Raw genomic sequence first — 54,938 nt, 5'->3', positions numbered from 1 at the left:
ACCAACATGGTCGCCTGCCAGGTCGCCCACACCCTGTTCCACACTCCGACCAAGATCGCTCGGGTGCGGGAGGCGGCCTACCTGACCCGCGCCGATCTGTTCGACAACGAAGCGATCCCGGTGGATGTATTGATCAGCCCCGAGCAGGTGGTGACCAACTACATCAAGCGCCTGATCGAGCACCCGGGCGCCTTGCAGGTAATCGACTTTGCCGAGAGCAAGGCGCAACTGGTGGCGATCAAGGCCTACTACGGCGGGCCGTTGGTGGGGCAGCAACTGCGTCAGCTACGCGAGCACATGCCGAATGTGGAAATGCGCGTCGCGGCCATCTTCCGCCGCGACCGGCCGATCCTGCCCCAGGGCGATACGGTGATCGAGGCCGACGACGAGGTGTTCTTCATCGCCGCCAAGGCGAATATTCGTGCGGTGATGAGCGAAATGCGCCGCCTCGACGAGAACTACAAGCGCATCGTCATCGCCGGCGGCGGGCAGATCGGCGAGCGCCTGGCCGAAGCCATCGAAAGCCGCTACCAGGTCAAGATCATCGAGATGAACCCGGCCCGTTGCCGCTACCTCTCCGACACCCTCGACAGCACCGTGGTGTTGCAAGGCAGTGCCTCGGACCGCGACCTGCTGCTGGAAGAGAACATCGCCGACGCTGACATCTTCCTGGCCCTGACCAACGACGACGAAGCCAACATCATGTCGTCACTACTGGCCAAGCGCCTGGGGGCGAGGAAAGTGATGACCATCATCAACAACCCGGCCTACGTCGACTTGATCCAGGGCGGCGACATCGACATCGCCATCAGCCCGCAACTGGCAACCATCGGCACCTTGCTCGCGCATGTGCGTCGCGGTGACATCGTCAGCGTGCACTCCCTGCGCCGTGGCGCGGCCGAAGCCATCGAGGCCATTGCCCATGGCGACGCCAAGTCCAGCAAAGTGATCGGCCGCGCTATCCGCGACATCGGCCTGCCTCCGGGTACCACCATCGGCGCGATCATCCGCGACGAAGAAGTCCTGATCGCCCATGACGACACCGTGATCCAGACCGGCGACCATGTGATCCTGTTCCTGGTGGACAAGAAGCACATTCGCGATGTCGAGAAGCTGTTCCATGTGGGGTTGAGCTTTTTCTGATCCAAGATATGCGGTGCTTGACCGCTTGCTTTCGCGAGCAAGCCCGCTCCCACAATGGATCTGCGTTGCTCACAATTGTCGGAACAACACCAGACCCCTGTGGGAGCGGGCTTGCTCGCGAAAGCGGTCAAACTCCCAACAGCTCAATCACTGGAACAGCCAAAAAGGACAGGCCCCATGCTCGAATCCCTGGAAAAAATGCTCGCCAAGGGTGTGGATAACCCACTGCTGCGCTTTGGCCTGGGCAAGGGCTATCTCGATCTCAACGAATTCCCCCGCGCCGCCGAACACCTGCAACGCTGCGTCGAGCTCGACCCCAAGTATTCGGCCGCCTGGAAACTGTTGGGCAAGGCTCATCAGGGCCGGGGTGACTTGTCGGCAGCGCGCCAAGCCTGGGAACAAGGCCTGGAAGCCGCCCGCGCCCATGGCGACAAACAGGCCGAAAAGGAGATGACGGTATTCCTCAAGAAACTGGACCGTCACCCCTGACACCCCCACAACACCTTCAAAGGCCAACCGCTCGTGGCGGGGGAGTTTGCCCCAACGGAGTGAGCTGGTAGCAGAGTCCGCTGTTGCCCCGGTTGGGCTCACTGGCGGCATTGGCATGAACAGCCATGCCGCCCAGTGAGAGGGCAAAAGCGCTCAGGTAGGTCTTGAGTTTTTTCATATTGACTCCTGTGTGCACGATGATTGCGGGCGTTAATGCGTGCCGTGAAGCTCAGTTCCCTTCGTTGTTGCAGCTGGCTGCATGCTTGAGGTACGTCAGGGCGCGCTGATCACCCATCGAATCGAGGTAGTTGATCTGCGCATTCACCAAGCCGCAGGTCTGGCCGCTGTCTTCGCTCAGCGAGACCACGTGCTTGATGTCCGGGTGGGTGCCGTAGGCGTAGGCTTCGCTGGCGGCTTTGTCCTGGGCCAAGGCGGGTAATGCGGCGGCGCTCAGGGCAGAGATCAGGCAAGCGGTAGCGATGGTTTTCAGTTTCATGGTCGTTTTCCTTCAATGAGTTCGATGGTTTCATCGAGGCGACTCATGTTGTCTCGATGGAGCTCATTAAAGGCCGGTGAGGTATCTCGGCTGTGTCGAAAAACACCTCGGTTGGATGCGTTACGTATCTGAGGTGGGTTGCGATACACAGCGATACAATCGCTGCTGTTCTGGCTGGGCTCTGGCTTGATCTCGGGCTGGGTCAGCGCTTGCTGGATGACGCACGGGAGCGGGTGTTCCCGAGGCGGTCCTGGAGGAGGTGGCCAAGCCGTTCTATCGGATGGAAAGCTCACGCAATCGCAGCACCGGTGGCGCTGGTCTGGGCCTGGCCATCGCCCGGCGGTTGACCGTCGCAATCGGTAGGCCACGCTGGTTGCACGTCCCGCTGGGCTGCATATGAAGTGCAGCCGCTACCGGCCACCGGCCAGATGCAAGGGCGTGCATTTGTAAGCCACTGTATCCAGCGCATTCACAGATTCAAAAGAACGCATAACCGCCGGTTGTCGAACACAGTCGGTATACATGCCCTTGCAAGAGTTCTCCCCATCGACTCGCCATCGGATCCCCCGAACTGCGAGCGCTGACCGCAGGAGAACTTGCCATGCATATCCCATCCTATCGCCCCCAGTGCTGGCAGCTGTTTCGGCCTGCTCGCAACCCTGGTGGCGGCGATGAGCATCACGGCAGTCGCTGTCCAACCCGACCTGGTCGAGGGCCTGCGCAGCGCCATTCGCGCCACCGCCTGACGACGCTCACAAGGACCGCCCCAACCGTTGGCCTTCCTGGGCCAGTAAATCCATCGCCCCCGCTCATGTGCCGCCCATGAGCACCACATACCCCTAAATGAAAAGGAATGATCATGTTCAATATCAAATCGCTCTTGGCCGCCACCCTCACCGCTGCATTGGCGCTGACCTCCCCTCCTGGTACCGCCGCCACGCCGCCCGACGCCACCAAGCCCACCGTCGTGCTGGTACATGGCGCCTTCGCCGAATCGTCCAGTTGGAATGGCGTTGCTGCCCGGCTGTTGAACCAGGGCTACCCTGTGGTGGCAGCAGCCAACCCACTGCGCGGCGTGAAGCAGGACGCCGATTATGTCGCCGACATCGTCGAGCACACCGCCGGCCCGGTGATCCTGGTGGGTCACTCTTACGGCGGTACCGTGATCACCAACGCCGTGCATGACAACCCACGGGTCAAGGCGCTGGTCTACGTCGCAGCCTTCGCCCCGGACAAAGGTGAAACCGCCATCGAACTGTCCGGTCGCTACCCTGGCAGCACCCTTGGGCCGACCCTGGCCGCTCCGGTGCCGTTGGACGACGGCAATAAGGACCTCTACATCCAGCAGGACAAATTCGGCCAACAGTTCGCCGCCGACGTTCCTGTGGCCGAGTCCGCACTGATGGCCGCTACACAACGGCCCATCAGCGAGGCAGCCTTGAAGGAAGCCTCCGGCGACCCGGCCTGGAAAAAACTGCCGTCCTGGTTCATCTACGGTTCGGCGGACAAGAACATCCCCGAAGCTGCCCTGAAGTTCATGGCCGACCGTGCGGGCTCGAAAAAGACCGTCACCGTCCCAGGCGCCTCCCATGTGGTGATGGCGTCCAATCCGGATAAGGTTGCGGCGCTGATCGTTGAAGCAGCGCAGGCCAGTTCCAAATGATGATCGTGTACTGACTAAAAAACCCGGCGCGGGACGCCGGGGGTTTTATTGCGAAGTGCTCCAAAAACGCCGCTCAATTAAAGATCAAACCCCATTCCCCCTGTGGGAGCGAGCCTGCTCGCGATGGGGCCCTGCCAGCCGACATCCCCGTCAACTGACAAACCGCAATCGCGAGCAGGCTCGCTCCCACAGGTTATGGCCCAATCAATCTACTGCTTAGAACCTCATCCTGAAAACAACCGGACAATGATCAGAGCCCTTCATCGGCACAGGAAACTCCGATAACGACCCGGCCACATAGTGCTTTCTCAATTCGCTGCTCATCAACGCATGATCAATCAACCATTTAGAGCCTCCGCCCCGGCATTCGGGCAGGGCCTCATAACCTTCGGTTGGGCGAAACAACTTGGCAGCGGTCGGCTCGCCATCTGAAAGTCCGGCAAAAAGACTCACGTCAGGTGCTGTTTCGTGTTCAACCGCAGTATCAAATCGACGATTGAAATCGCCAATAAGCATTGCGGAAGCGCCGGACTGGATTGCCTTATCGAGCCAGGCTTCCAAGGCAGGTGCTTGCCTTCTAAGCACATCGCAGGTGACGACCCCGCTAGCCTTATCACTCTCGGTCGCATACCCACTGTTCAACGCATGGTCAGGACAGCCACTTTTGAGGTGTACGGATAAAAGCTTGAGGGTCATGCCTTTGATCGTGACGGGTAACTCCGCACCATGGCGAGCATGACTCTTGAAGGCCTCTCCAAGTGGACGAACATCGCCGAGCCTTCCAACCTCAAGCCTGCTGGATTTGCGGACAACAAACCCAGTGCGCTGTATCCAGGGGCTCTGCATGTTCACGTAGAAATCGTACTGATCCTTCGGCCAGATCTGCTGCAGCGCCTCAGAACTCTCGACTTCCTGCACGGCAATCACGTCGGCATTCAGCTTTGCCGCCACGGTCTTCAGATCCGCTATCTGCGCCGGTGATTTGCATTCCCAGCGGTAGGGGTGTGTTTCCTCAAGTCGCTCGCGATCAGCAGCCTTGATTTGGGTGCACTCCTCGAACTCACGCTGGCTGAGGGGAACCGACCGTTGCCATTCCAGGTTCCATGTTGCGAAGGTGAGGGTTTCAGCCAGGGCAGGGTGTGAGAGACAGCAAAGCGATAGGGCTAGATAGAGTGGTTTCATGGGGAGAGTTCCGAGCGCGGTGGCAGTGGGGGTCCAGAAGACGGCACTGCTTTTAGCCGCTCTTTGAGCGTAGCAGCCCAGTTTGTCGCTACAGAGTTCTATCCAATGAAATCTTACCCACCTACCATGCGGGCGATGTATTGGTCGGCATTGAGGCGCAGGTCAACGGCGGGTAGCGGCCCGCAACGCGACCTCTCGATGTTGACCATCAAGATCTGACTGGAGACGTACATGCCCATAATTATTCAGGTGGCCATTGCAGGTCTGGCGCCAACTGATGAATGACGCAAGCGCCTGACTCGTAGGTTTGAGCGAGTTGGCTGAAAGGAAACGCAAGTGGCAAAACGGCCGTTCGTGATTGCCTGTTTCGGCTGACGCAGAGCATGGCAGGCCCTCGCTTTTTCGCAGGCAAGTGACGAAATCTGTAATGTCCGACTTACTCGGCAAGGAAGGGCAATCAATTGGCGCGATTTTCAATCTACAGCGGACCGGTTTTGGTGGGCTATTCAGCCCTGGAGGATGGAGATCCTCCAATGGGCGTTGCTTTCGGTCAATTCGTCCCAGCCGATGGGTACCAGGCTATCCAGCAAGAATGCCGCGCAAATCACCTTGATCAATCGGCTTTAGCGCTTTGTGCTCAAACCGGAGCGGGCTTGGTTATTCCATGTGCTGGCATTGGCATTCTGGACTACTCGGAAGAGCTTCTGCCCGAATTGATCGAGATAAACATTCTCGGCATTCCTCGTCCTCTTTACGAAGAGTTGTTTCCTGAGAAGGTCGCGAGATATAAGCGCCAGTTTATTTCTTGAAAAAATCTGTCCCCTTTTCTACTGGCTTTTGCCTGGCGTTCTAGAGAGGTTGAGGCTTCGGCGGTTTGATAGGGAAGGGGGAAATCCGTCCCATTTTGTACTCAATCACTTGAAGTCATCACCCAAAAACCGCTTGGGATCGTTTGATGTAGTCGAGGAAGTTGATCCAAGGGGTTTGCACACTTTCCATGTTGCAAACAGCAGGAATTTTCCAATTGCGCTTTTGCTTGTTCGCAGAAGGCTGAAACGCCTCATCCGTGACTAACTCGCAGCCATCGAGCTTCGCGGTAGCAATGATGTATAGATCGTTTTCATCGACCCCAGCACCGTATTTGTCTTCTTCGATCTCGAGCAATCCTTTGATACGAAAGGCTTCCAACAGGATCGCCTCGGTCACAGGCATCTTTTGCAGACCTGAATCCTTCAGCCAAGTCACGCACTCCGGTGCTTTGTGTCCAACCTCTTCGGCGGCAACCTCGGACATCCGAATCACCCCTTGCATCACTCGGTCCGCCATCCATACCCAAAGACCCGGAAACTGCGCGATAGGGTAGTTATCCCACGCGTAAAGCATGGATGAGGCATCAAACACCTGCATAGAAGCGTTCCAGCTTGTGCAGGTCCGAGATCTTAAGGTTGTCGAGATAGCTGCTTGCCTTGGCGAGAGTGATACGACGAGCGTTCATGGCATCCAGCACTGTGCGCACGTAACCATCGCCAAAAATATGCCGGGGTTCGCGATTGCGGTGCTCTCGGCTGCCACCCTCTTTTTCAGGCATCACTCGTTGCGTGTTCCACCGCCGGTATGCGGCATAGGCTTCGCTTGGCAAACGTCCGGCATCCATCAGACGCCGTAGGATCATCTCGCCGCTCACACCCCACGCCCTGCGTTGTGGTTCCAGCCAGCTATCAAATTCGGCCGCCTCAATAGGGCGCTCATTGTCATGAATGCTTAGCAGAAACCGATCGGGGACCAACAGATGGCCTGCAAAGGCATTCGCCTCTTGCTCTTCATCGTTCGCCGAATACAAATCCTCTTCATCGTCAATCGAGCTTGCACGATGGATAAGTAGGTGCCCCAACTCATGTATTAACGTGAAGCTTTGGCGGGTATCTGCATCTTGTTTCTTGATGACGATTACCGGGCATTCAGGATCGTAGAGCGAAAAACCGAGAATCGGGCTTTCTTTCGCAATCTGCCATTTACCGGTGTAGCCATTGCTGCGGAAGACCAACAGGCCGCGCGCTTCGATGGCCTTACGATAACTGTCGAAATTGTTACGGTTCGCCAACCCCAGCCATTCACGCACACGGCTGGCCGCGTCAGGAATGCTAAGGCCTGCCAGGTCGGGCGGCGAGAAGCGTACGACCTCCGTCGGATCAAGCTCCTCACGTAGTGCAAGGAACACTGCGCGTTGACGCTCCACTCTCTCAACCAGCAGCTTCAGGCGGTGCGAAAGTTCCGGTTTCTGATTGCTCAAGGTGCGGAACTGCGGCGAGTGCACCTTTGCCTCGTTGACTGGCCCTGGCTCCATGAAAAATAAGGTACCTCGCCCGAAAAAGGCCGCCAGCTTACGCAACTGGTTGAAGGTCAGTCCCGTCTCGCCGGCCATTACTTTTCCAAAAATGGCAGGTGCTATATCGATCTCACGGGCGAGCTCGTCCCGCGTAATACCGTGATCGGTACAACACCAGTCTATCCGCGCGAGATTGATTGATTGGATACGTTCCATGATTTGAGTATATAGACGGTGTGTACCTGTGAACATCAGCCACCAAAGCTAGCTGCCGAAAGCTTGATGCGGTCGGGCCTATGACTTTCCCGAGGGAGCTAGCATGCCGGAGTGTCATCGATACCGGCTCGACCAGTGTTATGGAAACGATAGAGCCCGAGGGCAAGGCTGAAAAGCCGGCGGATTCTGGTGTGGTTGTAGGCAAAGGCGCAAGGATATGTGGCTTGGAGGTGCGGTGGTCAGATCCTGGATTGGCTCATAGAAGGTGGAGAAGCAGGAGCAAGCACGCGAATACTATTAAAAGGCCGTCTCTGCTTTCTAGCTCAGCTGCCATTTCCCGCCAGGCAGGCAAGCTTACATGCCCTGTGACGGTGAGATTGAGGCAGCGCCCGATTCTCGGCGCAATGAGCCAAGAGTTGGCTCAGTTCCAAATCCAAGGGAAAGCCCTCTTCCAACCATCGGAGCGCCAGTCCTGCCCAGTACTTCGAATGTGAAGCCAGTGCTGTGACCACCAATGGTTGCAACGCTATCTCGGTGGGTAGCGTGTATTTTATCCCCAAGGTTTTTACTGCGTCAGGCAAATCGAGCGCCGCCACCTCGAAAGGCTTTTCAAGCAGTGGCAATAGCCAGACGTAGCTAAACTCGTCGCTCATCTTTTCTCTCGACTGCAATGTCTGTTCTTATCGGCAATGAAACAAATCATACGGCCTAGCTGTTCGGATGTCCGCCATGGGGCTGCGAGTGGTTCCCCTGCCGATGGATCACTGACTCTTTCAATTTCACCTTCAAGGACCGAACCCGTGCCTGCACCCCCCACAAAACTCCTATACCTCCCCGGCGCCTCAGGCAACACCCGATTCTGGCATCCGGTTGCCGAACGCCTGACCCACCCAGCGCAGCAGGTTCATATCGGCTGGCCCGGCTTTGGAAACACGCCTCCCGCACCTGGCATAACCGGTATGGAAGATCTGGCGACTCGCGTCCTGGCCGAGATCGACCGACCCACAGCGCTGGTTGCGCAATCCATGGGCGGTATCGTCGCTGTGCTTGCAGCGCTTGAACGCCCCGAGCTGGTCACTCACCTGATACTGACCGTCACCTCTGGCGGGGTGGATATGTCTGATCTGGACGCGCACGATTGGCGCCCGGCCTTTGCTGCCGCCAACCCGACGCTGCCGAGGTGGTTTCTCGACGATCGCACCGACCTCACGTTGCGATTGGCTGAGTTGCGTATGCCAGTGTTGCTCCTCTGGGGCGATGCGGATCCGATCAGCCCCGTTTGCGTCGGCCAGCGCCTTGCTCAGCTTTTGCCCCATGCGGAGTTACATGTTTTCCCTGATGCTGATCACAGTTTGGGTTTTACGCATGCGGATGAGGTGGCGAGGTTGGTCGAGAGGCATCTGGTCTGTGGGTGAGCGGGATACTTGTTGCTATTGCCATGAAAAAGCAAAGGGGACAGATGCACTCTAAAAATAAATCCGTCCCCTTATCCGCTTTACTCTAAGAGCGATGTGCGTGAAGACCTTGTTCCATGTCTTGATTCCTAAATGAAATTGCTCACTATTTTCGGTCTTGCTGAGTTGGGTAAGCGATTAGCCGTACGGGGCATTTAGTGCATCCGTTATCGATTCCTTGAAGATGGAGGCAACCCATAAATCATTTTTTACTTGTGTTATAGCTGCATCCAATAGCTCGCCCAGAGCAAGTCGCGCCCTCGCAAGTTTTTTTGATACAGCAGTTAGATCTTCTACCCATTCGGGAAATATAATTTCGTGAGATACAAACATACTGGCGGCGGTATCTGATCGCATTATTCGTCCAAGACAGTAAATGTAGTCAATGGCGATGCCTTTACGAAACCTCTCATCCATATCTTCTGCATGAATTACAACCTGTAAAGCGATAGTTGCCAGAGATAGGGCAACTTGAAGCGCTTCTGCGGAGCGATCGTTGCGTTGGGTTTCAATCATAGTAATGAGTTCGTGGATTTTCGAATTAAGCTTAGCGCGTACAAAATTACTTGCGTTCTGCTTGCGAGCAACGGTTCTTCCGAGACTATCTAGGACGGATTGTCGCGCTTCGGATGGAACGAACCATCTACCATTCTGATGAAGGCCGGGGAGCTGTTCAAGAAAGCGATCAAGGAGTTTGTTGTCCAAATAGTCCGCAATCTTGTCTCGACCATTAGCTCTGAGCAGTTGGGAAACGAAGACCACGATAGCTTCACGATGACTAACAACCTTGAAAAGCTCTTTCGCTAGACGCTCCTCATCCTTGCTCTCCGGCCAAATACCCAAGAACGCTTTAAGGCGTGCGTCAATTTCGGGCTCGTACTTTGAGTTTCGAATAATGATGTTAAAGATATCAGACAAGAAGTCCTTGGCCGGCTTCCAATCGGGTTCAGACTCCAAATGATTAAATCGAGAGTGCCTACCTAGGGGGGCATCACTAATTTTTTCCTTTCTCCAAATCAGCTCTGCCTGGAGATTTTTATTGCTAGAGTTACCATTCAGTAGATTTAGAATGTACGCATGAACTTGTCGTGACATAATTTTATTAAGCTCGCAGATGGCGAACGGCCAATAGCCAGCTGCTTTACTCAGGCTGTTTGATAGCATGTAAGTTGTTGGATTGCCTTTTTGATCAATGGTACATAAATATCGGTCATGGAATGCTTGCTCCGAACCGTTTCCTCGCTTTATATGCACCACAGAAATGCTGCCGGTCAACTGAGGCGCCCATTCATTCAGCGTGGATTTAAGGCTTTCTAGATAAGTTTTTTTGTTGGTTGTGCTTGCTTTTGCCGCGTCGGGATTTATATCACCTGGTGAAACCAAAATTAGCAATTCAGCGGTCTCGTTTCCTTGGCGAGCTATGACTCGTTTGACCGCTTCGCTTCCTAAATAAGGATCGATAAGATATGCGGTAGTTACTCCCGGTTGCTCGATTTTTTTCTTGATCCAGCGAATCACTTCTACCTGGCTTTCGACTCCTTTCTCAAACCAAACATTTTCCGCCCCGGTCAGATCTGGTCCTATTAATGCGGCAATGCTAGCTTTCTGTTTTCGAAGCAAGTCCAGACCGCCAGAGCGATTATCGATAGACGGTCCTGCGAACGCCATTGTATGAACTCGAACTCGGCTTTCAAGGTCGCGGCTATTGGAGTTTCCTGGAAATAATGGAGGGAGCTTATCAGTTGCACCCAATATTGAAAGACCGAAATCAGTACCTTGAATAAACTGGACGCTTAACTGGTCTGCTAATTCGCCAATGCTATCGAATACTGAGAGTGAGACATCGGTTATATGGATAGGGGCCGAGAACGTCATTTCTGACATTCCAGCTTTGATCTCGATGAGTGTCGAGCGAATCACTTCATCGTAATTCTTCAGGGTGACCTGCAATTTAAATGTGAGGTCGAGCGGTGCTGCGAACCGACGCACATTTACCTGAAGCATCGGTTCGTTGGTTCGAAAATCTGGTTTTTTCGGAACAATTTCGAATAGCGGGCCGTCAATGCCTCCCGCCCCGGCTGTGCGGAAAAAATATTCGATGACTCCAATTGGTGTTCGTGCTTTCAGAGCGTCTTCCATACCCGACAATTCGTCAAGTTTTAGGCTAATGGCCAATAATGCCTTCTGTGCTGCTCCCGGCTTTAGTCTATTATTAAGTGCGTCGTTCAGATCAGTCAGAAGTGATTCGGCTACGATACCTTTTCGCAATAGAAGACCAGTTCCGGTGATCCTCGCTCTTTGGTTTATTTCTCCAACTATTGTTGGCCAAAATGGATGACCTATTATCATTCGTCCACCTGCAATCGGGCATTCTTCTGGAATTAAAAAATGTCCTTTAACGAACTGATTCTCAACCAAGTGCTCTTCGACGTCAGATAAGACTTTATCCCAAGTGACGAGCGTAAGCTCGCTTTCTGAGATTTTCGTACGAAAAGTCCCATCGGTTATCGTACCCTGTGGCAATTTAGGGTCAGGGTAGGTTCCTGGCCCGCGTACGGTTCTCAACATTACGCGGGCAAGCATTGGATCAAGTCCATCGGCTTCAACGCCGAAGACAGTTAGCGCAATTGGCATAGTGACATTTTCCATTGGAGACAAACTCATTTAGCTCCAACGCTACGCTTTACGCCACGAATTTAAAAGACGTTGTATGCGTAACTAAAGCCAACGTCTAGCGTACCGGCGATATAGCTACTGATCTCCGTAATCGAGTTACAGACCAAAACTGAAAATAAGGTCTCATGAGTCAAGAGCCGTTTTTGGCCGTTGTAGCCTATCGCTAGAGAGAACGGTGAAGGGGAAATATGAAAAAGTGTGGCAATACTCGCGGCTTCTTGAACGGAACAACCAAAACCCGACGCAAAACGTCGGGCTTTTTCATTGGGGAAGATACTATTGCCCCGGCTCCACATTATCCAACACCCGATTCGCCAACAACGAACTCAGCTCAATCATCTGCTGAATCCCCAGCGCCAAATGACGCCGCGAACCATCCAGGTCAAACGCCAGATCAGTCACCATGGCATCAGCCGAAGCCAGCGTTTCACTGAGGTTGGCGAGCATGCATTCGTTATCGAGGCCTTTCACAACGGTGAAAACCTGCCCCGGTTTCGGTTCGTCTTTGGATTGATCCGGCTTCGGCAGCAAGTAGTGATCGAGCACGCGTTTGGTGGTTTCTTCTTGCTTCTTGGCCTTGGCTTTTGCGGACTGTGTGGTGGGGTCTGTTTCTGGTGGGTTTGGAGTTACTTTGAACATTGGTGTGATCCTCTAATGGGGCCGCACCATTTCGCTACTAAACGGATGGAGGCGGCTGTGCGCAAGTTAGTAGACCGGTGATCACACCAAACCCGGCGCGCCCGAAGGCGCCATGCGCACAGCCACCATCGAGAATAGGCTAATGCCTGTCTGATGAGACTTGTACAGCCGTGATGTGAACCGGGCTACTAAACCCGACCACTGATGGGCAGTGGCAGGAACGACAATAGAACCCAGGGACAAGGCGCACAAGCGGGCGGATTCTGGCGCAGTTGTAGGCAAAGGCGCAAGGATTCGTGGGTTGGTGGAGGTGTGTAGGTGGGGGCTGTAGGAACCGGGTTTACCGGCGATGCGGGGGACTTAGTTTGGTCTGGAACCGTGTCGATTTCATCGCGAACAGGCTCGCTCCCACAGGGATTGGGGGTTGTTGCAGAGGCTGTGTTCACCAGCATTCTGTGTGGGAGCAGGCTTGTTGGCGAAGAGGGCGGCACGTTCAATATTGATGCAAGCTGAGCCGCCGCTTTCGCGAGCAAGCCCGCTCCCACAGAGAGATTGGGGGCTGGAGGTCTGTCGCCCCTCGCCCTGAACCCGGCCATCGCGTTGTGCCATGTAGATCGCATTCAGCTTTTTGGGGGCTGCTGCGCAGCCCAGCGGGGATAAATCCTCTCGCCACAATGAGGTTCCCTACAACAATGAATCCTCACCACAAGGGATCGGCATGGCTTGGCTGAGCGGTATGCCTCTGGAGGTGCTATTTGCGCTTGAGCATCTCCGGCAACTGCGCCACCAGCTTCTGGTTGTTCAACGGCGCGCGAATGAAGCCGCGCTGGGTACCGTCCGGCCCGATCACTGCGAGGTTGCCACTGTGATCAACCGTGTAGTTGGGCTTGCTGGTGTCCGCCGGGATGAACGGTATGCTCACTGCATTCGCCAGTTTTTGCAGGTCTTCGATGGATGAAGCAGTGAGGCCTTTGAACTGCGGATCGAAGTACCCCAGGTACTGCTTGAGCTGCTTGGGCGTGTCGCGGTTCGGGTCGACGCTCACCAGTACAATCTGCAACTTATCCACAGCCTCTTTTGGCAACTCGCTCTTGATCTGGCGCAGTTGGGCGAGGGTGGTGGGGCAGATGTCCGGGCAGAAGGTGTAGCCGAAGAACAGCAGGCTCCATTTATCCTTCAAACCATCCACTGCCACGGGCTGGCCGTCCTGGTCGGTCATTTTCACGTCCGGCAGGGTGCGGGCCTGGGGCAGCAGGATGATGCCGGCGTCGATCAGGGCCGTTTGGTCGCCCTGGCCTTTGCCGGTCAGCACCTTGTTGATGGTCAGGCCGAGGATCAGTGCGATCACGGCCACGAGGATGAAGACGGTTTTCTGGGTTCGGGTCATAGGCTCAACAATAAGTAGTGATCGACAAGCAGGGCGATGAACAGCAGGAACAAGTAGTAGATAGAGTACTTGAACGTGTTGATCGCCGCGTGCGGCCGACTGCCACGGTACAACACCACGGCCCATTGCAGGAACCGGGCGCCGAGTACCAGGGCGCAAACCAGGTAGAGCAGGCCGCTCATCTGGATCACGAACGGCATCAGGCTCACCGCCAGCAGCACCAGGGTGTAGAGCAGGATATGGATTTTGGTGTAGTGCTCGCCGTGGGTGACCGGCAGCATCGGGATGTCGGCCTTGGCGTATTCCTCTTTGCGGTGGATCGCCAGGGCCCAGAAGTGCGGCGGGGTCCAGGCGAAGATGATCAGCACCAGCAACAGCGGTTCGGCGCTGACGTGGCCGGTGGCGGCGACCCAACCCAGCAGCGGCGGTGCGGCGCCGGCGAGGCCGCCGATGACGATGTTTTGCGGTGTGGCCCGTTTGAGGAAGCCGGTGTAGACCACCGCGTAACCGAGCAACGAGGCCAGGGTCAGCCAGGCGGTCAGCGGGTTGGTGAAGGCCAGTAGCAACGCTTGCCCGGCCACGGCCAACGCCAGGGCGAAGGTCAGGGCGGCGACGGGGGAGACGCGGCCTTCGGCCAGGGGGCGTTTGTGGGTGCGGGCCATGACGGCGTCGATGCGTCGGTCCACCACGTGGTTGACCGCCGCTGCGCCGCCGGCACACAGGGCGATGCCCAGGTTGCCGAACACCAGCACCGTCCACGGCACCCCGGCGCGGGTGGCGAGGAACATGCCCACCAGTGAGGTGATGAGCATCAGCACCACCACTTTCGGTTTGGTCAGCTCCAGGTAATCGCGCCAGATCGCCCGGCTGTGGCGTGTACCGGTCAGGGTTGCCATGGCATCTCTCCTTTAATGGTGATGGGGCTGACGCTGTGTTTATGCGGGTTGAACCGCCAGCGCAGCGGGACCTGATGCTTGACCCGGACCAGGCTGGTGCGGGCGTGATAGTTGACCAGCACCAGGGTCAGCAGCAGCGCGGCGCCCCCGGCGTTGTGGGCGACGGCCACCGGCAGCGGCAGGTGGAACAGCACGTTGCTGATGCCCAGGGTGATTTGCGCGGCCAGAGCAATCAGCACCAGCCCTGCCAGGCGGGTCATGCCCACTCTTTTCAACTGCCAGGCCAGCCCGAGCAACACCAACGTCACCAGCAACGCGCCGATGCGGTGGGTCAGGTGAATGGCGGTGCGGGCGTCGCTGTCCAGTTGGCCGCCCAGGTAGTTCGGGCCGATGTGTTGGGTCAGGTGGAAGCCGTTGGCGAAATCCGCCGGTGGCAGCCATTGGCCGTGGCAGGTGGGGAAGTCGATGCAGGCCACCGCGGCGTAATTGGAGCTGACCCAGCCGCCCAGGGCGATCTGGCCGATCACCAGCAGCAGCCCGGCCGTGGCCCAGTGTTGCAAGCGCTTGGGCACGGTCAGCGCCGGCAGCACCCCGGACAGTCGCAAGGTGAGCAGGAACAGCAGGCTCAGCGTCGCGAAGCCGCCCAGCAAATGTCCGGTCACCACCTGCGGCCATAACTTCAGGGTTACGGTCCACATGCCGAATGCCGCTTGCGCGAAAACCACCGCCAGCAGGAACAACGGCAACTTCAATGGCTGGCCCGGGCGGTGGCGGTTCATCCAGGACCGTGCCGCCAACGCTACGATCATCAAGCCCAGGGTCCCGGCGAAGTAGCGATGGACCATCTCGTTCCAGCCCTTGTGGGCTTCCACCGGGGCGTCGGGAAAATGCAGCTCGGCATGGGCCAGTTGGGCTTCGCTCTTGGGCACGCTGATGAACCCGTAGCAGCCGGGCCAGTCCGGGCAACCGAGGCCGGCGTGAGTCAGGCGGGTGTAGGCGCCCAGCAATACGACGATCAGTGCCAGCAGCGTGGCGAACAGCGCGAGGCGAAATCCAGGTTTGGCCATGTCGATGCCCTCATCCGATGTTCGACAGTTTCAGCAGGTGGCGCAGGTCGTTGAGCAGGTCCTTGCCCTTGACCCGGGCGTCGTAGCGCAGCACCAGGTTGCTGTGGGGATCGATGATCCACAGCTGGGCGCCGTCGGTGTTCTGGACATCTTTCTGATAGACCGGCAGGTCCAGCGGGTAGCGTTGCAGTTGTGGGTATTCGCGCTGCAGTTGCGCGTCGTACTCGGCATCCAGCGGTTGGGCGATGGCCAGGGCATGGCTGGCGCGGGAGGCGTCGCGGCCGAGGCCGATCTGCACCTGCCGGGCCAGGTAGACCAGTTGCCGGCAGTCCACCGAGCATTCCTTCGGCGCCGTGACGAGGATCTGCCAGCGCTGTTCATCGGCCTGTACGCCGATCTCGGCGCGGGTCTGACCGGTGCCGATCAGTTCGCCGTGGTAGCTGCGGCTGTCCGGCACCCAGAACTGGAATTTGTACATGCCGGTGGCCAGGATCATCGGGCCGATGACCCCGAACACGATCAGCAGCAATTGCAGACGGCCCTTGCGGCGGCTGTGGGCCGAGGGTGCCTCAGACGTGTTGGTTGGATTCATGGCGCTTCCCATGGTGTCTCCCTGCGTTATGCCATCCGAGATAAAGAAAAAGGCCGAACAGCGCCGCCGCCATGGCGAACCACTGCACGGCATAACCGAGGTGTTTTTCCGGGCCCATGCTCACCACCGGCCAATCGGTCCGGTAGGCGCCGGGGCCGCCTTGTTGGCGCAATTCATAGGCGAAACCGTGGCGGCCCAGCTCGGCCCAGAGCTTGTCCGGCTCGATGGCGGTGACCAGGCGTGGCCACGGTGCACCGCTGGGGTCGGCGTGGAGCTGGAACGTGGTGCCGGGTGCGACGTAGACCCAGGCCTCCAGGTTCAGGGGCTGTTCGGGGGTGTCGAAGGCCGGCGGGGTGCGGCGGTCCGGCCACGGCAGCCAACCCCGATTGACCAGCAGCCACAGCCCGGTCCGGTGGTCGAGAAAGGGTTGCAGCAACTCGACGCCGACCTTGCCGTCGTGCTGGCGGTTATCCAGCAGGATGCTGTGCTCGGGGTCGAACTGACCGCTGAGCTGCACCGGTCGAAAGGCCGGGTCCGCCGTCTGCTGCAGCTCGGCGCTGTCCATCGGCAGCGCCACGCGACGCTCGGCGTAGTTCGCCATGAGCACGCGCTTCTGTTCGCCCCGGCTCAATTGCCAGAAGCCCAGGCACACCATCACCGGCACCAGAATGGCCACCACCAGTGACGGCACGAGCCCCGGCCGGAAGCCTTTCATGGTGCCGCCCGAAAGTCATCGAACGGGAAAGCTATACTCACGTGCATCGCGTCCCCCCGGAGTGTCCCTGATGCTAAAAGCAGCCATCGTCCTGATGCTGATCGCCACGGTTACCAGCCTGTTCAGCGGCCTGTTTTTTCTGGTCAAGGACGAAAGCGATTCCAATCGCCTGATGATCGCCCTGGCGATTCGGGTCAGCCTGGCCGCTGTCACCGTCGGCTTGATCGCCTGGGGCTTCTTCAGCGGCCAGTTGGTGTCCCACGCACCCTGGTAAAAACAGCGCTAGAGCACGTAGACGAAGATGAACAAGCCGATCCACACCACATCGACGAAGTGCCAGTACCAGCTCGCCGCCTCGAAGCCGAACTGATGCTCGTTGTCGAAGTGCCCGCGCATGATGCGCATCAGCATCACGAACAAAATGATCGTGCCGATGGTGACGTGGGCGCCGTGAAAACCCGTGAGCATGAAGAACGTCGCGCCGTAGACCCCGGAGCCCAGGGTCAGGCCCAGTTCCTTGTAGGCGTGGATGTATTCTTCAGCCTGGAAGCCCAGGAACGCGCAACCCAGTAGTACGGTGATCGCCAGCCACAGCTTCAGCGCGCCACGGTGGCCTTTTTTCAAGGCGTGGTGGGCGATGGTGACCGTGACGCTGGAGCTGACCAGCAACACGGTGTTGAGCAGCGGCAGGCCCCAGGGGCTGATGACTTCCTTGGGGGCCGGGAAGAGTTTCGGGTCGGGGTTGTTCAGCAAGGGCCAGGTGAACTGGAAGTTCGGCCAGAGCATATGGGCCAGGCCCTTGGTGCCTTCGCCGCCCAGGGCCGGTCCCGAGACGTGGCGCACGTAGAACAGCGCGCCGAAGAAGGCGATGAAGAACATCACCTCGGAAAAGATGAACCAGCTCATGCCCCAGCGAAACGAGCGATCGAGCTGCGGGCTGTACAGCCCGGCGCGGCTTTCCTTGACCACCGCGCCGAACCAGCCGAACAGCATGTAGGCCACCAGCAGGCCGCCGACAAAGAAGATCAGCGGGCCGTGGGATTCCGGTCGAGCCGCCTTCAGGTCGTTGAACCAGGTCGCCAGGCCATACACCGTGACGAACATCCCGACCGTGGCGATGATCGGCCATTTGCTCTGGGCCGGAACGTAATAGTGTTCGTGAGTTGCCATTTATTGTTCTCCTTATCGGGCACGCTATCGTTCAGTGTTTTGAGCCACCGGTGGATGACGAGCGGTGATATCGAACAGCGTGTAGGACAGCGTCAGGTGCTTCACATCCTTGGGCATGTCCCGGTCGACGATGAAGCGCATGGGCATTTCGATCCGTTCACCGGGTTGCAGCACTTGCTGGGTAAAACAAAAGCATTCGGTCTTGTGGAAATACGCCGCCGCGGTGCTCGGCGCGATGCTCGGAACGGCCTGGGCGCTCATCGGCCGGTCGGTGGGGTTGTGGGCCACGAAGACCATCTCGTTCACCGCGCCCGGCTGCACCACCAGTTGATCGCCCTTGGGGTAGAAGTCCCAGGGCATGTCCACCGCATTGGTCGACAGGAACTGCACGCGAACCTGCCGCGATGCATCGGCCACCTGCTCGCCCTCGTACTGCCCGGCGGTCTTGCCATTGATGCCGAACGCTTTGCACATCACGTCGTAGATCGGCACCAGGGCAAAACCGAAGACGAACATCGCCACCACCACGATCATCAGGCGGGTGACCAGTTTTTTCATCGAAATCGAATCAGCCATGGTTTCCATCCCGTGCACCGGACCCTGTGGGAGCGGGCTTGCTCGCGAAGAACGATAACGCGGTATTTCCGTCAGACCGCGTCGGCCGTTTCGCGAGCAAGCCCGCTCCCACAGGAGGCCTATGTGTCATCTCATTTCACTTCCGGCGGCGTAGTAAAGGTGTGATACGGCGCCGGCGACGGCACGCTCCATTCCAGCCCTTCGGCCCCATCCCACGGCTTGGCCGGTGCCGGCTCGCCGCCGCGGATGGTCTTGATCACGATGAACAGGAAGAAGATCTGCGTAGTGCCGAACATGAACGCGCCGATGGACGACACCATGTTGAAGTCGGCGAATTGCAGGTTGTAATCCGGAATCCTCCGGGGCATGCCCGCCAGGCCGACGAAGTGCATGGGGAAGAACGCCATGTTCATCCCGATGAACGACAGCCAGAAGTGCAGCTTGCCGAGGGTTTCGTCGTACATGTGGCCGGTCCATTTCGGCAGCCAGTAGTAGGCCGAGGCGAAGATCCCGAAGATCGCGCCGGGCACCAGCACGTAATGGAAATGCGCGACCACGAAGTAAGTGTCCTGGTACTGGAAGTCCGCCGGGGCGATGGCCAGCATCAGCCCGGAGAAACCACCGATGGAGAACAGGATCACGAACGCCACGGCGAACAGCATCGGCGTCTCGAAGGTCAGCGAGCCCTGCCACATGGTGCTGGCCCAGTTGAACACCTTCACCCCGGTGGGCACGGCGATCAGCAGGGTGGCGTACATGAAGAACAGCTCGCCCACCAGTGGAATGCCCACCACGAACATGTGGTGCGCCCAGACGATGAACGACAGGAACGCAATGGCCGCCGTGGCGTAGACCATCGAGGTGTAGCCGAACAGCGGCTTGCGCGAGAACGCCGGGATGATCGAGCTGACGGCACCGAAGGCCGGCAGGATCATGATGTACACCTCGGGGTGTCCGAAGAACCAGAACACGTGTTGGAACAGCACCGGATCACCGCCGCCGGCGGCACTGAAGAAGCTGGTGCCGAAATGGATGTCCATCAGCATCATCGTCACGCAACCGGCCAGCACCGGCATCACCGCGATCAGCAGGAACGCGGTGATCAGCCAGGTCCAGACGAACAGCGGCATTTTCATCAGGGTCATGCCGGGGGCGCGCAGGTTGAGGATGGTGGCGATCACGTTGATCGCGCCCATGATCGAGCTGATCCCCATCAGGTGGATGGCGAAGATGAAGAACGTCACGCTTTCCGGCGCATAGGTGGTGGACAGCGGGGCGTAGAAGGTCCAGCCGAAGTTCGGCCCGCCGCCGGCGGTGAACAGCGTGGACACCAGTAGCAGGAATGCGGCCGGCAACAACCAGAAGCTGAAGTTGTTCATGCGCGGCAAGGCCATGTCCGGCGCGCCGATCATCAACGGGATCATCCAGTTGGCGAGGCCGACGAAGGCCGGCATCACCGCGCCGAAGACCATCACCAGGCCATGCATGGTGGTCATCTGGTTGAAGAATGCCGGTTCCACGATCTGCAGGCCGGGCTGGAACAGCTCGGCGCGGATCACCATGGCGAACGAGCCGCCCAGCAGGAACATGGAGAAGGCGAACCACAGGTACAGCGTGCCGATATCCTTGTGGTTGGTGGTCAGTACCCAGCGCATCAGACCCTTGGCGGGGCCGTGGGCGTGGTCGGCGCCGGCATGGCCGTGGTCATCGATCACAGCACTCATGTCCTGTCTCCTTCGAACGGATGGGCTGGACGGCGCGGGGCGATGAGCCCCGACCGGTTGCGGGAACACACGTCAGGCCGGCTCATTTGCTTTCCGCCTGTTTGAGTTCCAGCACTTCTTTAGGCGTGACCATGTCGCCCTTGTTGTTGCCCCAGGCGTTTCGTTCATAGGTCACGACGGCGGCGATATCGACCTCCGACAATTGCTTGCCGAATGCGGCCATGGCGGTCCCCGGTTTGCCGTGGAAGACAATGCTCAGGTGATCGGCCTTCGGCCCGGTGGCGATCTTCGAGCCCTTGAGCGCTGGGAACATCGGTGGCAGGCCTTGGCCTTCGGCCTGGTGACAGGCTACGCAGGTGGTGTGGTAGATCTTGTCACCACGTTCCTTGAGTTCTTCCAGGGTCCATTCCTTGCTGGTCAACTCTTTGAGCTGCGCGGCTTCAGCCTTGCGTTCGCCCAGCCATTTTTCATAGTCGGGTTTGCTCTTGACCTCGACCACGATGGGCATGAAACCGTGGTCCTTGCCGCACAGCTCGGCGCATTGGCCGCGATAAATGCCGGGCTTGTCGATCTTGGTCCAGGCCTCGTTGACGAAGCCGGGGATGGCGTCGCGCTTGACCGCGAAGGCCGGTACCCACCAGGAATGGATCACGTCGGCGGAGGTCACCAGAAAGCGCACCTTGGCGTCGACCGGCAGCACCAGTGGCTTGTCGACTTCCAGCAGGTAGTGTTCGCCCTTGGTGCTCTGGTTATGGATCTGGTCGGCGGGGGTGGCCAGGTTGCTGAAGAACTCGACGTCCTGGCCCAGGTATTTGTAATGCCACTTCCACTGGTAGCCGGTGATCTGGATATCGATCTCCGACTCGCTGGAGTCGTACATCTTGATCAGGGTCGCGGTGGCGGGAATCGCCATGGCCACCAGGATCAGGAAGGGCACGATGGTCCAGAGAATCTCGACGCGGGTGTTTTCGTGGAAGTGGGCCGCGTTCTGGCCGGTGGAGCGGCGGTGCATCATCATCGACCAGAACATGGCGCCGAAGACGATGAGGCCGATCACTACACAGATCCAGAAGATGGTCATGTGCAGGTCGAATACTGCATTGCTGATCTGTGTCGCTCCAGGCGCCATATTCACAGTCCAGGCAGCTTGCGCCTGGCTGAAAATCGAACACAACAGGAGGCCCATCCAAACATGTGGATGTCGCGTCATTGCGGGTTCCCCTTATCGTTCTTGTTATCCCGTAGGCATAAAGCCTGCGGCAAGGAGAGCGGCTACATCAGACTACGAACTCGAACCGCCATGCCTTGCTGCCGTACATCGGGTTCATCAGCTAACTCCATTCAGAACCGAGTATAGACAGCGACTGCAACCTCGCAACGCGATGGCGTAAATCGTTTGAAACAGACAGGACTTGCGCTGGAAGCCGCGAATGGAGAAGGATGCGAAACCAGATGATGGCAAACCGATATAACAGCGACGCATCAAGGAAGAGGCAGTTATGACAAATAGGTCTTAGGCGTGTTTATTCGCCAGCTAAGTTATGTCTTCCCTATTTCATTGCCTTTGTTTTCCTGGAGTTGTCATGAACACCGCCGCATTGCGCGAGCAGATCCAAAAAGCCCAACAACACGAAGCCGAGACTGGCCAGTTGGCCCGTCAGCTGGAAAGCCAGTTACCGCACCTGCACCGGGCTATCCAATTGCCAGAGACGAACGCCAACGACGTCCTGGCGCGGTTTGTCGCCGCCTACATCGATGAAGTTCCCGACCTGCTGGATGCAGCCAACGAGGTCGCCAAGGAGGCGGGCATCGAGCCGCAAATCAAACCGGTGCTGAAAATCGCCGAACAGTATTTCCTCCAGCCGCCGACGATCATGGCCGGCCATGTCGGGCTCGACAGCCTCTTGGACGAAGCCTACCTGGCCCATCGATTCGTCGAAGAGGTCAACGACCTGTACATCAAGCATTTCGGCCAGCCATTGATCCCCTTGGACATGACGGTCGCCAATCTGATTGCCCACCAGTTGATCGGCGAAGCCTTTGCCAACCAGCTCGATGAAGTGGTGCATCACGCCTTTGACGAGATGCTCAACGACGAGACATTTGCCTTGGAGTCGGTGGAAACCTATCGCGAGAAACTCAGCAGCCCGCACACCGGCGCCGCCTGGAAGCGCTGGCCGTGCATGTCGCGGCGCTTGGGTGTGGGGTTGGAGCTGGATCAGCCGGCGGCTTGATCCAGAGCTGATTCTCCACAAAAAGCTGTATTTGTTACAAAACCCTGTGGGAGCGGGCTTGCTCGCGAAAGCGGAGTGTCAGACAACCACTTCGTTAGCTGATACACCGCTTTCGCGAGCAAGCCCGCTCCCACATTTGTTCATCAGGATGCGCTCCGCTTTCAAGCCTTGAAATCTCTCATCGAGGCAAAGGAATTCGCGATCTTCCGATAGATCAAGTGATCGTCCAGGTCAGTGTCGCCATCGCTGTCGGCGTCGTTGGCGTTGACGACTTCTCGATAGAGTCCTTTGTTGTAGCCGCTGACCGTCACGACTGAGTCGGGGGCGGTCATGTCGGAATCTTTCTTGTAGAGGCCGATATTGACGTTGGGTAGTGCAGCGTTCTGGCTATTGCTGCCAAACGAAACCATGATGCATTTGTACAGCCGCTTCTCATCCACGCTACTCAACGTGACCATGGCGCTGGCCAGGTCGGCGGCAAGGGTGTAGTAGGACGCGTCATCTGCGTCGATGTCGTCGTCGCCTTCGACATCATCCACACCTTCAGCGGTTTCATATCTGCCATTGGCATCGGCATAGGCCGTGACGACGACATCGGGCTTGAGCCCAGGCCTGTAGCCATTGTTATAGCGAGAGATTATGGCTTCGGACACGCCATCTTCATTAGAGTCGTTGAACTTGTATACCAGTGTGTAGTTCATGGAATGCTCCATGGGAGATAGGGAAGATACCTCCTCTACAAACTAAATCTGGCTCAACGGATGCGTCTACTGTCATAGCTGACAGGTGTACGTGGGTATACCCGTTCCAAGTGCCAATCTGTGGGAGCGGGCTTGCTCGCGAAAGCGGAGTGTCAGACAGCCTCTTGGTTAGCTGTTACACCGCCTTCGCGAGCAAGCCCGCTCCCACATTCGCACATCACGGTGTCAGGCAGAGGCTGCACCAACCCCGGCCGTTGTCCGCAAGCGTCCCTCCAACCGGCGCTTGAGCCCGCGGGATTCGATCAGCAGCTTCGATCCTTTGCTGGCGTTCGCCCGGCCCCATTCTTCCAACAGCTCCAGGCAGGAGTGGTCGATGTAGCTCAGGTTGTTGAGCGGCACGTGCACCGTCACGCCTTGGGGGATGGTGCCCAGCACCTGGGTCAGCGCCGGCACCTTGAGAAAGGTCGCCGCACCGACCAGGCGCAGTTCCATCTCACCTTCCCGAGGAAGATCGACCAGGCTGATTTTCAGTCGCGAAGCTTTCCAGGCCAGTTTCGCCAGGGTCAGGCCGAAGCCGATCAGCACGCCGGTCAGCAGGTCGGTGAAGATGATCGCCAACGCCGTCGCGGCATAGGTGAACATCGGCATCCGGCCATAACGGCCCAGGCCGCGAAACGCCTTGAGGTCCACCAATTTGAAGCCGGTGTAGACCAGCACGCCCGCCAGGCTCGCCACCGGAATGCTTTGCAGCACACTGGACAGCAACAGGACAAAAAGCAGCAACCACAGGCCATGGAAAATCGTCGACATCCGCGTAGTGGCCCCGGCCTGGACGTTGGCCGAACTGCGTACGATCACCCCGGTCATCGGCAAGGCACCAAGCAGGCCGCAGAGCATGTTGCCGATGCCTTGGGCGGACAGTTCGCGGTCGAAGTCTGCCCGCTCGCCGCTGTGCATGCGGTCCACGGCGGCCGCCGACAGCAGGGTTTCGGCGCTGGCGATGAACGCGACCGTCAGGGCAGCGACCAGCAACATTGGATCAGCCAGGTTCATCAGGTCTGCGGGGCGCAGCCAATCGATGGCTTCAGCGAGGTTGTCCGGCACTTCGACCCGCTTGACCTGCAGGGCCAGCACGAGGCTGGCAACGGTGGCCAAGCTTACGCCGAGCAAGGCGCCGGGTATGAAGCGCAGGCTATGAGGGCGAAACTTTTCCCACAGCCACATCACTGCAATCGTCGACAGACCCAGCAGGCCGGCCTGCCAGCCGAACGACGGCAACGCCTGGGCGACTGCGCCGGGGAACGCCGTCAGGTTATCCAGCCCTGACGGCTTGGGCGCCGCATCGAGCATCACATGAACCTGGGACAGCACGATCAGTACGCCGATACCCGCCAGCATCCCATAGACCACAGCAGGTGCGGTGACCCGGAACCAGCAGCCCAGGCGAAAACGCCCGGCCAGCAATTGCAGGAACCCGGCCAGCAACAGGATCGGCCCGAGCATGCCTACGCCATGTTGGCGCACCAGTTCGAAAACCAGCACTGCCAACCCGGCGGCCGGCCCGCTGACTTGCAACTTCGAACCGGCGAGAAAGCCCACGATCAGACCGCCGACGATGCCGGTGATCAGACCCTTGGCGGGCGGCAGGCCGGAGGCAATGGCAATGCCCATGCACAAGGGCAGCGCCACCAGAAACACAACCACCGAAGCCAGCAGCTCCCGTGGCAGAACAGCTTTCAATTGAGCAGCACGCATGGTGACTCTCCCGAAGATTCTTCAGGCATGGCAAGGCCCGCCCGCTCGAAGAGCAGGAAGGCTTGACCACGCAAGGATTTATTTAGGAGCGATTAGAAGCGCGCTTTGGGCGTCGCGACCGGGATCGGATGGCTGCCATCGAGCGGCAGGAAACGACCCTGGTCCGCATCGAAGGCTTTGATCTCGCTGGTCTCGATGTTGTACACCCAGCCATGGATGAACAACTGGCCGCTGGCCATGCGCGAGGCCACCGAAGGGTGCGTTCGCAGATGCTGCAACTGTGCGATCACGTTTTCTTCGGTGAGGACGGGCATGGTCTGTTTTTCGTCGCCGCATGGGCAGTTGTCGTGGACCATGGTCTTGGCCACTTCGGCGTGGCGCAGCCAGGCTTTGACCGTGGGCATTCTTTCCAGGGTTTCAGGGTTGAGCACCGCACGCATGGCGCCGCAATCGGAATGGCCGCACACAATGATGTGCTGTACCCCAAGGGCCAGCACGGCATATTCGATGGCGGTGGAGACGCCGCCGTTCATTTGTCCATAAGGCGGAACGACGTTGCCGACGTTGCGGGTCACGAACAAGTCGCCTGGGGAGCTGTGGGTGATCAGCTCGGGCACGATGCGCGAATCGGCGCAGGTGATGAACATCGCTCGGGGCGATTGGGCGGTGGCGAGTTTCTTGAAGAGTTCTTCCTGCTGCGGGAAGACTTCGTGATGGAAATGCAAAAAGCCGTCAACAATATGCTGCAGCGCTGCATCGGCGGTTTCCGCCTCGGGTTGGGCTGAAGCCGACGCAGCCAACGGCTGTTTATCCTTGTCACTCATGATTCATCCTCATAACGCCAGTGGCTGGTTAAAAAACATCCAGGTCGAAGGGTTCGACCCGTCAGTCACTCGATGAATAAGGTAGCGGTTGAAACTTAACTCAAACTGAATCGGAGGCTCTAGGACAATGATTTCGGGCATGACCTAAAGTGCAGGTGCCTTCCTGTCCGACCTGTGCTGCTGGGCAACTTCAGTCAAATCAGCGACATCTGCCGACCCGGCGGACAAAACGCCTCGCAGTCGAGATTGTAACCTTCGCGCCGGTCGAGGCCCAAGCGCTTGATCGCCTTGGCGAAGCGCTGGGCCAGCAGGTCGGCAAAGGGACCTTCGCCGCGCATGCGTTTGCCGAACTGGCTGTCGTACAGCTCGCCGCCACGGCTCTGGCGGACCAGGCTCAACACATGGGCGGCGCGCTGCGGGTAGTGGGCCTGCAACCACTCCTCGAACAGCGGCGCGACTTCCAGCGGCAGGCGCAGCATGATGTAAGAGGCACTTTGGGCACCGGCGGCATGGGCTTCGTTCAGCAGGCTTTCGATTTCGCAGTCGTTGATCATCGGAATCATGGGCGCGCACAACACCCCCACGGGAATGCCTGCCTCCCGCATCACCCTGATCGCTCGCAGCCGCGCCTTGGGCGCCGCAGCGCGGGGTTCGAGAATACGCTTGAGCTCATCGTCCAGGGTAGTGAGGCTGATCATCACTGCCACCAGTCTCTGCCGGGCCAGCTCGGTGAGCAGGTCCAGGTCCCGCAGAATCAGCGAGCCCTTGGTCACGATGGTCACCGGATGACGATAGCGCAGCAGCACCTCCAGGATCCGACGGGTGATGCGCTGTTCGCGTTCGATGGGTTGGTAAGGATCGGTATTGGAGCCCAGGTTGATCGGCGCGCATTGATAGCCGCGCTTGGAGAGCTGCTCCTCAAGCACGTCGGCGGCGTTGCTCTTGGCAATCAGCCTGGTTTCGAAATCCAGCCCCGGCGACATGTCCCAATACGCATGGCTGGGCCTTGCATAGCAGTAGATACAGCCGTGTTCACAGCCCCGATACGGGTTGATCGAACGATCGAAAGGGATATCCGGCGAAGTGTTGCGGGTGATGATGGTCTTCGCCGTTTCGAAACTCACTTCGGTGCCTTGGGTCAGCGGTACTTCCTGATACCAGCCATCATCCTCGACCACCGAACGACTTGGGGCGAAGCGGTTGTGCGGATTGGCGGCGGTGCCACGGCCGCGAGGCGGAAGGGGAACTGACATGGGGAATACTCCAATGCTGTATGTGCATACAGTATCGCCTGCCTTCGGATTGGACCAGTGCCATTCAGCGCCTGAGCGAATGTTGGCCCATTTGCGGACCGCAATTCACAACACTTTGACGTCCTTGTTACAGGTTTTTTACCGGGACGGGTCGAAACTGCTCCACCTCGAATTCCTTTGTTTGCGGCCTTCTCTGCATGTTCAAGCTCCGCTCCCGTTCTCTGTGTTGCCTGGCTTTGCTGATGGGGCTGGCCGGGCCTTACGCCCAAGCCGCTGATGTCGTACAAACGAGGCCCGCCGAGTGGGCGCAGCCGGTGGAAAAGGATTACAACCTCTACCAGATGTCACCCACTCTTTACCGCAGCTCCCTGCCGGATGGCGGAGCCCTGCCCCTGCTGACGAAGCTTAGGATCGGTACGGTCATTACGTTCCTGCCGGAATCCGATGCGCGCTGGCTCTCCACCCCCGGCATCGAGCAGGTACGGTTGCCTTATCGCACCAATCATGTCGACGACAGCGACATCCTCCGGGCCTTGCGTGCCGTCCAGGCCGCCGAAGCCAAGGGGCCCGTGCTGATGCACTGCAAGCACGGTTCTGATCGCACCGGGCTGGTGGCGGCGATGTACAGGGTGGTGGTGCAGGGCTGGAGCAAAGAGGACGCGCTGAACGAAATGACCGAAGGTGGTTTCGGTGACAGCCATCACTTCAAGGATGGGGTTCGTTACATGATGCAGGCCGATGTGGACAAACTCCGTCTTGCTTTGGCGAACGGTGAATGCAGCACCAGCGTGTTCGCCCTTTGTTCCTTGAAGAGCTGGGTCAATTCGACCACCACAGCCCATCACCTTGAGCCGCAAATCATCCTTCCCGAGCGCTGATCGGTGATGTGCCTGAGAAGGCGGCGATGGAGACGGATAACGGTCGTGAGTCACCTGGCGCAAAAATGGTTTCGCGTAACGCGCGGCCGGTTGTGGGGTTGAATATGCCGTCGTGCTTGAACCGCTGGAACACGTTCATGGCCAGTTCCTTCGCCCAGACATAGGCGTAGATCGTCGCCCCGTAGCCGGTCACCAAGTAGTCCAGGCCATTGGGCCAGCGCTCGTTCGGGGACACCGGCAGATGCCCTACCTGCGCGTTGGCTTGGTCAAATACTTGCTGGACGGTCCGTCCGTCGCCGTGGGTGCGGTGCAGTTCGATGTCGAATAATGCGCTGCGCAACAGCACCGCGGTTTCCCAACTGGTCTGGGTACGGGCGAAGGTCAGCAGTTGAGTGGCGACCTCGTCAGGCATCCTTTCTCCGGTTTGGTAGTGCTTCGAGATCCGCACTAGACATTGCCTGGAGAAGCACCATTGCTCGAACAGGATCCCGGCAAATTCGGCGGTATCGCGAGACAGACTGTTGATGCCTGATAGATCGCGATAGTCGGCGCGGGTCAGGACATGCTGCAGGCAATGGCCGAATTCATGGAAAAGGATTCGCAGTTGCAGATGATGGAGCAGGACTGGGTCTGGTCCTTCGCTGCGCGGCAGCCAGGCATGCAGCGTGGCGATGGGATGCCTAGGACGCCCCTCGGCGGTGATATGGCGGTTTCGCAGGGTGGTGGTATTGGGAAAGCCGTCTCGGTTGGTGTCCGAAAATGGATCGAGATAGATGTAGCCAATGACCGTGCCCCACTCGCTGACTTCGAACAGACGCACGTCCGGGTGCCAGGTCGTCACATCCTGTCGCTCGACGAAGTCGACGCCGAACAACTCCGTCGCCATCCGCAACAGCTGGGCAAACGTGGGCTCCAATGCAAACCAGACACTCAGTGTTTCCTTGGACGCGCCTGCTGCTTGCTGGCGAAGTCGATTCGCCAGGTAGGCGTAGTCCCAGGGCTGGAGGTCGCTGAGACCTTGCTGCGCGGCAAAAGCCTTGAGCTGTTCGGCGTCCTGTTTGAAGTGGCGCTGCTGTCGTTCGAGCTGTGCCCGTAGGAACGTCATGACTTCTTCGGTGGAGGCGGCTTGCTCTGGCTCGATCGCCAGCTGGGCAAAGTCCGAATAGCCCAGGGAGGTGGCGTACTGATGACGGTCATCGAGCAATTGCCTGAGTACGTCGGTGTTGTCGAACTGGCCCGCGTGTGGGCCTTGATCCGATGCGCGGGTGCTGTAGGCCTCGTACATCTGTTGACGTAGGAAGCGGTTGTCGGCGTAGTGAGTGACGATGCCGAACGATTCATCATTAAGCGTCAGTAGCCATCCCGTTTGGCCGGCTTCGCGCGCCTGACGGGCCATCTGTTGCTTGAACCGCGAAGGCAGGCCGCTTAGCTGGGCTTCATCGTCAAAGGTTTTGCGCCAGGCCCGGTTGGCCATTTGCAGGTTTTCCAGGAATAACCCCTGGACCTCTTTAATGCGCAGCTTCAGCAGGCTCTGGCCTGCCGGCATGTCCTGCTGAAATTGGCGCAGGATTTTCTTCAGGACCCGCGTGCGAGTCGGTGCGAAATGCCTGGCGATCTGACTGTCCGCCAAGCGCCGATAGAGCTCGAACAGGGTGGGGTGTTGTTTCAGCGCAGCCACGAAATCATGTAACCGTTCACTGCAATCCAGGGAAGCCCGGGCCCAGGCGTCCCCTGTCCGGGTCGTAGTCAAAATGTGCAGCAGGTAACCGAAGCCTTCCAATCGTGTGTGGATTTCATCCATGGCCAACACGAGGTCGTCCCAGGTGGGAAAGGGCGTCTGGGTCTTGATGATGTGGGCCACCTGATCGCGGCTTTCGGCAAGCAGCCGGTCGAGAGCGGGTAAGAAGTGTTCGGCTTGAATCTGCGAAAATGGCGGCAGGTCATACGCCTGCAGCAGGGGATTATCATCGTGGGGCATGGAGAGCCTTCCTGTCTGTCTGGGCTGGCCAGTCTGGGCAGGAAGGCGTGAGGCCTGGCGGTATATATGTATCGCTCCCGGGCCGGGCGGCCCGGAAGGTGATGCCGGAGATGTCAGTCGGTTTTTTTCTTCAGCTTGGGGTTGGGAAAGAACTGCACTGCCTGGACCTTGGCGTCCGACACTTTAAGCGCCGACGTGTTGACCCGGGTGCCGAGTTCCTTGGGCACCGACAGACCTTGTTCATTGAGCGTGTCGGAGTAACCGCAGGCGACGCACTCGCGATGAGGCACGCCGTCTTCGTTCCACATCATCAACTTGTCCGGCTCGCTGCACGCCGGGCAGACTGCCCCGGCGATAAAGCGTTTTTTCGTGATCACAGGCCCCTCGCTCATGCTGCCGCGTCCTCGCTCAGGCCGCTATGGCGCAAGAGTGCGTCAATCGACGGCTCACGGCCACGGAAGTCGACGAACAGCACCATCGGCTCCTGGGAACCCCCACGGGCCAGGATCGCCTCGCGGAAAGCGCGACCGGTGTCGGCGTTGAGCACGCCGTCTTCCTCGAACTTCGAGAACGCATCGGCCGACAGCACTTCCGCCCACTTATAGCTGTAGTAGCCCGCCGCGTAGCCGCCGGCGAAGATGTGGGCAAAGCTGTTGGGGAAACGGTTGTAGGCCGGTGGACGCATGACCGACACCTCGTCGCGCACGCCCTCGAGCACTTGCAGGACGTTGCGACCGTCGCCATGGGTGGCGTGCAGCTCGAAGTCGAACAGCGAGAATTCCAGCTGGCGGACCATCATCAGGCCGGACTGGAAGTTTTTCGCCGCGAGCATCTTTTCCAGCAGGTCCTGGGGCAGCGGTTCTCCGGTTTCGTAGTGGCCGGAAATCAGCGCCAGGCCTTCAGGCTCCCAGCACCAGTTCTCCATGAACTGGCTCGGCAGTTCCACGGCATCCCAGGCCACGCCATTGATGCCGGATACGCCGGCGTGCTCGACGCGGGTCAGCAAGTGGTGCAGGCCATGGCCGAATTCGTGGAACAGCGTGGTGACTTCGTCGTGGGTCAGCAGTGCCGGTTTGCCACTGTCGGCGGGGGTGAAGTTGCACACCAGGTTGGCGACCGGGCTTTGCAGCACGCCATCAATGGTGCGACGACGGTCTCGGGCGCCGTCCATCCAGGCGCCACCACGCTTGTTGGCGCGGGCATAGAGATCGAAGAAGAAGCGGCCGACGTGCTGGCCGTTCTCCTTGATTTCGAACAGGCGCACGTCCGGGTGCCAGCTATCGAAGCCTTTCAGTTCGGCGATCTCGATGCCGTACAGACGCTGGACGATGGCGAACAGGCCGCTCAGGACCTTGTCGATCGGGAAGTAGGCGCGCAGGGCTTCCTGGGCCACGCTGTAACGCTGCTGGCGCAGTTTTTCACCGTAGAAACCGCTGTCCCAGCTTTGCAGGTCGGGGCAGCCTTGCTCGGCGGCGAAGGCTTTCAGTTGTTCCAGGTCCTGGGCGGCGAACGGCTTGCTGCGCTTGGCCAGGTCACGGAGGAAGCTGAGGACCTGATCGCTGGACTCAGCCATCTTGGTCGCCAGGCTCAGTTCTGCGAAGTTGGCGAAGCCCAGCAATTGGGCCAGTTCCTGGCGCAGGTCGAGGATCTGCTCCATCACCGGGCCGTTGTCGTTCTGACCGGCATTCGGGCCTTGGTCCGAGGCGCGGGTGCAGTAGGCCGCGTAGACTTCTTCACGCAGGGCACGGTCTTCGGCGTAGGTCATCACCGCGTAGTAGCTGGGGAATTCCAGGTTGATCAGCCAGCCATCCAGTCCCTTGGCCTGGGCGGCCGCAGCCATTTGTGCTTTGGCCGACTCGGTCAGGCCGGCGAGGGCGGCATCAACGGTGACGTGCTTGGTCCAGGCCTGGGTGGCGTCCAGCAGTTGGTTGGAGAACCGGCTGCCCAGCTCGGACAACTTACTTTGCACCTCGGCGTAGCGTTTCTGCTGCTCCGGCGGCAGGTCGATACCCGACAGACGGAAATCCCGCAGGGAATGTTCGAGGATGGTTTTTTGCGCCACGTCGAAACCGGCGGCCTCAGGGCTGTTCGCCAGGGCTTCAAAGGCCTGGAACAGCTCGCGGTTCTGGCCCAGCTCGGTGGAGTAGGCGCTTAACGCTGGCAGGCAGGCCTCGTAGGCCTCGCGCAGTTCCGGGCTGTTGCGCACGGCATTCAGGTGGCTGACCGGGCTCCAGGCGGCACCCAGGCGATCGTTGAGCTCGTCCATCGCCAGCACCAGGCCGGCCCAGGTAGGCTGTTGGCCTTGGGTCTTGAGGATCTGCGCGATGGCGGCACGGTTGTCAGCCAGGATCTGCTCGATGGCCGGTTGCACGTGCTCGGCACGGATCGCCGAGAATGGCGGCAGGTCATAGGGCTGTAAAAGAGGGTTGTTCACGCTCACGGTTGGCACCTTGGCTGGAAGAAACATCGGCCCATCTTAATTACAATCGACCTTCACCGCAGCTAGCAGCGACTATCAGTAGAAAAGAGAGAGCCTATCGTGACCCTTCGCACGTACCAGAATCACACCCCACGGCTTGCCCGGGGCGCTTTCGTCGACAGCACTGCGGTGGTGATCGGTGACGTTGAAATCGGCGAAGACAGCTCCGTCTGGCCACTGACGGTCATTCGCGGCGACATGCACCGCATCCGCGTCGGTGCCCGTACCAGCGTCCAGGATGGCTGCGTGCTGCACATCACCCACGCCGGTCCTTTCAATCCCGATGGCTTCCCCTTGCTGATCGGCGACGACGTGACCATTGCCCACAAGGTCATGCTTCATGGCTGCACTGTAGGCAGCCGGGTGCTGATCGGCATGGGCAGCATCGTCATGGACGGCGCGGTGGTCGAAGATGATGTGATCATTGGCGCCGGCAGCCTCGTGCCGCCGGGCAAACGCCTCGAGAGTGGCTTCCTGTATGTGGGCAGCCCGGTGAAGCAAGCCCGGCCGCTGACCGACAAGGAGCACGCCTTCTTCACCTACAGCGCGGCGAACTACGTGAAGCTCAAGGATTTGCACCTGGCTGAAGGTTATGACCAGCCCTGAAACATCTGTTGAATCACTGTGGCGAGGGGATTTATCCCCTCACCACAGATGAACCTTCTTGCTACTGATTCATTCACCCAGGAGCTTGCATGCACTACCAGACCGTACTGTTCGACCTCGACGGTACCCTCACCGACCCACGTGAAGGCATCACCCGCTCGATCCAGTTCGCCTTAAGCAAACTGGGTATCGACGAGCCCGACGTGACCCGTCTCGAACATTTCATCGGCCCGCCGCTGCTACAGGCCTTCATGCAGTTCTATGGCTTCGACGAAGCGAAGGCCTGGGAGGCGGTGAATTTCTATCGCGAGCGCTTCAAGGTCACCGGCCTGTACGAGAACCGTGTTTTCGAAGGGGTGATGCCGCTGTTGGAAACCTTGGGCGGCCAGGGCCGGCAGTTGTACATCGCCACCTCCAAGCCCTGGGTCTTCGCCCGGGAAATCGCTCGTCACTTTGATTTTGCGCGGCACTTCAAGGTGATCTATGGCAGCGAGCTGGATGGCACGCGCACCGACAAAGTCGAATTGATCGCTCACTTGCTTGCCGAAGAAAGCCTCGACCCAGCCAACACCCTGATGATCGGTGACCGTAAACATGACCTGATCGGCGCCCGCACCAATGGTCTGGATGCGGCGGCGGTGGGATATGGGTTTGGCAGTCGCGAGGAGCTCATGGCCGAGAGTCCGGCGTATCACTTCCAGACGGTGGATGAGCTGCATCAGGCGTTTTTGCGGGCGTAGCTCGATAGCCGTCACGGGCAAGCCTTGCTCCCATAGAACTCATCGGGCATGAAGGACTCCCCTGTGGGAGCAAGGCTTGCCCGCGATGAGGCCGGCTCAATCAATGGATGCTATGACCCTGCCAACGCCTTCAACGCCGCCTTACGTTCATCCACCGGCAGCCTGCCGAGCTTTTCCACCGCGGCATAAAACGCCACCCAATCGCCCGAGGTCTGCCGGAACAACGCCGCGAACGCCGGCACCCATTGGTCGTAGAGCCCGAACGGCAGCAACCGTGCATTGTTCAGCGGCGCATAGACCCAGGCGTCGTAACGTTTGTCGCCGGCCCACTGGCTGTCACGCATCTGCGCATACTCGGCGCGCAGCCGTTCGAACGCCTGGGCCTTTTTCTGGCGCATCTGTTCGGCTGGCAGGGGCTGGGCGTAAAGCTTTTCCAGTCGTTGACGGGTGTCGAGGATCAACTGAATGAACTGGTCGCGCTGAAGTATCTGCTTGCCATCATCCGGTGCCAGCCCGCGGCTGGCACGCCATTGCCGGGTGCCTTCCTGTTCGACAAAGGTGGCGAAGGACTCGTTGAACTCGGTGTCGTCCTGTACGTAGAAGCGCTGGTGTGCCAGTTCATGAAAAATCAGCGTGGCCAGGCGTTCGTCGCCCCAGTGCGTCATCGAGCTCAGGATCGGATCGTTGAACCAGCCCAGGGTTGAATAAGCCTCTACTCCGCCAATCGATACGTCCATGCCACGCAAACGTTGCAAGGCCGCTTCGCCACGGGCGGCACTCTGGCTGTAGAAACCGCGATACGCCACGCAACCGGCGATGGGGAAGCAGTGGTTTTGTGGGGCCAGGGAAAACTCCTGCGTGGCAAAGACATTCCAGACTACATAAGGCCGACCAATGTCCGCATAGAGGCGGTAACTTTTGTTGTCCGGCAGATGCAGATGTGAGCTGGCGAAGGTTCGTGCTTCACGGGCCTGGGCCAAGTGCTGCCGCAAGCGGGCGTCGCGGGTGGGGTCGGCAATCACTTGGTCGACAGGCTCCCTGGCCTGCAACAGCCGCAACTGTCCGCCGATGAGCTGGCTGTAGTAACCGACATTGGAACAACCGTTGAGTAACAAAAGCAGGAGGCCCGGAAACAAAATCCTGAAAACACGGTCGAGTAACCGATGGCTGGAACGCGGCCTGATCAATTGGAGTCACCCTGGGAAAAGTCTGCCCACAAGACTATCCCGCCTGCCCGGAGCTTCGCTATGCGCGTGTTGATGCTGACGAGTGGCTTGTTGCTGCTGACCGGTTGTGCCAGCTTGCCCGACCCTGATCCTTCGCAAGCGTGGATCGATCTTGGCAACCATCAGGATACAGCGCTGCAAGCGCTGGAAGTCGATGACAAGATGTCCGTGGACAGGCGTTATTTCGAAGTGCAGCCCGGCGCCCATGAGCTGACCGTGCGTTATCAGTTTGCCGTCGAGCCCGGCAATATAGGCCCGGATGCCGAGCCGTTGTGGCGGGATTGTCGGTTGAATGTGAAATTCAAGGACTTCAACGCAGGCCAGCGTTACCAGTTGCAGGCCGGCAGCATCGGTTTCCGTCCGTGGGCCAAGCTCTATGATCAGCAGCGCAAGGTCGTGGGCCAAGGTACGCCAGCGGGCTGCCAGCAGAGTTGATCGGCGCTATGCTCAATACTCGACTTCAGGAAATTCATCATGCGCCTTCATATCCTGTTACTGGCCCTGGTCTCGGTGAGCGGTTGTGCATCAAGTCCGCTGCCCCCGGTCGATCCGAACATGGCCTGGGTCGATTTTGCGACCCCCATGCCGGGCGGCAAAGTGCTCATGGCCGAGGGCCTGGATGGGCAACGTCTGCGGGATGGGCGGTTCTTCCAGGTTTCGCCGGGCAGCCATGAGTTGAAAGTGCGCTTCGACTTCGAGGTCATGAGTGGTGGCGGATTGGGCATGCAGGCCGAACCGCAGGAACGGTTGTGCTACATGATCGTGCGTTACGATCATTTCGAGGCCGGCCAGCGTTATCGTCTGGAAGCCCGCAACCTGGCGTTTACCCCAAGCGCCCGGCTCTATAATGCCAAGCGTGAAATTGTTGCCGAGGAGCGGCAGGTCAACTGCGTTCCTTAATTGTCGTTCTTCTGGTAGATGATTTTCTTTCTGCCGCCTTCGCAGGTGCCGACCACCATGTTCTGATCGTGGACTTCTTTCTTCATGACAATTTCCAAGGTGTAGGACGACACTTTGTTCGCCTGGATCTTCGCCTCGATTTCCGCTTTCAGTTCTTCACAGGATTTTGGCGCCGCCAGGGCTGAGGTGGTCAAGGCGCAACCAATAATGACCAAGGCAAACCGTTTCATGCTCGAACTCCTCACTGCAGCACGTACCGCTTGTACGTTGAAACTGCCTACTGCATTCGACCACACATCGCTCAACGGGTAACAGGGAAAGATCGCAGCCTTCGGCGGCTGCGATCCTGATGCGGGGGGTCAGTTCACCAGCGTGGCATCCAGAGTGATCTTGGCGTTCAACACCTTGGAAACCGGGCAACCTTCCTTGGCCTTGTTGCTCAGCTCTTCAAACTGCTGCTGGCTGGCGCCGGGAATCTTCGCCTTGAGAATCAGCTTCACTGCGGTGATGGCAAAGCCACCTTCGACCTGGTCGAGGGTCACTTCGGCATTGGTATCGATGCTGTCGGCCTTGAACCCGGCATCCCCCAGGATCATCGAAAATGCCATGGAGAAACAGCCAGCATGGGCTGCGCCGATCAGCTCTTCGGGATTAGTGCCGCGGCCGCCCTCGAAACGGGCCTTGAAACCATAGGGTGCTTCGCGTAGCACGCCGGTTTCCGTGGAGATGGAGCCGATGCCGTTTTTCAGGTCACCTTCCCAGTGAGCCGATGCTTTCTTAATGATAGCCATGTCTGCCTCCTCAAGATCCGGCGCGCGGGTTGCGCCGGGTGTTTTTTGACTGCCAGGCTTGTGAGGATAGACCGCCTGACAAAGTTCACTTCATCGATTAGTCGACTAATTTAGTAGGAAAATTCGTTGCAGCTATTGAAACTCGGGTATATGCCCACATTGCAAGGCACACACCTACAGAAAACGGCAGGCTTTTGCCCGTAGGAAAAGCCCCGTTGGAGACGCCGGCCCATGAAACAGCTGTCCGAAGTGAAATTCTCAACCCTCGACCTCGTGCCTGTCCGCGAGGATGGCAATGCCGCCCGTTCCTTGCGTAACTCGCTGGATCTGGCGCAGCACGTGGAAAAATTCGGCTACACCCGTTTCTGGGTGGCTGAACACCACAATATGGATGGCATCGCCAGTTCCGCGACAGCGGTGCTGTTGAGTTATCTGGCCGGTGGTACTTCGACTATTCGTGTCGGCTCTGGCGGGGTGATGTTGCCCAACCATGCGCCGCTGATCATCGCCGAGCAGTTCGGCACCCTGGAAAGCCTCTTCCCGGGTCGGATCGATCTGGGGTTGGGTCGTGCACCCGGCTCCGATCAGATGACCGCCAGGGCTCTGCGTCGTGAGCGCTCCGGTAGCGCGGACGATTTCCCCGACGACGTGGCCGAGCTGATGCGCTATCTCGGCCCGCGCACCCCCGATCAACGCATCATCGCCATGCCCGGCACCGGGACCAACGTGCCGGTGTGGTTGTTGGGCTCGAGCCTGTTCAGCGCGCAGCTGGCCGGTGAGCGCGGTTTGCCCTACGCTTTCGCCTCCCATTTCGCACCGCGCTTTATGCATGAGGCCATTCGCATCTACCGCAACCATTTCAAGCCGTCGGCGGTGCTCGACAAACCCTACGTGATGCTCGGTGTGCCCTTGGTGGCGGCGGATACCGATGAGCAGGCTGATTATCTGGCGACTTCGGTGTATCAGCGGATCCTCGCGCTGATGCGCGGCCAGAGCCTGGTGCAGCGTCCACCGGTCGAAACCATGAACGGTCTCTGGTTACCCCATGAGAAAGAAGCGGTGGGCGATTTCCTTGGCCTGGCGATGATCGGGGGGCCGCAGAAGATCCGCGCCCGCCTCGAGGTACTGATTGAGCAGACCCAGGCCGATGAGCTGATATTCACCAGCGACCTGTATGAGCATGCCGACCGTTTGCATTCATATGAATTGCTGGCGCAGGTCATGAAGGGCTGAATCGTGCCCATGAAAAAGCCGACGCATGCGTCGGCTTTGACATTCGAGCAGCATCAGCGCTTGTAGACGATTTCCTTCGTACCGCCCTCACAAGTACCGACGACTTTCCCGTCACCCGCCGCACCTTTATCGACGATTTCCAGCGAATAACCTGAAACTTTCTTGGCATCGAGCTTCGCTGCGATTTCGCTTTTCAGCTCCTCGCAGGACTTACCGGCGGCAAACGCCGAACCCGCAAGGCTCAGCAAACCCACAGCAACCATCAACTTTTTCATCGCTCGCACTCCTTGGTCGGATCATTAGGCTGGTATTAAACAGGAGGGATGCGCCCGTCGGATAGCGCATCGCCATTCCTATGGCACTCCGCCAGCGTGCAAGTTCCACGCGCCTCAGCTATTTGCGATCCGGAAGCCGACCTTGAGGGTTACCTGGAAGTGCGCGGCCCGGCCGTTTTCGATATGCCCGCGAGTTTCGGTGACTTCGAACCATTCCAGGTGCTTGAGGCTCTTGCTGGCTTCGGCCAGGGCATTGTTGATGGCATCTTCGATGCTGGTGGCGGATGAGCCGACCAGCTCGACCTTTTTGTACGTGTGATGATCAGTCATGACGTTTCTCCTGATTATTTCCAGCCGCTTGGCTACCAAGAGCCTAGCAGCGATTTTTCGCCTTACGTGTGGTGCCGTTCACGCGCTGAAGTTCAGATTTACTGCACTTTCAGAAACGGCGGGAGTCCCAACTTTCACACGCACTCAACCACTGCAGGAGAGAGCCACCATGGCCAGCAATTCATTACGCAAAGCCTCGTTGCAAAGCATGGAAGCGGAAATCGAGAATCTGCTCAAGTCGTTGGAAAGCCTGAAGGACGACGCTTCGGACGAGTCGCGTAAGACCCTCAAATCGCTCAAGGCAAACGCCGAAAATGCATTGAAGCATTCCCGTCATCTGCTCAGCGACGCGTATGAAGAGGTCAAGGTGAAAACCCGCGAAACCGGGCTCGCCACACGCGATTACGCTCAAGAGCACCCGTGGACCACCGCCGGTGTCGCGGTCGGGGCCCTTGGTCTGTTGGCCGCTTATCTGCTGTGCAAGCGCGGTGATTAAGCCGGTTGGCTCAACTCATGCCTGAGCCATTGGGCCAACTGCCGGGCGCGGCTGTCTGAGGCGCGCTTGGGTAGCCATAATGCCAGTCGCGCCGGGGTTTCAACGAAGCCCCATGGCGCGACGAGGCGTCCGGCGCGCACATCCTCGGCCACCAACGGCTCGGGAGCGATGGCTACGCCCAACCCTGCCACCGCAGCCTCCAGCAAATAATATAAATGCTCGAAACCCTGGCCGAATTTCAGTGCCTGTGGATCGAGGTCGTTTTGCCCTGCCCAGGTCGGCCAGGCCTGTGGGCGGGACGTGGTATGCAGCAACGACTCGCCCAACAGCGCGCTGGCCGGGGCGGATTTCAGGTCGATGAAGCCGGTATAACGCGGGCTGATGACTGGGCCGATCCGCTCGCTGACCAACTCGTACACCTGCATGTCCGCCGGCCAAGGTGGCTCGGCAAAGACCAGCAAAGCGTCCAGCCCTGGGCGCCTGGGGTCCAGATCACCTTCGCCGGCGGACAAATGCAAGCGCAAGTCCGGCAGATCGGCATTGAGTCGGCCCAGGCGAGGAATGAACCAGCGCGCCAACAAACTGCCCGAGCAGCCCAGCACAAACGGAGCATCCGCCGTGCTTTGGGTGAGTTCGGCGCAGGCGCTACGTAGCCGCTCGAAAGCTTCGGCGCTGGCATCACGCAGGCGCAGGCCCGCATCTGTGAGTTTCAGGCCTCTTCCATCCTTGACGAACAGGCTGACGCCCAGATGCTCTTCCAGCACCTTCAACTGTCGGCTGACGGCGCCGTGAGTGACGTGAAGCTGTTCGGCTGCCTGGCTTACGCTGTTCAGGCGAGCGGTGGCTTCGAAGGCACGCAAGGCGTTGAGGGGAGGCAGGTCGTGGCGCATGGTATATGTGAATTTTTCTGACAGGTTGTGGCGATCTTATCGGTTTTCAGGGCGAGATGTCAGGGGTAGAGTGAACCTCATTGTCTTCTCACGCATTTGCCTGGAGCGTTCCCATGACCCAGCCTACGACCCCCTTCAACCTGCGCAGCGGTCCCGATGCCAATGGCCTGTTCGGTGCATTCGGCGGCCGCTATGTGGCTGAAACCCTCATGCCATTGATCCTCGACCTGGCCCGTGAATACGAAGTGGCGAAGGAAGATCCTGCATTCATCGAGGAACTGGCCTACTTCCAGCGGGACTACGTCGGTCGTCCGAGTCCGCTCTACTTCGCTGAGCGCCTGACCGAGTACTGCGGTGGAGCGAAGATCTATCTCAAGCGCGAGGAGCTGAACCACACCGGCGCGCACAAGATCAACAACTGCATCGGCCAGATCCTGCTGGCGCGGCGCATGGGCAAAAAACGCATCATCGCCGAGACCGGCGCCGGCATGCATGGCGTGGCCACTGCCACCGTGGCCGCACGTTTCGGCCTGGATTGCGTGATCTACATGGGCACCACCGACATCGAGCGCCAACAGGCCAACGTGTTCCGCATGAAATTGCTCGGCGCCGAAGTGATTCCGGTGGTCGCCGGTACCGGTACCCTGAAAGATGCCATGAACGAAGCCCTGCGCGACTGGGTCACCAACGTCGACAGCACGTTCTACCTGATCGGCACCGTGGCCGGTCCACACCCGTATCCGGCCATGGTTCGCGACTTCCAGGCGGTGATCGGCAAGGAAACCCGCGATCAACTGCAAGCTCAGGAAGGTCGCCTTCCGGACAGTCTGGTGGCGTGCATCGGCGGTGGTTCCAATGCGATGGGCCTGTTCCACCCGTTCCTGGACGACAAGAGCGTCGAGATCATCGGCGTCGAAGCGGCTGGCTACGGCATCGAAACCGGCAAGCATGCGGCGAGCCTGAACGGTGGCGTCCCCGGCGTATTGCACGGCAACCGTACTTTCCTGCTGCAAGACGAAGACGGCCAGATCATCGATGCCCACTCGATTTCCGCCGGCCTCGACTACCCGGGGATTGGTCCGGAACACGCCTGGTTGCACGACATCGGTCGCGTCCAGTACACCTCGATCACCGATGCCGAAGCCCTGGACGCCTTCCACAAATGCTGCCGCCTGGAAGGCATCATTCCTGCGCTGGAAAGCTCCCATGCCCTGGCTGAGGTGTTCAAGCGCGCGCCGAACCTGCCCAAGGATCACCTGATGGTGGTCAACCTCTCCGGCCGTGGCGACAAAGACATGCAAACCGTGATGCACCACATGGAACAGTCCCAGCAGGAGAAACACTGATGAGCCGCCTGCAAACCCGTTTTGCCGAACTCAAGCAACAAAACCGCGCCGCCCTGGTGACCTTCGTGACCGCCGGCGACCCGAACTACGACACCTCGCTGGCAATCCTCAAGGGCCTGCCGGCGGCCGGTGCCGATGTGATCGAGCTGGGCATGCCGTTTACCGATCCGATGGCCGACGGCCCGGCGATCCAGTTGGCGAACATCCGCGCGCTGGGGGCTCAACAGAACCTGGCAAAAACCCTGCAGATGGTTCGCGAGTTCCGTAAGGACAACAGCGAGACACCCTTGGTGCTGATGGGCTACTTCAACCCGATCCATCGATATGGTGTGCAACGCTTCATTGGCGAAGCGCTGGATTCCGGCGTCGATGGCCTGATCGTGGTGGACATGCCGCCCGAGCACAACGGCGAACTGTGCGATCCGGCCCAGGCTGCGGGTCTGGATTTCATCCGCCTGACCACACCGACCACCGATGATGTGCGGTTGCCGACGGTGCTCAATGGCAGTTCGGGCTTTGTGTACTACGTATCGGTGGCGGGCGTGACCGGCGCCGGTGCCGCGACGCTGGAGCATGTGGAAGAAGCCGTGGCGCGTCTGCGTCGCCATACCGATCTACCGATCAGCATCGGTTTCGGCATCCGCACGCCGGAGCAAGCCGCTGCCATTGCACGATTGGCCGATGGCGTGGTGGTCGGCTCGGCGTTGATCGACCATATCGCCAGCGCCGAGACATCGGAGCAGGCCGTCGATGGCGTGCTGAGCTTGTGCGCCGCCCTGGCCGACGGTGTGCGTAATGCACGCATGAGTTGATTTATTGCTGCAACAAAAAAGGTTCAGAACCAGGTTCTGAACCTTTTTTGTTGTGCATGAAAATGATCTGTAGTTTTGCCCGGGCTGCTCATTGTGGCGAGGTTCATCAAGGCAGCTCCAACCCACCCCCCGCCTTATGCAGTTTGCGCAGATGTTCACCAAGCTCCTTGACGTTGGCCTCGCTCGCGGCGATTTCAGCGGCGCGGCTTGGCTCGAGCAGAGCCCGGACTTCCTTGTCCAGATCGCCCGTCAGTGTTTGTAGCTGTTTCTGGCGCAGGCTGCTTTCCGATTCCAGTCGCTGCCACTCGCTGGGCTGGGGCAACCCGTAGCCGCTACTGCCCAGCAACTCCGCAGGGCGGCTCAGGAAGCCACTGTTGGCGAGGATCTGCTGCAGTGTCGCGTTGGCCCGTTCCATGCCACCGTTCTGCAGTTCGCGGGCACCGAGGTAGCGTTGTTTGACTTCATCCTGGGCCAGCAGCAGTTGCCGGCGATAACTGGCCTGTTCCAGCAACAGCAATGCCGCGCTGGTGCGCAGGTCGGCCTGTTCGAACCAGACACGGCGCTCGGCGGCGTCCAGGGCCAGCCAGTCCTCTACCGATTGCTGTTTGATCGGCAGGTACTTTTTCAGCACGTTGAACATCGCCTGATACCGATCACGAAATGAATCGAAGCGGTAGCCCAGGCGCAGGGCTTCCTTGGGATCGTCCAACACGCTGGTGTCCGCCAGGCCCCGCCCCTTGAGCACTTCCAGCAAACCGTTGGGCATGATGCTGTCCAGGCCCTTGAGTTGCCCGTTATTGCTGCCGCTGCGCAGCAGCTTCAGGCTCTCTACCGCGCAGTTATTGGACAGGAAGTAATAGCTGCCGTCATAGCTCCAGTGCATTTCGGCGGCGTGCTCGACCGTCTCCTCGATCTCGGTCCGTGACAGGTTCAGCGGTACGGACGCCAGGCTGCGCAGTTCGGTCTTGGTGTATTCATCGATCACCTGGGCCAGCGGCAACACGAACAGTCGCGACGGATACTTGCCCACCAGGCCGTCCCAGCTGGACAACTGCACATCACCGACGAAGGCACGGTACGAGAGCACCAGGTGTTGATCCAGATCCAGCCGGCAATCCGGCCCACGTGGGCGGCCGGGTGCACAGATCACCAGGCGGAGCATGCTGTGGCCCCAGCGGCTGACCCAGTTCTGGTTGGCTTCTGCCAACAGGTAATCGATGGCGTAGACCCGTTCTGGGTCGACCTTGCCCAGTGGTGTCCTGGCGAAGTCGTTGCCGGCATTGAGGAAGGCGAACGACTTGGCGCAGGTGTCTTTGGCGGGCGGGGCCCAACCAAAGTGTTCCTGATAATAGCGGTACAGCGCGGGCCGTCGGCAGGCGTAGCTCGGGTCGAGGAGAAAGTACTCCATGTTGACCGCGACGAACTCCTTGGGGCTGCTGGTCTCATAGAGGTCTGGGCTGCGGGCGACCTGGCGGTTGTGCTGCTCCCGTTCACCGCGACGACCGACGTATTGCGGCCAGCCAGCGAGGTCCAGCAGACGAGGATCATCACTGAGGGTGAAGCGGCGGTCGTTCTGGCCCCGGCATTCATCCGGGAGGCCGATCAGCCCGGCGCTACTGTGGCGTCGCGTGCAGCGCTGGATCAACGCACGCTCGGCATCCGGCCATAAACGTGCGCGGTCATAGATGTGGGTCAGTTCATGCAGGACGGTGGCCAGCAATTCTCGCCGCACGGTACCGTGGGGACGGCGAGTCTTTTGCGTAGCGGCGCTGCCGTCCGTGAGGCTGTCGAGCAGGTTGCTGTTGAGGTCGAGCTGCGACACCAACGAGGCTTGGCCATACGCGTTGGCTGGCATCCGGTCGGTCCAACCGACATCGATACGGCGGTCCAATTGCTCGATGAAACGTGGCGGCAGGGCCGCCATGGCTTCATCGAGCAGCGCCTGGCTGGCCTGCTGCTGCGCGAGGCTCAGGCCTTCGCCGTTGAGGTGCAGTCGCAGGCCGGCCTGGGCAGTACTGCCCATGAGCAGCAGGACCCCGGCCGCCAGCCAGGCGGCGAGCCGCCTCACAGTGCGAGGATGGCTTCGGCGAGGACCTGATCGCTGGCATCGCGGGCTTCCGGCACGCGGGTACGCAAGGTGTCGAAGGCGGCTTCGAGGTGAGCGCCACGGATTTCACCGTTGCTGGCGACGAAGCTGGCTGCATCGTCATGGGCTTCGCGGACGATCTTCGAATCCCGGATGGAAGTGGTGGTATCGGAAGTGAAATCGATCGTGCGCTGCGAGGCGCGAACGATGATGTTACTGGTGGCTACCAGGGTATGGGCCTGGGCCACATCGGCCAATACCAGCAGGCCTAGGGCGGCAGCAATCAGCGGGCTACGCATGGAACGACTCCGGAAAGTTGGGATAACTATTGGACGAGAATTGCCTGTGCCAGTTCAAGGTCGCTGACATGAAGTTTTGGCTGGGTCTGACGTAGATAAGCCAAGGCCGACTCCAGTCGTGCGCCCCGCAACTGCCCATCACTGGCAACGAATACTGCCGCGTCATCGCGAGCGGCGACGATCAGTTTATGGTCGAAGGGCGCAGAGGTCACCATGCTCGTGGCATAGCCGCTGACCACCACCTGTTGGGTGGATACATCGAAGGCATGAGCCGAAACGGACCAGCAGGCAGCGACCAGGAACAAAACGATAGGCAGATCTGAGGTAAAACGCATGGCACTCGACGGTTTATGGTGAACCTGAAGGCTAGCGCAAACCGCCGGGCCAGAGCCAGCGTTGAAACATCGGGATACCTTCGGCCGCCCGATGTTTCATGTTGGATCAGATCACCAGGATCGCCTGGGCCAACTGGGCATCGGTGGCGTTCAACTGCGGCGCCTGCTGACGGATGAAATCCAAGGCACTTTCCAGTTTCACGCCACGGATGGCGCCTTCGCTGGCCACGAAGCTGGCGGCATCGTCACGGGCCGCCTGGACGATTTTATTGTCCCGCAGCGACGAAGTCGCATCGGAAGTTGCATCGGACGTGGCCTTGAGAGCCCCAACGAGGGAGTCGGTGGTGACGATGAAGCTGCTGGCATTGGCATGGGCAGTTACGGCCAGCAAGGCTGCAACGCTGAGCAGACGAAGACGGATCATGATGAGACTCCTTGGGTGATGAATGCCGATTCTTTAGCGGGAAGAGGAGACGCCTGTCCGACTCGCTTCGCCACGTTCGCCTGGATAGTAAGTCAGATCGCGGCGTAGGACAGCTCTGATATAGAGCGCCTACTCTCTCGAATTGCCAAAAATCAAACTGTACCTGTTGAAATTAAGAAATATGAGAATTGTACCTGTTCTGGGCTGAGACGCTTGTTTCAGAGCCCTGAAACGACAAGACCCGTCGCGGTTTCCCGCGACGGGTCTTGTCTTGTTCAATTCGGTGCTGGCGGTGGACCCGGTGGGTCAGGGCCAGCGACGCTGAGTTAGCGCCAGAACGGCTTGCTCAGCTCTTCGTAGCGCTGGGCTTCGCTGATACCGGCGTCAGCCAGCAGGCGAGCATCCAGACGGGCCAGTTGATGGCGGCTGGCGATACGGCGCTGCCACAGCATCAGGTTGGCAATAATGCGAAGAGGCAGGGAAGCCTGGTTTTTTGCAGCGTTGTCTTCGAAAAACAGCTCGGAACTGAGTGTACGTTCCATGGTTGACATCCTTCCGCTTATGGCGGGATTAGGTAGTGGTTTAACTTTAACTGGTGCCCATGATCCTCTCGTTTGGCCAGACTCTGTAGATACAGTTCATTAGTATTGTGCGCGACCAGTTAACTGTTAAAGAGCGGTGTACTGGTCCATATTGAGGCAACTGTACCTGTCTGCACAATTATGGTGCGCTTTATGGTGCTTTTGCGCGTTAAGCAATAAAATTCGCTCTGAAAATACCGGTACAGCAGTACAGTTTTTGTCGGTAAACACCAGAAGTCCATGACCGACGAAAACTGTATCCGCTGCAGCGCTGATTCAGCTGTATCAAACAGCCAACATGCATCCGGTTTCTTCCAGGTTCAGGTGCCAACTCAATGCGTCGCGCAGGACGTGAGGCGTATGCCCACCCAAGGCGCATGCCGCTTCAAAATACTCGTTCAAGGCCTGGCGATAGGTCGGATGCACACAGCGGTCGATGATGACTCGCGCCCGTTCCCGAGGGGCCAGGCCTCGCAAGTCGGCCAAGCCGATCTCGGTGACCAGGATGTCGACATCATGTTCGGTGTGGTCCACGTGGCTGACCATCGGCACGACGCTGGAGATAGCGCCTCCCTTCGCAATCGACTTGGTCACGAAAATTGCCAGGTGCGCGTTGCGGGCGAAGTCGCCCGAGCCGCCGATGCCATTCATCATTCGTGTGCCGCAGACATGGGTGGAGTTGACGTTGCCATACAGGTCGAATTCCAGAGCGGTATTGATGCCGATGATGCCCAGGCGGCGGACGATTTCAGGATGGTTGGATATTTCCTGTGGCCGCAGGACCAGCTTGTCTTTGTACTTCTCCAGGTTGGCGAACACATCGGCATTGCGCCGGCTCGAGAGCGTAATGGAGCTGCCTGAGGCATAGCTCAGTTTGCCGGCGTCGATCAGGTCGAACGTGGAGTCCTGCAGTACCTCGGAGTACATGGTCAGTTCTTCGAACGGCGAATCGATCAACCCGCACATTACGGCGTTGGCGATGTTGCCGATACCGGCCTGCAGCGGGCCAAGCTTGTTGGTCATGCGCCCGGCCGCGACTTCGTGCTTGAAGAAATCGATCAAGTGATCGGCAATGGCCTGGGTGTCGTTGTCCGGGGGTGTCACGGTTGACGGCGAGTCGCCCTGGTCGGTGATGACAATGGCGGCGATTTTCTCCGGCGGGATCGGGATGGCGGTACTGCCGATACGGTCGTCGACCTTCACCAAGGGAATCGGCGTGCGGGTTGGGCGATAGGTTGGGATATAGATGTCGTGCAATCCTTCCAGGTCCGGGTTGTGGGCCAGGTTGATTTCAACGATCACTTGTCGGGCGAAGATAGCAAAACTGGCGGAGTTGCCCACTGATGTGGTCGGGACGATGTGGCCTTGTTCGGTGATGGCGACGGCTTCGATCACGGCTATATCGGGTAGCTTGAGCTGGGCGTTGCGCAACTGCTCCACGGTTTCCGAAAGGTGCTGATCGATGAACATCACCTCCCCTGAGTTGATCGCCTTGCGCAACGTGCTATCGACCTGGAATGGCATGCGCCGTGCCAGCACGCCGGCCTGAGTGAGCTCCTTATCGAGGTCGTTACCCAGGCTTGCGCCGGTCATCAGGCTGATTTTCAGCGGGCTGACCTTGGCGCGCTCGGCCAGGGCGTGGGGGACTGCTTTCGCTTCACCGGCACGGGTGAAGCCGCTCATGCCAACGGTCATGCCGTCCTCGATCAACAAGGCTGCGTCGGCAGCGCTCATCACTTTATTCAATAACGAAGGCAGGCGAATGCGGTCACGGTACATGGAATGTGTTCTCGGGCTGGGAGCAAGGATGCGCAGTCTAGTGAATTCGCGCCGTACCCGACCCGCGACAAAAGTCGCATTTGAGGCGTCTATTACGGGGGTTTCAGGCAAAACATCATTACCGGATCGGTAACATCAGGCCTTGATACAAATCAAAACGCCCCGACAAGTCGGGGCGTTTTAGTGAGGCACAGAGCGTTATTCCACGGCTTTGACCATGTCCTCGATGACTTTCTTGGCGTCACCGAACACCATCATGGTCTTGTCCAGATAGAACAGCTCGTTGTCCAGGCCGGCATAGCCGCTGGCCATGGAGCGCTTGTTGACGATGATGGTCTTGGCTTTGAAGGCTTCGAGGATCGGCATGCCGGCAATCGGCGATTTCGGATCGTTCTTCGCTGCCGGGTTGACCACGTCGTTGGCACCAAGCACCAGGACCACGTCGGCCTGGCCGAACTCGGAGTTGATGTCCTCCATCTCGAACACCTGGTCGTAAGGCACTTCGGCCTCGGCCAGCAATACGTTCATGTGTCCGGGCATGCGCCCGGCCACCGGGTGGATCGCGTACTTCACGGTCACGCCGTGGTGGGTCAGCTTCTCGGTCAGCTCTTTCAAGGCATGCTGCGCCCGTGCGACCGCCAAGCCATAGCCTGGCACGATGATCACGGTGTCGGCATTGGTCAGCAGGAACGTGGCGTCATCCGCGGAGCCCGATTTCACCGGACGCGCTTCCTTCGAGCCGGCTGGGCCTGCCGCATCGGCGCTGTTGCCGAAGCCGCCCAGCAGCACGTTGAAGAACGAACGGTTCATGGCCTTGCACATGATGTACGAGAGGATCGCACCACTGGAGCCCACCAGCGAGCCGGCGATGATCAGCATCGAGTTGTTCAACGAGAAGCCGATACCCGCTGCTGCCCAGCCCGAATAGCTGTTGAGCATCGACACCACCACCGGCATGTCCGCACCGCCGATAGGGATGATGATCAGCACGCCCAGCACGAATGCCAGGGCCAGCATCAGGGCGAAGGCGCCGAGGTTACCCGTGACCATGAACATCACGCCCAGTCCCAGCGTGGCCAGACCCAGAATCAAGTTGAGCTTGTGCTGGCCACCGAACTGCACCGGCGCCCCTTGGAACAGGCGGAACTTGTACTTGCCGGACAGCTTGCCGAAGGCGATCACGGAGCCTGAGAAGGTGATTGCACCGATGGCCGCGCCGAGGAACAGCTCCAGGCGGTTACCGGCCGGAATCGAATCGCCCAGTTGCTTGACGATGCCCAGGGATTGCGGCTCGACGACGGCAGCGATGGCGATGAACACGGCCGCCAGGCCGATCATGCTGTGCATGAACGCAACCAACTCCGGCATCTTGGTCATCTCGACGCGCTTGGCCATGATCGAACCGGCGGTGCCGCCGATCAACAGGCCGACGATGACGTAACCGATGCCTGCGGTCGCAAGTTCGGCCCCCAGCTTATAGATGAGGCCCACGGTCGTGGCGATCGCCAGCGCCATGCCGAGCATGCCGAACAGGTTGCCGCGACGGGATGTGGTTGGGTGCGACAGGCCCTTGAGGGCCTGGATGAAACAGATCGACGCGATCAGGTACAGCGTCGTTACCAGGTTCATGCTCATTACTTGGGCGCCTCTTCTTTTGCTTTCGGGGCTTTTTTCTTGAACATCTCAAGCATGCGGCGCGTTACCAGGAAGCCACCGAATACGTTGACGGCGGCCAGGGCGACAGCCAGGGTGCCCATGGTCTTGCCCAGTGGTGTCACGGTCAGCGCGGCGGCGAGCATCGCGCCGACGATCACGATCGCCGAAATGGCGTTGGTCACTGCCATCAACGGAGTGTGCAGTGCAGGCGTTACGTTCCAGACCACGTGGTAACCGACATAAATCGCCAGCACGAAGATGATCAGGTTGTAGATACCGGGGGAGATAAGCTCTTCCATTGTCTGAATCCCTGCTTAGGCGTTTTTGCGGATGACCTGGCCGTCGCGGCACATCAGGCACGCGGCGACGATGTCGTCTTCCAGGTTCACGTCGAACTGACCTTCCTTGGTGAAGACCAGCTTCAGGAAGTCCAGCAGGTTACGGGCGTATAGCGCCGAAGCGTCGGCTGCGACTTCTCCGGCCAGGTTGGTCGGGCCGACGATGGTCACGCCGTTCTCGACGACAACCTGATCGGCCACGGTCAGCGGGCAGTTGCCACCCTGGGCAGCCGCGAGGTCAATGACCACCGAGCCGGGTTTCATCTGTGCCACAGTTTCGGCGCTCAGCAAGGTCGGTGCCTTGCGGCCGGGGATCAACGCCGTGGTGATGACGATGTCGGCCTGCTTGGCGCGCTCATGCACCGCCTGGGCCTGGCGCTGCATCCAACTGGCGGGCATGGGGCGAGCGTAACCGCCGACACCGACCGCGCATTCGCGCTCTTCATCGGTCTCATAAGGCACGTCGACGAACTTCGCGCCGAGGGATTCGATCTGTTCCTTCACTGCGGGACGTACATCCGAAGCCTCGATCACCGCACCCAAGCGTTTAGCCGTGGCAATCGCCTGCAACCCGGCTACACCTGCGCCGAGAATCAGCACGCGCGCCGCTTTCACGGTGCCCGCGGCGGTCATCAGCATCGGCATGAAGCGTGGGTAGTAGTGCGCGGCCAGCAGCACGGCCTTGTAGCCGGCAATGTTGGCTTGGGACGACAGTACATCCAGGCTCTGGGCGCGGGAGGTACGTGGCGCTGCCTCGAGGGCGAACGCGGTAATGCCGCATTCGGCCAGTTTGGCGATGGTTTCGTTGCTGAACGGATTGAGCATGCCCACCAGCACGGTGCCGCTTTTGATCAGCGCCAGTTCGCTGTCGCTGGGAGCAACCACCTTGAGGATCAGTTCGGCCCCGAACGCGTCGCTGGCACTGCCAATGGTCGCGCCGGCGGCTTCATAGGCACTGTCGATAACGCTGGCCTTGAGACCCGCGCCGCTCTGAACAGTGACTTTATGACCCTGGCCGATCAGCTTCTTGATGGTTTCCGGGGTAGCAGCAACCCGTGTTTCACCCGTCTGGGTTTCGAGAGGAACACCAATGTGCACGTCAAATCTCCTGCGTGATCTTATTGAGTAAACCCATGCACTTCGGATGGTGCGGCTGGGGCGGCGGATCAGCACGATCCCGCCGAATCAGGCGGGGCGCGGCATTTTGCAGGCGAAAATACAGCCCTTCAAGGGATTATGACGGGTGACGAAAAATTAACTACAAGTCACCCTGTGACCGAATGTCGCAATCATCGGTTATAAACCCATGCAGGCCGTGCCTTTCCCGGATTCAGGCTCAATTTTATAAATTTTCCCATCGGCCAGATGAATGAGCCGTGATGAGTGGGGCGATATGGCTCAAAGCCACGTATTTGAACGCTTCTGAGACTACTGTACTGATTTCTGAACAGATTGACTGATTGCGACAAAAACTTATATCTGTAGCGCTTTTTATTAGCTTACTACCAGAGTGGGTTATGGGTGATTTCTTTATTAATCAAGAAGATAGCCTCTGGCCTGGCCTACCAGCCAATCACGAAAAGCCCTCAGAGACGCGGATTCGACCTTTCGCTCCGGGATCATCAGGTAATAGGCCTTGATGCTCGATAACGCATTGCTGTTGGCAATGACCAAGCGTTTTTCTGCCAATTCCCGCTGTATCAGGAAGGGCGGAATCAAGGCTATTCCCATGTCGTGCATGGCGGCTTGGGCAAGCATGGAGAATAGTTCATAACGCGGGCCTGTCAGGTCGCGGGCAACGTTGAGTTCCTGGGCGTTGAACCATTGGCGCCAGGCATATGGGCGTGTGGTTTGCTGGAGCAGAGGCAACTCGGCAATGGCTTGCGGTGTCAGATTGTTGCGGTCGCCCAACAGCGGGGGGCTGCAGACTGGCATGGGGTTTTCGCCCATGAGCTTGTGGGATTCGGTACCGGACCAGTCGCCATCGCCAAAATAGATGGCGGCGTCAAAGTCCGTGTCCGCAAACAGAAAAGGGCGGGTGCGGTTGGTCAGGTTGACGGTGACTTCCGGATGTTGCTCTTGGAACTCCTTCAAGCGTGGTAACAGCCATTGGGTTCCAAACGTGGGCACCACGGCCAGCTCGATCACGTTCGCGCCGGTGTGTCCCATTACTGAAAGCGTGTCGCGCTCGACGGCGTCCAACTGGGTGGCAACCCGGCGGCTATAGGACAGGCCGGCTTCAGTCAGCTTGACGCCGCGCCGCGAACGTCGGAACAACTCTACGCTGAGAAAGTCTTCCAGGCTGGCGATCTGTCGGCAGATTGCTCCCTGGGTGAGGGAAAGCTCCTGTGCGGCCTTGGTAAAGCTCTCATGGCGTGCGGCGGCCTCGAAGCTGACCAGTGCGGCGGTACTGGGAATTTTGCGGCGCATATACGGCGACCTCACTGATCATTGGGATAAACAGGCGTTGTAACGATTACGGAGTGAGAAATTAGCACAAGCACATGCGTAATCGTCGTTTGCCCTTGTAGGAAACCGCGCCTAGGATCAATCCACGATTTTTCATTTGATTGGCGAGGGTTTTTTCATGGCCGGTAAAGCGAGCTTCAACTGGATCGATCCATTGTTGCTGGACCAACAGCTCACCGAAGAAGAGCGCATGATCCGCGACACTGCCGAGCAGTTCGCCCAGCAGAAGCTTGCGCCCCGGGTGCTGGAAGCGTTCCGTCATGAAAAAACCGACCCGGCGATTTTTCGTGAGATGGGAGAAGTGGGGCTTTTGGGCGCCACCATTCCCGAGCAGTACGGCGGCAGTGGCTTGAATTACGTCAGCTATGGCCTGATCGCTCGTGAAGTGGAGCGTGTGGACTCCGGCTATCGCTCGATGATGAGTGTGCAGTCCTCGCTGGTCATGGTGCCTATCAACGAGTTTGGTACCGAGGCCCAGAAGCAGAAATACCTGCCGAAGCTGGCCTCCGGTGAGTGGATCGGTTGCTTCGGTCTGACCGAGCCAAACCATGGTTCCGACCCGGGTGCGATGATTACTCGCGCGCGCAAAGTCGAAGGCGGCTACAGTCTGACGGGCAGCAAGATGTGGATCACCAACAGCCCGATTGCCGATGTGTTTGTCGTCTGGGGCAAGGACGACGCCGGCGACATCCGGGGCTTTGTCTTGGAGAAAGGCTGGAAGGGCCTGAGCGCGCCGGCCATTCATGGCAAGGTCGGGCTGCGTGCTTCCATCACCGGCGAGATCGTCATGGACAACGTGTTTGTTCCTGAAGAGAACATCTTCCCGGATGTGCGTGGCCTGAAAGGTCCGTTTACCTGTCTGAACTCGGCACGCTACGGCATTTCCTGGGGCGCCTTGGGTGCCGCCGAATTCTGCTGGCACACCGCTCGCCAATACACGCTGGATCGTCAGCAGTTTGGTCGGCCATTGGCGGCCAATCAGTTGATCCAGAAGAAACTGGCTGACATGCAGACTGAAATCACCCTCGCCCTGCAAGGATGCCTGCGTCTGGGCCGTATGAAAGATGAAGGCACGGCGGCGGTGGAGATCACTTCGATCATGAAGCGCAACTCTTGCGGCAAATCCTTGGAGATCGCGCGTATGGCGCGGGACATGCTGGGCGGCAATGGCATCTCGGATGAGTTCGGTATTGCCCGTCATCTGGTAAATCTGGAAGTGGTGAACACATATGAGGGTACCCACGATGTTCATGCGCTGATCCTCGGTCGTGCGCAAACCGGTATCCAGGCGTTCTATTAATAGGAGAACGGCCATGGGCGCGCTTTCGCACTTGCGGGTATTGGATTTATCGAGAGTCCTGGCCGGGCCGTGGGCCGGCCAGATCCTGGCCGACCTGGGGGCGGAGGTCATCAAGGTCGAGCGTCCGGGCAATGGCGACGACACCCGTGCCTGGGGGCCACCCTTCCTGAAGGATGGCCGTGGCGAAAATACGACCGAGGCGGCTTATTACCTATCGGCCAATCGCAACAAGCAATCGGTCACCATCGACTTCACCCGGCCCGAGGGGCAGAACCTGGTGCGGGAGCTGGCGGCCAAATCCGACATCCTGATCGAGAACTTCAAGGTCGGTGGGCTTGCAGCGTATGGTCTGGACTACGACTCGCTGAAGGCGCTCAATCCGCGCTTGATCTATTGCTCGATCACCGGGTTTGGCCAAACCGGTCCTTATGCAAAGCGCGCCGGTTATGACTTCATGATTCAGGGACTGGGGGGCTTGATGAGTCTCACCGGTCGGCCCGAGGGTGATGAGGGCGCCGGGCCGGTGAAGGTCGGGGTGGCGCTGACGGATATCCTCACGGGGCTTTATTCCACCGCGGCCATCCTGGCGGCGCTGGCTCATCGCGACCAGGCGGGCGATGGTCAGCATATCGACATGGCATTGCTGGACGTTCAAGTGGCTTGCCTGGCCAACCAGGCGATGAACTACCTGACGACAGGCAATGCACCGAAGCGATTGGGCAATGCTCATCCCAATATCGTGCCTTATCAGGATTTTCCTACTGCTGACGGCGACTTTATTCTTACCGTGGGTAACGACGGCCAGTTCCGCAAATTTGCTGAGGTCGCCGGTCAGCCGCAGTGGGCGGATGATCCTCGTTTTGCGACGAACAAGCAGCGGGTGGCGAACCGAGCAGTGCTGATCCCATTGATTCGCCAGGCGACAGTGTTCAAGACCACGGCCGAATGGGTAGCCCAGCTGGAGCAGGCCGGCGTGCCATGCGGACCGATCAATGATCTGGAGCAGGTGTTTGCCGATCCCCAGGTGCGGGCTCGCGGGCTGGCGATGGAGCTGCCCCATGCATTGGCCGGTAAGGTGCCGCAGGTCGCCAGCCCGATTCGCTTGTCTAGGACGCCTGTGGAGTACCGTCGCGCGCCTCCGTTGCTGGGGGAGCACACCTTGGAGGTGCTGCAGCGGGTGCTCGGGTTGGATGAGTCGACTGTGACGGCTTTTAAAGAGGCACAAGTCATTTGAGGCTTTCTTCTATATAGAAGAGGCATTGCTGTTTATCGGGTGTGCTGCAACGTATTGATAGAAAAAGCAAAATTAAGGGTTGACGGCAGATTCTGAGTCTCTATAATTCGCCCCACTTCCGGCGCAGTCGAAACGGAAAACTCTTTGAGTTTCAATGAATTAGATGTTTTCTGGTAGCGCAGGGCTTCAGTTCATCGAAGTCCGGAAGAAGTCGGCAGGGCAGGTGGTTTGGCTCGGTTTGACGGTTCGATCTTCTCGGTCGAAAGCGGTAAAAAAGAG

Annotated in this window: 59 protein-coding genes and 1 pseudogene (1 of these 60 running past the window's edge); 20 read left to right on the top strand and 40 right to left on the bottom strand. The window is 58.9% G+C overall.

What is annotated here, in order from left to right:
- Both trkA and FBX99_RS11680 read left to right on the top strand, forming a co-directional pair.
- Window positions 1-1,143 carry the 3' portion of a Trk system potassium transporter TrkA gene (gene trkA, locus FBX99_RS11685; RefSeq protein WP_144931062.1) on the top strand. It extends 231 nt beyond the left edge of the window, so 1,143 of the gene's 1,374 nt are visible here — the last part of the coding sequence; its start codon lies beyond the left edge, outside the window; its stop codon occupies window positions 1,141-1,143.
- A 177-nt stretch (window positions 1,144-1,320) separates the two neighbouring features.
- Window positions 1,321-1,632: a tetratricopeptide repeat protein gene (locus tag FBX99_RS11680; RefSeq protein ID WP_144931064.1), complete on the top strand. Its 312-nt coding sequence runs from the start codon at window positions 1,321-1,323 to the stop codon at window positions 1,630-1,632.
- A gap of 16 nt (window positions 1,633-1,648) precedes the next feature.
- Here FBX99_RS11680 and FBX99_RS28870 read toward each other — a convergent pair whose 3' ends face one another.
- Window positions 1,649-1,810 carry a hypothetical protein gene (locus tag FBX99_RS28870; RefSeq protein WP_178111916.1) on the bottom strand — a complete coding sequence of 54 codons (162 nt, stop codon included), beginning with the start codon at window positions 1,808-1,810 and terminating at the stop codon, window positions 1,649-1,651.
- A 51-nt stretch (window positions 1,811-1,861) separates the two neighbouring features.
- Window positions 1,862-2,128, bottom strand: coding sequence for a DUF2790 domain-containing protein (locus FBX99_RS11675; RefSeq protein ID WP_144931066.1), 267 nt, complete (start codon window positions 2,126-2,128; stop codon window positions 1,862-1,864).
- Window positions 2,129-2,354: 226 nt separating this feature from the next.
- Between FBX99_RS11675 and FBX99_RS11670 the strand changes: the two are divergent.
- From FBX99_RS11670 to FBX99_RS11665, 3 genes and pseudogenes are all read left to right on the top strand, one after another.
- Window positions 2,355-2,528: pseudogene (locus FBX99_RS11670) on the top strand (ATP-binding protein); the annotation flags it as partial.
- Between the two features lie 196 nt (window positions 2,529-2,724).
- A complete protein-coding gene (locus FBX99_RS28865) occupies window positions 2,725-2,874 on the top strand; it encodes a hypothetical protein (protein WP_178111918.1) in 150 nt (49 codons plus the stop codon).
- Between the two features lie 107 nt (window positions 2,875-2,981).
- Window positions 2,982-3,791: an alpha/beta fold hydrolase gene (locus FBX99_RS11665; RefSeq protein ID WP_145131663.1), complete on the top strand. Its 810-nt coding sequence runs from the start codon at window positions 2,982-2,984 to the stop codon at window positions 3,789-3,791.
- A 216-nt stretch (window positions 3,792-4,007) separates the two neighbouring features.
- Here the strand turns inward: FBX99_RS11665 and FBX99_RS11655 are convergent, their stop codons facing one another.
- A complete protein-coding gene (locus FBX99_RS11655) occupies window positions 4,008-4,973 on the bottom strand; it encodes an endonuclease/exonuclease/phosphatase family protein (protein ID WP_145131661.1) in 966 nt (321 codons plus the stop codon).
- A gap of 533 nt (window positions 4,974-5,506) precedes the next feature.
- On the opposite strand from FBX99_RS11655, the gene FBX99_RS11650 reads away from it, so the two are divergent.
- Complete coding sequence (locus tag FBX99_RS11650; RefSeq protein ID WP_144931073.1) at window positions 5,507-5,782, top strand: hypothetical protein; 276 nt, start codon at window positions 5,507-5,509, stop codon at window positions 5,780-5,782.
- Between the two features lie 118 nt (window positions 5,783-5,900).
- Here the strand turns inward: FBX99_RS11650 and FBX99_RS11645 are convergent, their stop codons facing one another.
- The 3 genes from FBX99_RS11645 to FBX99_RS11635 form a co-directional block, all read right to left on the bottom strand.
- The gene (locus FBX99_RS11645) at window positions 5,901-6,380 is read right to left on the bottom strand and encodes a DUF4411 family protein (protein WP_145131659.1); all 480 of its coding nucleotides are present in this window, start codon (window positions 6,378-6,380) and stop codon (window positions 5,901-5,903) included.
- On the bottom strand, window positions 6,367-7,515 hold the full coding sequence (locus FBX99_RS11640; protein ID WP_145131657.1) for an ImmA/IrrE family metallo-endopeptidase: 1,149 nt from the start codon (window positions 7,513-7,515) through the stop codon (window positions 6,367-6,369). Before FBX99_RS11640 ends, FBX99_RS11645 begins: the two co-directional genes overlap by 14 nt.
- Before the next feature lie 323 nt (window positions 7,516-7,838).
- Complete coding sequence (locus tag FBX99_RS11635) at window positions 7,839-8,168, bottom strand: hypothetical protein (RefSeq protein ID WP_144931079.1); 330 nt, start codon at window positions 8,166-8,168, stop codon at window positions 7,839-7,841.
- A 147-nt stretch (window positions 8,169-8,315) separates the two neighbouring features.
- Here FBX99_RS11635 and FBX99_RS11630 point away from each other — a divergent pair, with 147 nt between their 5' ends.
- A complete protein-coding gene (locus FBX99_RS11630) occupies window positions 8,316-8,930 on the top strand; it encodes an alpha/beta fold hydrolase (protein ID WP_145131655.1) in 615 nt (204 codons plus the stop codon).
- Between the two features lie 177 nt (window positions 8,931-9,107).
- Here the strand turns inward: FBX99_RS11630 and FBX99_RS11625 are convergent, their stop codons facing one another.
- From FBX99_RS11625 to FBX99_RS11595, 7 genes are all read right to left on the bottom strand, one after another.
- On the bottom strand, window positions 9,108-11,618 hold the full coding sequence (locus FBX99_RS11625) for a VPA1262 family N-terminal domain-containing protein (protein ID WP_145131652.1): 2,511 nt from the start codon (window positions 11,616-11,618) through the stop codon (window positions 9,108-9,110).
- Window positions 11,619-11,921: 303 nt separating this feature from the next.
- On the bottom strand, window positions 11,922-12,284 hold the full coding sequence (locus FBX99_RS11620) for a DUF6124 family protein (RefSeq protein ID WP_145131650.1): 363 nt from the start codon (window positions 12,282-12,284) through the stop codon (window positions 11,922-11,924).
- A 751-nt stretch (window positions 12,285-13,035) separates the two neighbouring features.
- Complete coding sequence (locus FBX99_RS11615) at window positions 13,036-13,671, bottom strand: SCO family protein (protein WP_144930894.1); 636 nt, start codon at window positions 13,669-13,671, stop codon at window positions 13,036-13,038.
- Window positions 13,668-14,567: a heme o synthase gene (cyoE, locus tag FBX99_RS11610; protein WP_145131648.1), complete on the bottom strand. Its 900-nt coding sequence runs from the start codon at window positions 14,565-14,567 to the stop codon at window positions 13,668-13,670. Before cyoE ends, FBX99_RS11615 begins: the two co-directional genes overlap by 4 nt.
- Window positions 14,555-15,634: a heme A synthase gene (locus tag FBX99_RS11605; RefSeq protein WP_145131646.1), complete on the bottom strand. Its 1,080-nt coding sequence runs from the start codon at window positions 15,632-15,634 to the stop codon at window positions 14,555-14,557. Before FBX99_RS11605 ends, cyoE begins: the two co-directional genes overlap by 13 nt.
- 10 nt (window positions 15,635-15,644) lie before the next feature.
- On the bottom strand, window positions 15,645-16,238 hold the full coding sequence (locus FBX99_RS11600) for a hypothetical protein (protein ID WP_145131644.1): 594 nt from the start codon (window positions 16,236-16,238) through the stop codon (window positions 15,645-15,647).
- A complete protein-coding gene (locus FBX99_RS11595) occupies window positions 16,204-16,941 on the bottom strand; it encodes an SURF1 family protein (protein ID WP_145131642.1) in 738 nt (245 codons plus the stop codon). The genes FBX99_RS11600 and FBX99_RS11595 overlap by 35 nt, the downstream gene beginning before the upstream one ends.
- A gap of 70 nt (window positions 16,942-17,011) precedes the next feature.
- Here FBX99_RS11595 and FBX99_RS11590 point away from each other — a divergent pair, with 70 nt between their 5' ends.
- Window positions 17,012-17,215: a twin transmembrane helix small protein gene (locus tag FBX99_RS11590; protein WP_144930885.1), complete on the top strand. Its 204-nt coding sequence runs from the start codon at window positions 17,012-17,014 to the stop codon at window positions 17,213-17,215.
- Between the two features lie 8 nt (window positions 17,216-17,223).
- On the opposite strand, the gene FBX99_RS11585 is transcribed toward FBX99_RS11590, so the two are convergent.
- The 4 genes from FBX99_RS11585 to coxB all read right to left on the bottom strand — a co-directional run bounded on the left by FBX99_RS11585 (window position 17,224) and on the right by coxB (window position 21,621).
- A complete protein-coding gene (locus FBX99_RS11585) occupies window positions 17,224-18,111 on the bottom strand; it encodes a cytochrome c oxidase subunit 3 (RefSeq protein ID WP_047704028.1) in 888 nt (295 codons plus the stop codon).
- Window positions 18,112-18,135: 24 nt separating this feature from the next.
- Entirely contained in the window at window positions 18,136-18,687 is a 552-nt protein-coding gene (locus tag FBX99_RS11580; RefSeq protein ID WP_047704029.1) for a cytochrome c oxidase assembly protein, read from the bottom strand.
- Window positions 18,688-18,818: 131 nt separating this feature from the next.
- Entirely contained in the window at window positions 18,819-20,411 is a 1,593-nt protein-coding gene (ctaD, locus tag FBX99_RS11575; protein WP_144930880.1) for a cytochrome c oxidase subunit I, read from the bottom strand.
- 82 nt (window positions 20,412-20,493) lie between these two features.
- Window positions 20,494-21,621, bottom strand: coding sequence for a cytochrome c oxidase subunit II (coxB, locus tag FBX99_RS11570; protein ID WP_144930879.1), 1,128 nt, complete (start codon window positions 21,619-21,621; stop codon window positions 20,494-20,496).
- 373 nt (window positions 21,622-21,994) lie between these two features.
- On the opposite strand from coxB, the gene FBX99_RS11565 reads away from it, so the two are divergent.
- The gene (locus FBX99_RS11565) at window positions 21,995-22,645 is read left to right on the top strand and encodes a hypothetical protein (protein ID WP_144930877.1); all 651 of its coding nucleotides are present in this window, start codon (window positions 21,995-21,997) and stop codon (window positions 22,643-22,645) included.
- A 161-nt stretch (window positions 22,646-22,806) separates the two neighbouring features.
- Here FBX99_RS11565 and FBX99_RS11555 read toward each other — a convergent pair whose 3' ends face one another.
- From FBX99_RS11555 to FBX99_RS11535, 4 genes are all read right to left on the bottom strand, one after another.
- Window positions 22,807-23,346 carry a hypothetical protein gene (locus tag FBX99_RS11555; RefSeq protein WP_145131639.1) on the bottom strand — a complete coding sequence of 180 codons (540 nt, stop codon included), beginning with the start codon at window positions 23,344-23,346 and terminating at the stop codon, window positions 22,807-22,809.
- 225 nt (window positions 23,347-23,571) lie between these two features.
- A complete protein-coding gene (locus FBX99_RS11545; protein WP_145131637.1) occupies window positions 23,572-25,101 on the bottom strand; it encodes a SulP family inorganic anion transporter in 1,530 nt (509 codons plus the stop codon).
- 92 nt (window positions 25,102-25,193) lie between these two features.
- Window positions 25,194-25,925 carry a carbonic anhydrase gene (locus tag FBX99_RS11540; RefSeq protein WP_144930871.1) on the bottom strand — a complete coding sequence of 244 codons (732 nt, stop codon included), beginning with the start codon at window positions 25,923-25,925 and terminating at the stop codon, window positions 25,194-25,196.
- Between the two features lie 194 nt (window positions 25,926-26,119).
- Entirely contained in the window at window positions 26,120-27,178 is a 1,059-nt protein-coding gene (locus tag FBX99_RS11535) for a PA0069 family radical SAM protein (protein ID WP_145131635.1), read from the bottom strand.
- A 197-nt stretch (window positions 27,179-27,375) separates the two neighbouring features.
- Between FBX99_RS11535 and FBX99_RS11530 the strand changes: the two genes are divergently transcribed.
- A complete protein-coding gene (locus FBX99_RS11530; RefSeq protein ID WP_144930867.1) occupies window positions 27,376-28,056 on the top strand; it encodes a tyrosine-protein phosphatase in 681 nt (226 codons plus the stop codon).
- Here the strand turns inward: FBX99_RS11530 and FBX99_RS11525 are convergent.
- The 3 genes from FBX99_RS11525 to prlC form a co-directional block, all read right to left on the bottom strand.
- A complete protein-coding gene (locus FBX99_RS11525; protein WP_145131633.1) occupies window positions 28,037-30,034 on the bottom strand; it encodes a M3 family metallopeptidase in 1,998 nt (665 codons plus the stop codon). The genes FBX99_RS11530 and FBX99_RS11525 overlap by 20 nt on opposite strands.
- Before the next feature lie 113 nt (window positions 30,035-30,147).
- Window positions 30,148-30,426: a YheV family putative zinc ribbon protein gene (locus tag FBX99_RS11520; RefSeq protein WP_144930863.1), complete on the bottom strand. Its 279-nt coding sequence runs from the start codon at window positions 30,424-30,426 to the stop codon at window positions 30,148-30,150.
- Window positions 30,423-32,501 (bottom strand): oligopeptidase A, encoded by a 2,079-nt coding sequence (gene prlC, locus FBX99_RS11515; RefSeq protein ID WP_178111920.1) that lies wholly within the window; start codon window positions 32,499-32,501, stop codon window positions 30,423-30,425. The genes FBX99_RS11520 and prlC overlap by 4 nt, the downstream gene beginning before the upstream one ends.
- Before the next feature lie 72 nt (window positions 32,502-32,573).
- On the opposite strand from prlC, the gene FBX99_RS11510 reads away from it, so the two are divergent.
- Together FBX99_RS11510 and FBX99_RS11505 are read left to right on the top strand one after the other, a co-directional pair.
- Entirely contained in the window at window positions 32,574-33,119 is a 546-nt protein-coding gene (locus FBX99_RS11510) for a gamma carbonic anhydrase family protein (protein ID WP_144930860.1), read from the top strand.
- An 89-nt stretch (window positions 33,120-33,208) separates the two neighbouring features.
- Window positions 33,209-33,859 carry an HAD family hydrolase gene (locus tag FBX99_RS11505; protein WP_144930859.1) on the top strand — a complete coding sequence of 217 codons (651 nt, stop codon included), beginning with the start codon at window positions 33,209-33,211 and terminating at the stop codon, window positions 33,857-33,859.
- 110 nt (window positions 33,860-33,969) lie between these two features.
- Here FBX99_RS11505 and FBX99_RS11500 read toward each other — a convergent pair whose 3' ends face one another.
- Window positions 33,970-35,046 carry an aminopeptidase gene (locus FBX99_RS11500; protein ID WP_145131631.1) on the bottom strand — a complete coding sequence of 359 codons (1,077 nt, stop codon included), beginning with the start codon at window positions 35,044-35,046 and terminating at the stop codon, window positions 33,970-33,972.
- A gap of 60 nt (window positions 35,047-35,106) precedes the next feature.
- Here FBX99_RS11500 and FBX99_RS11495 point away from each other — a divergent pair, with 60 nt between their 5' ends.
- Entirely contained in the window at window positions 35,107-35,520 is a 414-nt protein-coding gene (locus FBX99_RS11495) for a hypothetical protein (RefSeq protein ID WP_144930856.1), read from the top strand.
- 39 nt (window positions 35,521-35,559) lie between these two features.
- Window positions 35,560-35,985 carry a hypothetical protein gene (locus tag FBX99_RS11490; RefSeq protein WP_144930854.1) on the top strand — a complete coding sequence of 142 codons (426 nt, stop codon included), beginning with the start codon at window positions 35,560-35,562 and terminating at the stop codon, window positions 35,983-35,985.
- Here FBX99_RS11490 and FBX99_RS11485 read toward each other — a convergent pair.
- Entirely contained in the window at window positions 35,982-36,215 is a 234-nt protein-coding gene (locus tag FBX99_RS11485; RefSeq protein WP_144930852.1) for a DUF1161 domain-containing protein, read from the bottom strand. The genes FBX99_RS11490 and FBX99_RS11485 overlap by 4 nt on opposite strands.
- 129 nt (window positions 36,216-36,344) lie before the next feature.
- Window positions 36,345-36,776 carry an OsmC family protein gene (locus tag FBX99_RS11480; protein ID WP_144930850.1) on the bottom strand — a complete coding sequence of 144 codons (432 nt, stop codon included), beginning with the start codon at window positions 36,774-36,776 and terminating at the stop codon, window positions 36,345-36,347.
- 231 nt (window positions 36,777-37,007) lie between these two features.
- On the opposite strand from FBX99_RS11480, the gene FBX99_RS11475 reads away from it, so the two are divergent.
- Entirely contained in the window at window positions 37,008-38,009 is a 1,002-nt protein-coding gene (locus tag FBX99_RS11475; protein ID WP_144930849.1) for an LLM class flavin-dependent oxidoreductase, read from the top strand.
- Window positions 38,010-38,062: 53 nt separating this feature from the next.
- Here the strand turns inward: FBX99_RS11475 and FBX99_RS11470 are convergent, their stop codons facing one another.
- Together FBX99_RS11470 and FBX99_RS11465 are read right to left on the bottom strand one after the other, a co-directional pair.
- Window positions 38,063-38,284 (bottom strand): DUF1161 domain-containing protein, encoded by a 222-nt coding sequence (locus tag FBX99_RS11470; RefSeq protein ID WP_145131629.1) that lies wholly within the window; start codon window positions 38,282-38,284, stop codon window positions 38,063-38,065.
- 114 nt (window positions 38,285-38,398) lie between these two features.
- Window positions 38,399-38,614 carry a dodecin gene (locus FBX99_RS11465; protein WP_047704048.1) on the bottom strand — a complete coding sequence of 72 codons (216 nt, stop codon included), beginning with the start codon at window positions 38,612-38,614 and terminating at the stop codon, window positions 38,399-38,401.
- Window positions 38,615-38,783: 169 nt separating this feature from the next.
- Between FBX99_RS11465 and FBX99_RS11460 the strand changes: the two genes are divergently transcribed.
- Window positions 38,784-39,110 carry a YqjD family protein gene (locus FBX99_RS11460; protein WP_024778479.1) on the top strand — a complete coding sequence of 109 codons (327 nt, stop codon included), beginning with the start codon at window positions 38,784-38,786 and terminating at the stop codon, window positions 39,108-39,110.
- On the opposite strand, the gene FBX99_RS11455 is transcribed toward FBX99_RS11460, so the two are convergent.
- Window positions 39,107-40,000: a LysR family transcriptional regulator gene (locus FBX99_RS11455; protein ID WP_144930845.1), complete on the bottom strand. Its 894-nt coding sequence runs from the start codon at window positions 39,998-40,000 to the stop codon at window positions 39,107-39,109. The genes FBX99_RS11460 and FBX99_RS11455 overlap by 4 nt on opposite strands.
- A gap of 113 nt (window positions 40,001-40,113) precedes the next feature.
- Here FBX99_RS11455 and trpB point away from each other — a divergent pair, with 113 nt between their 5' ends.
- Together trpB and trpA are read left to right on the top strand one after the other, a co-directional pair.
- Window positions 40,114-41,346, top strand: coding sequence for a tryptophan synthase subunit beta (trpB, locus tag FBX99_RS11450; protein WP_047704050.1), 1,233 nt, complete (start codon window positions 40,114-40,116; stop codon window positions 41,344-41,346).
- The gene (gene trpA, locus FBX99_RS11445) at window positions 41,346-42,158 is read left to right on the top strand and encodes a tryptophan synthase subunit alpha (protein ID WP_144930843.1); all 813 of its coding nucleotides are present in this window, start codon (window positions 41,346-41,348) and stop codon (window positions 42,156-42,158) included. Before trpB ends, trpA begins: the two co-directional genes overlap by 1 nt.
- Window positions 42,159-42,264: 106 nt before the next feature.
- Here trpA and FBX99_RS11440 read toward each other — a convergent pair whose 3' ends face one another.
- The 10 genes from FBX99_RS11440 to FBX99_RS11395 all read right to left on the bottom strand — a co-directional run bounded on the left by FBX99_RS11440 (window position 42,265) and on the right by FBX99_RS11395 (window position 52,086).
- A complete protein-coding gene (locus FBX99_RS11440) occupies window positions 42,265-44,226 on the bottom strand; it encodes a DUF4105 domain-containing protein (RefSeq protein WP_144930842.1) in 1,962 nt (653 codons plus the stop codon).
- The gene (locus FBX99_RS11435; RefSeq protein WP_003187020.1) at window positions 44,223-44,543 is read right to left on the bottom strand and encodes a DUF2388 domain-containing protein; all 321 of its coding nucleotides are present in this window, start codon (window positions 44,541-44,543) and stop codon (window positions 44,223-44,225) included. Before FBX99_RS11435 ends, FBX99_RS11440 begins: the two co-directional genes overlap by 4 nt.
- A 26-nt stretch (window positions 44,544-44,569) precedes the next feature.
- A complete protein-coding gene (locus FBX99_RS11430) occupies window positions 44,570-44,878 on the bottom strand; it encodes a DUF2388 domain-containing protein (protein WP_144930840.1) in 309 nt (102 codons plus the stop codon).
- A gap of 106 nt (window positions 44,879-44,984) precedes the next feature.
- Window positions 44,985-45,302, bottom strand: a complete 318-nt coding sequence (locus FBX99_RS11425; RefSeq protein WP_055128286.1) for a DUF2388 domain-containing protein — start codon at window positions 45,300-45,302, stop codon at window positions 44,985-44,987.
- A 326-nt stretch (window positions 45,303-45,628) separates the two neighbouring features.
- Window positions 45,629-45,844, bottom strand: coding sequence for a DUF1127 domain-containing protein (locus tag FBX99_RS11420; protein WP_144930839.1), 216 nt, complete (start codon window positions 45,842-45,844; stop codon window positions 45,629-45,631).
- 324 nt (window positions 45,845-46,168) lie between these two features.
- Window positions 46,169-47,662: an acetyl-CoA hydrolase/transferase family protein gene (locus FBX99_RS11415; protein ID WP_145131627.1), complete on the bottom strand. Its 1,494-nt coding sequence runs from the start codon at window positions 47,660-47,662 to the stop codon at window positions 46,169-46,171.
- A gap of 198 nt (window positions 47,663-47,860) precedes the next feature.
- Window positions 47,861-49,297 carry an NAD(P)(+) transhydrogenase (Re/Si-specific) subunit beta gene (locus FBX99_RS11410; RefSeq protein WP_047704057.1) on the bottom strand — a complete coding sequence of 479 codons (1,437 nt, stop codon included), beginning with the start codon at window positions 49,295-49,297 and terminating at the stop codon, window positions 47,861-47,863.
- Window positions 49,297-49,617: an NAD(P) transhydrogenase subunit alpha gene (locus FBX99_RS11405; protein WP_003220416.1), complete on the bottom strand. Its 321-nt coding sequence runs from the start codon at window positions 49,615-49,617 to the stop codon at window positions 49,297-49,299. The genes FBX99_RS11410 and FBX99_RS11405 overlap by 1 nt, the downstream gene beginning before the upstream one ends.
- A gap of 15 nt (window positions 49,618-49,632) precedes the next feature.
- Window positions 49,633-50,754 (bottom strand): Re/Si-specific NAD(P)(+) transhydrogenase subunit alpha, encoded by a 1,122-nt coding sequence (locus tag FBX99_RS11400; RefSeq protein WP_144930836.1) that lies wholly within the window; start codon window positions 50,752-50,754, stop codon window positions 49,633-49,635.
- A 435-nt stretch (window positions 50,755-51,189) separates the two neighbouring features.
- On the bottom strand, window positions 51,190-52,086 hold the full coding sequence (locus FBX99_RS11395) for a LysR family transcriptional regulator (RefSeq protein WP_145131626.1): 897 nt from the start codon (window positions 52,084-52,086) through the stop codon (window positions 51,190-51,192).
- Window positions 52,087-52,243: 157 nt separating this feature from the next.
- Here FBX99_RS11395 and FBX99_RS11390 point away from each other — a divergent pair, with 157 nt between their 5' ends.
- Complete coding sequence (locus tag FBX99_RS11390) at window positions 52,244-53,425, top strand: acyl-CoA dehydrogenase (RefSeq protein WP_145131624.1); 1,182 nt, start codon at window positions 52,244-52,246, stop codon at window positions 53,423-53,425.
- 13 nt (window positions 53,426-53,438) lie between these two features.
- The gene (locus tag FBX99_RS11385) at window positions 53,439-54,659 is read left to right on the top strand and encodes a CaiB/BaiF CoA-transferase family protein (protein WP_144930831.1); all 1,221 of its coding nucleotides are present in this window, start codon (window positions 53,439-53,441) and stop codon (window positions 54,657-54,659) included.
- The last annotated feature ends 279 nt before the right edge of the window (window positions 54,660-54,938 follow it).

Origin of the sequence: Pseudomonas sp. SJZ074, assembly GCF_007828215.1 — a bacterium.
Lineage (GTDB): Bacteria > Pseudomonadota > Gammaproteobacteria > Pseudomonadales > Pseudomonadaceae > Aquipseudomonas.
This window is presented reverse-complemented; position numbering and strand designations above follow the sequence as displayed.

Coding starts and splice junctions, on each gene's coding strand:
- trpA (WP_144930843.1), top strand. CDS start 41,346: ATGAGCCGCCTGCAAACCCGTTTTGCCGAACTCAAGCAACAAAACCGC.
- FBX99_RS11545 (WP_145131637.1), bottom strand. CDS start 25,101: ATGCGTGCTGCTCAATTGAAAGCTGTTCTGCCACGGGAGCTGCTGGCT.
- FBX99_RS11390 (WP_145131624.1), top strand. CDS start 52,244: ATGGCCGGTAAAGCGAGCTTCAACTGGATCGATCCATTGTTGCTGGAC.
- FBX99_RS11640 (WP_145131657.1), bottom strand. CDS start 7,515: ATGGAACGTATCCAATCAATCAATCTCGCGCGGATAGACTGGTGTTGT.
- FBX99_RS28870 (WP_178111916.1), bottom strand. CDS start 1,810: ATGAAAAAACTCAAGACCTACCTGAGCGCTTTTGCCCTCTCACTGGGC.
- FBX99_RS11600 (WP_145131644.1), bottom strand. CDS start 16,238: ATGGGAAGCGCCATGAATCCAACCAACACGTCTGAGGCACCCTCGGCC.
- FBX99_RS11645 (WP_145131659.1), bottom strand. CDS start 6,380: ATGCAGGTGTTTGATGCCTCATCCATGCTTTACGCGTGGGATAACTAC.
- FBX99_RS11480 (WP_144930850.1), bottom strand. CDS start 36,776: ATGGCTATCATTAAGAAAGCATCGGCTCACTGGGAAGGTGACCTGAAA.
- FBX99_RS11455 (WP_144930845.1), bottom strand. CDS start 40,000: ATGCGCCACGACCTGCCTCCCCTCAACGCCTTGCGTGCCTTCGAAGCC.
- FBX99_RS11395 (WP_145131626.1), bottom strand. CDS start 52,086: ATGCGCCGCAAAATTCCCAGTACCGCCGCACTGGTCAGCTTCGAGGCC.
- FBX99_RS11590 (WP_144930885.1), top strand. CDS start 17,012: ATGCTAAAAGCAGCCATCGTCCTGATGCTGATCGCCACGGTTACCAGC.
- FBX99_RS11615 (WP_144930894.1), bottom strand. CDS start 13,671: ATGACCCGAACCCAGAAAACCGTCTTCATCCTCGTGGCCGTGATCGCA.
- FBX99_RS11405 (WP_003220416.1), bottom strand. CDS start 49,617: ATGGAAGAGCTTATCTCCCCCGGTATCTACAACCTGATCATCTTCGTG.
- FBX99_RS11665 (WP_145131663.1), top strand. CDS start 2,982: ATGATCATGTTCAATATCAAATCGCTCTTGGCCGCCACCCTCACCGCT.
- FBX99_RS11595 (WP_145131642.1), bottom strand. CDS start 16,941: ATGAAAGGCTTCCGGCCGGGGCTCGTGCCGTCACTGGTGGTGGCCATT.
- FBX99_RS11425 (WP_055128286.1), bottom strand. CDS start 45,302: ATGATCCGTCTTCGTCTGCTCAGCGTTGCAGCCTTGCTGGCCGTAACT.
- FBX99_RS11675 (WP_144931066.1), bottom strand. CDS start 2,128: ATGAAACTGAAAACCATCGCTACCGCTTGCCTGATCTCTGCCCTGAGC.
- FBX99_RS11465 (WP_047704048.1), bottom strand. CDS start 38,614: ATGACTGATCATCACACGTACAAAAAGGTCGAGCTGGTCGGCTCATCC.
- FBX99_RS11605 (WP_145131646.1), bottom strand. CDS start 15,634: ATGGCCAAACCTGGATTTCGCCTCGCGCTGTTCGCCACGCTGCTGGCA.
- FBX99_RS11520 (WP_144930863.1), bottom strand. CDS start 30,426: ATGAGCGAGGGGCCTGTGATCACGAAAAAACGCTTTATCGCCGGGGCA.
- FBX99_RS11635 (WP_144931079.1), bottom strand. CDS start 8,168: ATGAGCGACGAGTTTAGCTACGTCTGGCTATTGCCACTGCTTGAAAAG.
- trpB (WP_047704050.1), top strand. CDS start 40,114: ATGACCCAGCCTACGACCCCCTTCAACCTGCGCAGCGGTCCCGATGCC.
- FBX99_RS11490 (WP_144930854.1), top strand. CDS start 35,560: ATGCGCCTTCATATCCTGTTACTGGCCCTGGTCTCGGTGAGCGGTTGT.
- FBX99_RS11585 (WP_047704028.1), bottom strand. CDS start 18,111: ATGGCAACTCACGAACACTATTACGTTCCGGCCCAGAGCAAATGGCCG.
- FBX99_RS11385 (WP_144930831.1), top strand. CDS start 53,439: ATGGGCGCGCTTTCGCACTTGCGGGTATTGGATTTATCGAGAGTCCTG.
- FBX99_RS11535 (WP_145131635.1), bottom strand. CDS start 27,178: ATGTCAGTTCCCCTTCCGCCTCGCGGCCGTGGCACCGCCGCCAATCCG.
- FBX99_RS11530 (WP_144930867.1), top strand. CDS start 27,376: ATGTTCAAGCTCCGCTCCCGTTCTCTGTGTTGCCTGGCTTTGCTGATG.
- ctaD (WP_144930880.1), bottom strand. CDS start 20,411: ATGAGTGCTGTGATCGATGACCACGGCCATGCCGGCGCCGACCACGCC.
- FBX99_RS11410 (WP_047704057.1), bottom strand. CDS start 49,297: ATGAGCATGAACCTGGTAACGACGCTGTACCTGATCGCGTCGATCTGT.
- FBX99_RS11505 (WP_144930859.1), top strand. CDS start 33,209: ATGCACTACCAGACCGTACTGTTCGACCTCGACGGTACCCTCACCGAC.
- FBX99_RS11650 (WP_144931073.1), top strand. CDS start 5,507: ATGGGCGTTGCTTTCGGTCAATTCGTCCCAGCCGATGGGTACCAGGCT.
- FBX99_RS11655 (WP_145131661.1), bottom strand. CDS start 4,973: ATGAAACCACTCTATCTAGCCCTATCGCTTTGCTGTCTCTCACACCCT.
- FBX99_RS11525 (WP_145131633.1), bottom strand. CDS start 30,034: ATGCCCCACGATGATAATCCCCTGCTGCAGGCGTATGACCTGCCGCCA.
- FBX99_RS11430 (WP_144930840.1), bottom strand. CDS start 44,878: ATGCGTTTTACCTCAGATCTGCCTATCGTTTTGTTCCTGGTCGCTGCC.
- FBX99_RS11460 (WP_024778479.1), top strand. CDS start 38,784: ATGGCCAGCAATTCATTACGCAAAGCCTCGTTGCAAAGCATGGAAGCG.
- FBX99_RS11680 (WP_144931064.1), top strand. CDS start 1,321: ATGCTCGAATCCCTGGAAAAAATGCTCGCCAAGGGTGTGGATAACCCA.
- FBX99_RS11620 (WP_145131650.1), bottom strand. CDS start 12,284: ATGTTCAAAGTAACTCCAAACCCACCAGAAACAGACCCCACCACACAG.
- coxB (WP_144930879.1), bottom strand. CDS start 21,621: ATGACGCGACATCCACATGTTTGGATGGGCCTCCTGTTGTGTTCGATT.
- FBX99_RS11495 (WP_144930856.1), top strand. CDS start 35,107: ATGCGCGTGTTGATGCTGACGAGTGGCTTGTTGCTGCTGACCGGTTGT.
- FBX99_RS11415 (WP_145131627.1), bottom strand. CDS start 47,662: ATGTACCGTGACCGCATTCGCCTGCCTTCGTTATTGAATAAAGTGATG.
- FBX99_RS11475 (WP_144930849.1), top strand. CDS start 37,008: ATGAAACAGCTGTCCGAAGTGAAATTCTCAACCCTCGACCTCGTGCCT.
- FBX99_RS11555 (WP_145131639.1), bottom strand. CDS start 23,346: ATGAACTACACACTGGTATACAAGTTCAACGACTCTAATGAAGATGGC.
- FBX99_RS11565 (WP_144930877.1), top strand. CDS start 21,995: ATGAACACCGCCGCATTGCGCGAGCAGATCCAAAAAGCCCAACAACAC.
- FBX99_RS11435 (WP_003187020.1), bottom strand. CDS start 44,543: ATGCGTAGCCCGCTGATTGCTGCCGCCCTAGGCCTGCTGGTATTGGCC.
- FBX99_RS11485 (WP_144930852.1), bottom strand. CDS start 36,215: ATGAAACGGTTTGCCTTGGTCATTATTGGTTGCGCCTTGACCACCTCA.
- cyoE (WP_145131648.1), bottom strand. CDS start 14,567: ATGGCAACCCTGACCGGTACACGCCACAGCCGGGCGATCTGGCGCGAT.
- FBX99_RS11420 (WP_144930839.1), bottom strand. CDS start 45,844: ATGGAACGTACACTCAGTTCCGAGCTGTTTTTCGAAGACAACGCTGCA.
- FBX99_RS11540 (WP_144930871.1), bottom strand. CDS start 25,925: ATGAGTGACAAGGATAAACAGCCGTTGGCTGCGTCGGCTTCAGCCCAA.
- FBX99_RS11580 (WP_047704029.1), bottom strand. CDS start 18,687: ATGGCTGATTCGATTTCGATGAAAAAACTGGTCACCCGCCTGATGATC.
- FBX99_RS11625 (WP_145131652.1), bottom strand. CDS start 11,618: ATGGAAAATGTCACTATGCCAATTGCGCTAACTGTCTTCGGCGTTGAA.
- prlC (WP_178111920.1), bottom strand. CDS start 32,501: ATGTTTCTTCCAGCCAAGGTGCCAACCGTGAGCGTGAACAACCCTCTT.
- FBX99_RS11470 (WP_145131629.1), bottom strand. CDS start 38,284: ATGAAAAAGTTGATGGTTGCTGTGGGTTTGCTGAGCCTTGCGGGTTCG.